The sequence below is a fragment of the Pelobium manganitolerans genome (assembly GCF_003609575.1).
GTDB lineage: Bacteria > Bacteroidota > Bacteroidia > Sphingobacteriales > Sphingobacteriaceae > Pseudopedobacter > Pseudopedobacter manganitolerans.
Genome location: NZ_MBTA01000025.1, coordinates 1 through 57,671 on the forward strand (window position 1 = coordinate 1; position 57,671 = coordinate 57,671).

Sequence of the window (57,671 nt, forward strand, 5' to 3'; positions counted from 1 at the left end):
GCTAAGGCACTAAGGCGGTAGGTTTTCTTTGTGGCTCTGTGGCTTTGTGGTATAAAAATAATTAGCCACGAAGGCACGAAGACCCTAAGGTTTCTTAGTGGCGTTGCGACGCAAAAATAATTAGCCACGAAGGCACGAAGGCGCTAAGGTTGTCTTTGTGGCTCTGTGGCTTTGTAGCACAAAAATAGTTTGCCACGAAGGCACGAAGACCCTAAGGTTTCTTAGTGGCGTTGCGACGCAAAAATAATTAGCCACGAAGGCACGAAGGCGCTAAGGTTGTCTTTGTGGCTCTGTGGCTTTGTAGCACAAAAATAGTTTGCCACGAAGGCACGAAGACCCTAAGGTTTCTTAGTGGCGTTGCGACGCAAAAATAATTAGCCACGAAGGCGCTAAGGTTTTCTTTGTGGCTCTGTGGCAAAAAATCAACACGTTTATCAAAACTACCTTTAACCTTGCTTCACCAACCTAGCTACAAAAAGTGTATCGGCTTTGTCCTTGTAACCGCTAATCAGCTCCATGCGTTCGGTTTTAAGCTGAAAGGTACCACACAACCATTTTACCTGTGCTTCATTCTCGGCTTCAAAAACAGAACAGGTGATATAAATCAACGGCTTTCCGGGCTTTAAATAACTAACCACGTTACTAGCAATTTTCCGTTGCAAGTTGCTGTAAAAGTCCACTTTTTCTGGAGGGAAAGCACTAAGCATTTCGGGTGTGCGACCCCACGTGCCCGAGCCACTACAGGGTGCGTCTAAGATAATCCCGTCAAACTCATAATTGCTTAACAGCAAATCTTGGTTTTGCGTTAAATCCAACGCTTTTTGCTGATAACCTTCTATGCCGGCATAAAAAAAGCGTTCGCGCAGGTTATGCAAAATGGATTCTCTATTATCAGAAACTAACAACTTCACGCTGGGTTCTTGACTGTGCAAAAGCAGCGACTTCCCACCAGATGCCGCGCAGCAGTCCCACCATTTTTCGTAGGGCTTAGGTTCAAAAAAAGCGCCGACCTTTTGCGACGAGATATCCTGCACCTCATAATCGCCTTTATCCAATACCGCCTCCAGTTTGGTGCCGTTGGCCATTGAAAAGGCGTGCTCACCTATCTTTTCAAATGCAATTCCACTAGCTGATAGCTTTTTGGCTACAACATGAGCTTTATGTGGCAAAGCCCTTATGTACAAATTGGGTTGCACAAAAAAGCTTTCATAAAATGCCGTCGTATTTACCAAGGGCGAAAGCTTAGAGGCTTCTGGAAAAACGTCCGACAGTTGAAAATCTGCAAATTCGCTTTTCAAAACAGACAACTTTTGCGTTAAGCTATCGCCAAGTTTATTTTGCCAGTTGGGGCGGTAGTACGCTACAAATTCGCTGGTTTCGGTATTGCACAGCAGTTCGGCAACGGCTATGCGTGTTTCTAAGTCGTGCTTAGCTAAAATCCCGCCCAAGCGGAAATAATTGTAAGTCAAACTACTTGCGGTGCGCCTATCACGACCGCCCATTTGCTTGTTCTGACGGTAGTATTGCGCCAAAAAACGGTGCAAAGGTTGCTCAAATTGGTATTCGCCCAAAATTTTTTGAAGCGTGGCCAGCTGGTGTATTGCTTTCATCCCTAATCTGCTTTTACCAAATTGCCGTTCTCAATTTTCAACATCATCAAACTTAAATTATAATAACCGTAAGCTTTGCTCTTAGTAAATTTGAAATTGTTGTGCAAACCTCTGTAATCCTCATCTGTTAAGCTTTCCATAAACTTTTTCCCTTTTGCATCCATCAAAAGGCCGAAATAATAAGCGATGTCAAAAGCTTTAAAAGCATACTCAGAAGGTTCCAAAGAATACTGATAGCGATAATTACGCACAAAATCTTGCACGCGCGAACTGCGGTAATCAATTAGGTACGAGGAAGTGAGATAAGTATTTAAACTTTCCAGTTGCTGATAATCTAAAAACGTCAGCTTTTCCCAGGCGGGATGCCCGATAACTGCAATTTGAAAATTACGGCTCAGTTTTTCCAGCTCTTTAAACATGGTGTGCAAGAAAACGCGTTCTGTGGCCGGCAACACAATTACATTTAAACCAACCGGACTTAAATGCTTGTACACATTTTCGTAACCTACGGCTTTAATGCCTATTTCGGATACGTGATAACCTTTTGCCAAACTATCTATTCCTTTTTTAAACGGAACGGCAAATTTGTATTCATCGGCCTGCCCGCTCCGGATCATCACAATTTTTTTTGGTCTTAAATCGCTTTTGATAAAGGCTGCCGCTTTATAGGCGTGCTGATCTAAAAAGTTGTTAATGGTAATTAAAAATGGATTGTGAAACAGGTTTGGATCTGATGCGGCCAAAGGCGAAACCATTGGTTTTTGCATGTTTTTGCTGTGTACAGAAAATGCTTTGATGCCGTTTGGAAATATAGGACCTACCACTAAATCTGCATTTTTGATGGCCTCTTTCGCCGCTAAAGTAGCCAGAGCGCTGGGATTGTCGTTGGAATCAAACACGTTCAGTGTAAAACCCACATTCCCTTTTTCGCGCGTCATCGAATCGAGCCCAAATTTAAATCCTTGATAAAAATCTATAGCAATTTCGGCTTTACGTAAATCGGAGTTAGTAGCCGTGCGGTAATCGATACTCTTTAGTTCGAAAGGTAAGATCAAAGAAATTTGTAGCTGGAGATGCTCCTTTTGCTTTACTACAGGTTTTGGTTTCTCTGTGGGTTTAGCAGCAGTTTCCTCTGTTTGGGTCTGCTTCGGTTTTGTGCCTGTGCTTGTTTGGGGCTCTTGCCTTACCGGCGCGGATTTTGGCGAACAAGCCACTATCAGTAAAGAAGCGGAAATAAACGCTAAAAAACAACAGACAAAAAAGCGGAGCTGCGGTGAGGCGGTACGATTCAAGAAAAAAGCGGAGGCCAAATTAGCCTCCGTATAATATTTGTTTTGCAACTGATGATCTTTTTTATTCCCACTCGATGGTTGCAGGTGGTTTAGAACTGATATCATAAACAACACGGTTTACTCCTTTTACGTTATTGATAATTTCGTTGGAGATTTTTGCCAACAACTCGTAAGGCAAATGGCTCCAATCTGCGGTCATGCCGTCAACAGAACTTACAGCGCGTAAAGCCACCACATTTTCGTAAGTACGCTCGTCGCCCATTACACCTACAGATTGTATAGGTAAATAAATGGTGCCGGCCTGCCAAACTTTATCGTACCAACCGCTTTCTTCCAAATTTTTGATGTAGATATGATCTGCATTTTGCAAAATAGCTACTTTTTCTGGTGTTACATCGCCCAAAATACGGATGGCCAAACCTGGTCCCGGGAAAGGGTGACGGTGCAAAATATTTTCTGGCAAACCCAAGGCCTTCCCTACCCGGCGCACCTCATCTTTAAATAAAGTTTTTAGCGGCTCTACCACTTTTAGCTTCATAAAATCGGGTAAACCGCCCACGTTATGGTGCGATTTAATGGTTGCGGACGGTCCTCCGTTTACCGATACCGACTCGATAACATCTGGATAAATGGTGCCTTGCGCCAGCCACTTTACATCCGAAATTTGATGTGCTTCATCGTCAAATACCTCAATAAAAACCCTGCCAATGGCTTTACGTTTTTGCTCTGGATCTGATAATCCGGCCAAAGCATCATAAAAACGCTGCTTTGCATTTACGCCTTTTACATTTAAGCCCAGCTCTTTGTAAGAGTCCAACACCGACTCGAACTCGTTTTTACGTAAAAGCCCGTTATCCACAAAAATGCAATGCAAGTTTTTACCGATAGCCTGGTGCAAAAGCAAGGCCGCAACAGAAGAATCTACACCTCCAGATAGCCCCAAAACTACTTTATCGTCTTGCAAATCAGCTTTAAGCTGTGCAATGGTTTCTTCGGCAAAAGCAAAAGGTGTCCAATCTTGTGTGCATCCGCAAATGTCCAACAAAAAGTTTTGCAACAACTGTTTGCCGTCTGTAGAGTGCGTCACCTCTGGGTGAAACTGGATGCCATAAGTTTGTGTTCCTTTAATTTGATAGGCCGCTACTTTCACAGATTCTGTGCTGGCAATAATTTCAAAGCCGGCGGGAATTTCCTTGATGGTATCTCCGTGCGACATCCAAACTTGCGAATTTGCTGGCAAGTCTTTCATCAAAGTATTGTTGGTGTGGATGTATGCTAAGTTTGCTCGTCCGTACTCGCGAATTTCTGATGGAACCACCTGTCCGCCAGAATGTTGGGCCAAATATTGAGCTCCGTAACAAACGCCCAAAAGTGGCAGTTTACCGTGGAACTGCTGAAAATCGACCTGTGGTGCATCGGCCTGCCTTACCGAAGAAGGGCTACCCGAAAAGATAACACCTTTGGTATATTGATCTATCTCTGGAATTTTATTAAACGGATGGATTTCACAATAAACATTGAGTTCGCGCACGCGCCTAGCGATAAGCTGGGTGTACTGCGAGCCAAAATCGAGGATGAGGATTTTCTCTTGCATGGGCAAAGATAAAAATTTTTGGGCGCAGCGGGCTAAAATTGCAATTTTGTACCCGCCCGGGTTTTAAAGAAACGCGTAATTAATTTCCGCCACGATTTTGATTCACCCATCATCCAAAAATAAACCACTATTTTAGCGCAGTGCAAAACATCATTACAACAGGATAACAACAAAATGAGGAACAGTTTATTCGCCGTGTTAACAATTTGTATTGGTGCTTTAGCCGCTTGTGATTACAGCCCCAACCGAAGCAACATTATTGTTGCCAGCAGAAGTTATATAGACACGGCGCGCCGTTACATTGTAGTTCAGCGAGATACCACCAAACAAGTAGACACCGCGCACAAAGACAGTAGCGCCATTGCGAAAACGGATACGGTAGTTACTCCCGCTAAGCCTGCCATAACACAAACGGACACGATAAAGAAAGCGCCTGCACCCATAAATGCTTCTGCCGCAGCCTTGATTAATTACGCTAAAACCTTAATAGGGAAACCTTATGTGTACGGCGCCAACACGCCAGAGAAAGGCTTCGATAATTCGGGATTTGTGCATTACGTTTTTGAACACGCAGGAATTAAAGTGCCTAAATATGCACCGGCTTACATTAGCGCAGGCGATAACGTGAGTTTGGCTGATGCACAAGCGGGCGATATTATTCTGTTTGCTAAATCAGATACCCTAAAAAAAGCAGTGTACCAAGTTGGGATTGTAGTGACGCCAAAAGGAGAACCTCTACAATTTATCCACGCCAGTGGCGGAAAGCTGAACGGTGTGGGTATTGCAACATTGAGCAATTATTATAAAGGCAGATTAATGGGCTTTAGGAGAGTTGGGTTGAAGTGATGAATGAGTGAAGGATGGATGGAATGAGCTTAAGCCCTTGCTAATGTTGTTCGGACTTTGTTTTTGGCGATGATGACGATAGACAGCATCACGCTTAAAGCACCATCGACACAAGAATTGTTGATTGCCAAACTTTAAATTTGATTGATATAGCTGATTACAGATTTTTGTTTTATTTTTCCTGTGGAAATGAACGCAGTAGAAGACCATCCTTTTAAAGCTTTTGTACCAGCCAATGCAAACAAACTCATCATTGGGAGTTTCCCTGGCAGGCAACATACACAAGGCATGGCCAATGACGAGGCTTGGTTTTACGGTGCAAAAAGAAACCAGTTCTGGCAAATTTTATCGGCAGTTTTTGAGGTACAGATAAACAAAAAAACAACGAAACAGCAAGTACTTGCCCAGCACCAAATTGCAATCACTGACATATTTTTGAAGGTTAGGCGCAAAAGCAATAACAATTTAGATGAGAACCTAGAATTAGTGGCCTATAATGACCACGTCATAAGACAAATTTTAGCAGAGCAAAACATCCAACGCGTTTTCTTCACCAGCAAATTAGTTGGCAAACATTTTAATACACTTTTCCCCGAGGTCGCTTATGTTGATTTTCTCCCCTCTCCTTCGCCAAGGTTTGCGCAGATGAGCCTGCAAGAGAAGGTAGAAATATATCGCGAGAAGTTGTTGGAAAACTAAAACCAGTAATCCTGAATTTTATTTTGTGGCCGTTTTTGTGTGAGGGATTGCAGTGGAAAGCCCACAGCGAGGAACGAGCGAGGACTTGCAACGGAAAGCCCGACCCGCAGTAAGCGGGGCACACCCAAATAAAAACACACTTGGAGCTGGCGCAAATGTTAGTACAGGACCTCAGTAACAGGCAGGGCAGAAAAGAAATAGCTATTGGCTGGCGTACTTAAATTTTAAGATAGACTTGAATTTTTTGAGAAAGCATTGGTACGATTTAGGTGCGTTTTTAATGCCTGTTACCTTGATGCATGCCTTCTTTTTTACGCACAGCACCTATCAGTTTCTAATGTGGCTTAGCTTGGGCACTTTGTTTCTCCATCAGTTAGAAGAATATCGTTCTCCGGGGACCTTTCCCGCCATGCTAAACCGCGTAATGTTTAAAAGCGACCATCCGCTTTATTACCCTTTAAACACCAACACCGCCCTAGTTATAAACGTAGGCATCGGCTGGTTAAGCTATTTTTTAGCTGCTGTTTTTGCCGAAAGATTTTTATGGTTGGGTTTGGCTACCATTTTAGTTTCGTGCGGTAATGTGGTTGCACATCTGTTGATGTTTAACGTAAAAGCTAAAAGTTTTTACAATGCCGGCATGGCTACCAGTATTTTTTTATTTGCACCTTGCACCTTTTAATTTTTTAAGATTGCAGATTTGAATCTTTCAGACTGGCTCTTGGGTGTGGTTTTAGGCTTAGCGCTTAACTATTTGGGCATTATAAAAACCATTGTTTGGATGGTAGATGAGCAAACGGATTATGTTTTTGACGACCGTTTTGAAAAAAAGTGAAGAATTTGCTTGCAGTGCAGCTTGTTTTACAAATAGTATATCGTAAAAAATTTTTCTTTGCAGAAACCTTCAAGGCAACAGATGAGAGGTTTTTATGCCATGCAAAAGTAACTTATACTTCATCCTGACGAAACCGCTCGCTCCTAAGGTTTAACGCCCAGCTAATCAGCGTCTCTAACTAAGTTTGCTATTTTACGCAAAACACCCTATCATTGTGAAGTCTATTTAACTAACTTTCAATTGTAGATCTAAATAACACCTAAATTATCCTAATATGAAAATGAAAAACCTTTTGAAAAGTTTCGTCTGTATGCTATTAATAATTTACGCAATCGATTCCTTTGCGCAAAAAAAGATAGATTATCCCCAAGTTGGTTTTAACGGGACAAATCCAAATGTTAAAATCACAAGAGTAGTACTTACAGACAGCAACACCGTCCTTTATTTCAGAACTACGGCCAGACCGGGCGATTGGATAAGGATACCAAAAAACACTTATATACAAGGGAAAAATGAAAACGACAAACTCTTTATCAAGGGTGTTAAAGGCATTCCTTTTAACCAACAATATACCATGCCCGATAGCGGAGCAGCTAATTACCAATTGATATTTCCGCCATTAAAGCAACAAGTTGCCGTAATAGATTATGGGGAGGAACAAGACGGAGGTTGGAAAATTTATGATATTGAACTTGAGCAGAAAAACAGACTGTTGCCGACAGAATTTTATAAGGAATGGTATAACAAAAGCAATGGACAGCTGGAAATTGCCTTTTACAACCAAACGGTGGTATTGGACCGCAAAGTTTGGGCTTATCAAAATGTGGCAAGCAAAGGCAATCGATTTACGATAACGCTATTGAACAACGGAGAAACAAAAAAGATTAGCGCACAATTAATAAAGGGCAATTTAGTGTACAGAGGCAGTAACGAAAGTATTGAATTGCTTGCCAATAGAAATCATTGCGATAAAGCTGTCGATAAATCTGTTTTTCATGAGCCTTACCTAAAAAATGACAGCGCTGTTTTTAGCGGTTATATTAAAAATTACACTTCCAGACTCGGCACAAAAACCATGAGTTTAGCTGTAAACAATATCATTAACGGGACCCAAAAACTTGTACTCATTAAAATACAGGAAAACGGCTACTTTTATCAAAAAATCCCGCTTTATCATTTTCAGCAAGTCTTTTTAAGATCTGATATTGCAAATGAGAACGATATTTATCTGGAGCCTGGCAAAGAACTGTTTATGGTTATCGGCGGAGATAAGCCCCAGTATATGGGAGAATTGGCCAAGCTGAATTATGACCTGAGCAGGTTGAATGCCATCCGGCAATTTGACTACTACAGCGTTCAGAAGAAAGTTGCAAATATGAAGCCTAATGAGTACAAAGCCTATTTAACGCAGCTCCAAAATATTGAGAACAGAAAACTAGATTCGGTTTACCGTTTAAACATAATCTCGGCAAAGGCTTTCCAAGTGAAAAAACTGGATATAAAACTTAGCTATGCCAATAATATGATGGAATATCACTGGATAGTTCCGTCTGCATTTAAAAGCGTAAATAAACTGCCCAACAATGAAAAAGTAATTGCCGAGCAGTATCCAAATGATTATTATAGCTTTATCGGCAATGACTTTAACAAGGCAGAAAACTTGTTGGCCCCTTCTTTCAACACATTTATTAACCGTATCAGGTTTATCGAAAACTTGAGGCAAATGGTTTCCTATCACTACAAAGAAATTATTCCTCTTCTTAAAAAAACTGCTTACCGCCCAGATGCTGAGGACAAAAGTTTTGAAGAATACATGATGGCCAACCAGCAGTCAACACAAATTGACAGCGCACACGCACAATTATCTGAAAAATGGGCAAATAAACACAGCACTGAAATACAACTTATTACAGCATACATTCTGAGAAAACAATATTATGCCAAACTGCAATCGGCAATTGGTATAGCAGAAAAAGGCATTTTAAAAGACCTGATCACCGCTCAAGAAGTATCCAACCCGATGGTGCAACAGCTTACGCCAGTGGATGAAAATAGCTTGGCATTTTTGCTGGAAGACGTAGAAAATCCGTTCATAAAAGAATATATCTTCAACAACAACCTAGCTATTACACAGCAAGTGAAAATCAACAAAAAAAACGGAGGCTATTTTATGAACAGCACACCTACAGTAGAAGCCGACCAAATTTTTGACGCCATTTTAGCCAGATACAAAGGAAAGGTAGTGGTGGTAGATTTTTGGGCAACTTGGTGCGCTCCCTGCCTTTCGGGCATTGAAAGAATTGCGCCTTTGAAAGAAGATTTGAAAGACAAAGACGTTGAGTTTGTTTACATCACCAACGAAACTTCTCCGTTGCAAACTTATAACAACATGACCCCGACCATTAAGGGACAACATTACAGGTTAAAATCTGATGAGTGGAGATACCTGGCCGACAAATTCAGTATATCTGGTATACCACACATGGTGCTGGTTAATAAAGAAGGCAAAGTTGTTAATCCCCATATCGCTTTTATAGAGAATAATGAAATGAAAAGACTAGTGGAAGCGAATTTTTAAAAAGATAAGTTTTTATTGATCAAGCTTCGCAAGACAATTGAACGCCCCAATTTGCACCGCCAAATTGGGGCGATAAAATACCGTTTTTTACGTATCCTATTTTTACTGGAGGCCTCCTAAATTTATCCGATAAAAAACAAACATTATGAAAAAATCGTTATTTCTGCTTGTTATGTCTTTATTGCTAACAAGCCTTAACAGTATTGCGCAATTGGCCCCAATTACTTTACCTAATAGCGCTGAAGAATGGTCCGCGCCACAGGCCTTTACACTAATAACACGTGATGGCTACCGTCAAAAAGTTGATATCAGCACGCGCTTGGTAAAACATCAGGGAACTACCGGTTTTATAGATGTAAAGATTGCCAATTATGGCCCAAAAGACATTGTACGTATGTATGTGGGTTTAATAAAAGGCCCTGTTGACTTAAAAAACTACAAGGGCTTAAATTATAACAACTGCGGAATTTACAGCATTAGAAACGGGTATAATACTACCATGAAGCTAGAATTGCGCGAATGCCATCCGAAGGGCGCAAGTAAAATGTCTGATTTAGAGAATGCCAAGGCTGCCAACCGTGGATAGGAATAGCCGATATTGCAATGAAATAGAGGATTTTAGCCCATCCATTTTACTTTCTCGCTCATGGGACTGCGTTTTGCCTCGCGAGCAGGTGCATCGTGATAACCCATATAAAACAATCCAATGCATTTCTCATTAGGCGCCAGACCTAAAAAATGGCCTAAGTCATCAATCAGCGGTGGCGATGACCAGTAAGCGCCCACGTCTAAACTTTGGGCCGTTAATGCCATGTTTTGCACCGCACAAGCTGCGGCAGCTAGCTCTTCCCACTCGGGTATGGCACCGCTTAAAGCCACGTTAATTGCGATAATTACAGCAGATTGCGAAGTTTTTTGTGCAAAGCTATCATACTTTTTCTGCAGGAATTTATCAGCGGGGGTGTTTTGTTGGTACAAGCGGCCTAACTCCTCTCCTAACTTTTGTCTGGCCTCGCCAACAATTACGGTAAAACGCCAAGGCTGTGTTAATTTATGTGTTGGTGCGTAATTGGCACTTTCCAAAATCTGCTCTATTACCGCTTTGGGTATCGCTTTATTGATAAAACTCTCCGGAAAAACGCTTCTCCTGCCTTTTATAATTTCTGATAATACGGTTGCTTTGTTGCTCATGTCAGCAAATCTATCATTTACGCATCACAGAAACTACCGACTTGCGTCTTAAAACTGTCAAGGTTTCCACTCCAGTATCTTTACCAGCTGTGGTGGTGTTTGCGTTAAGCCCTCCCCGTCTTTTTGTGGTGTATTTTGTATAAAAAGATTCATTATTTTGCGCGTTTTCCAAAGTTCAGTATCAAAAGTTGGCTCCCAAGATCCCAGACTTTCGGCATTTAAATCGCTTACCGTGGCACGTTTCAAACGGTGCAATTTTGCTTGGTAAACCGATGCTTTGTTCCCGCGCTCCTCATCCCTAAAAATAAGCATGAACGCAGCTTTTTCACCTTTTCCTTTCACCAAAATTTGAGGGCGCGATATAGGAATTTGCTTAGTGCCGCTGCCGCTTAAAGAAAAAGCCGTTTTCCTGAACGCTAAACTTTTGTTATACCATTTGCCTTTGAGGTGGTAAATAATGTGGTACTGAGGAATAGCTGAGGCATCCGAACGCCAGTAGGTTGCGATAAATGGGTTTCCGGCTTCGTCACAAGACATGCTGGTTTGGTTGATCAGTTCGTGTTTTTGTGGGATTCGTGCCGCATACTCCGCAGTTTTAGCATTTATGGGCAAGGTGTATTTTTCGCCGGCCGAATTTTCCCAGGTGAGTCCGCCATCTTTAGAGCGTGCATAGGCAATATCATGGTTGCTGGCTACATCAGGTGTTTCTCGCCAAACCCATGAAACATGAATTACGCCATCATCATCAATACATGCTTGCCAATACGCGTTCCGTTCGCCCTCGCCGTCAATTAAATTGTCGTGCAAACGCGTCCACTTTTGCGTTGCCACATTGTAGCTATTTACCACCATATTACCGCCGCCAGATCCGCCATCGCGGTAAAAAAACAGCAGTTGCTTGTCGTTTAATTTATAAAACTCGGGGTACGATAATTTATTTTCATTCTTGCCTATCATCGGCAAAAGCCCGCCTAATTGTAAAGAACCGGCTTTTACCGAACGTGCATATTTTAAGGCGTTGTTATGATGGTCCCAAGCTACATGTAAATAGCCGTCGCCATCTGCCATGATGCTGATGATGTTGTGCGCGTCTTTAACGTTCCCTTTGTAATTTGTTTTTTGCACCGTCCAAACGCTATCGCCAACTGCTCTTTTTGCCAAGGTTAAAGCCCCATCTTCACTATAAAAGGCAGTGTATTGCGTGTCTTTAAACGTAACTACTGAGTTTTTGCGGAACACCGCTGTATTCACGGTGTTGCCAGCCCAAGCGAAGCCCACCGTAGTTTCTGTAACGGAATTTTGGGCAAAAGCAGTAAAGCAAGTTAAAAGCGCCAGGCTAAAAGTTAAAACCCAAAAAATACGGATAATGTGCTTCATCCCGAACTATTTTACTGCTTTTATAGGTTCAATTCCCTCGTGTGTGGGCCTGCCTTGCGCAATGGTCCCGTCGGCGTTAAAGCTTAGTTTATCGATACAAACTTCGCGGTGGTAACCTGCAGAACGACCCATTTTAATTCCTTTTGGATAAACAAAGCGGTGGTAAACATTATACCACTCATCGCGCCCGGGAACTTGAATTGTGGTATTATGGCCCGTTGCATAAATGCCTTGGGTGGGGTCTTTAGCAATCACTAAATTATTTTGCGGAATACGGATTGGACTTAAAGGACCATCAGCAATACCGTAACGCACGCGGTAATCCTCGTCGCGCGTGTCGTTCTCGCTCCACATAAAATAATAAAGTCCGTTGCGGTAAAGCACGTGCGTGCCCTCCCTAAAAGTACCTCTTGGTGTTAAATTGGTTTCGGTGCCTTGCTTTAAAGAAACCATATCATCGTTTAACTCGGCACCAAACATAAAGCCGTTGCCCCAGTACAGATAATATTTGCCGGTTTTTGGATCCTGAAAAACATCCGGATCAATCACCTGGCCACGGTTTATACCCTCGGGTCTTTCGGCTATCAAAGCTTTACCCGAATCAACAAAAGGACCTGCCGGATCATCGGCCACAGCCACACCTATTTTTTGCGCAGCCGTAAAGTAATAGAAGTACTTGTAGGTGCCACCAATTTTTCTTTCGATGATGCAAGGCGCCCAAGCATTTCTATCGGCCCAGCTCACATCTTTTTTTAAATCTAAAATTATGCCCTCGTCTTTCCAATTTACCAAATCTGTAGAAGAGAAAGTTTTAAAATAGGTACCGGACCAGTTATCAAAACCATCACTGGTAGGGTATAAATAAAACTTTTTGTTTTTCTCGGAGTAAATCAAATCCGGATCGGCATAGTAACCGTTAAGCACCGGATTATTGTACTGCTTGGCCTCAACCGTGTAAGTCAGGTTTGGCCTTCCTTCTGTTGTTAAGGTATAATTTACCTTTTTAAAATTCTGCTTGCCTTTTGGTGTAATAGTGGTGCCTTTTGGTGCTGGAAACTCGGGATTAAACCGCTTTAAATTTGCACCGTTGTTTAACGGCAATACCAGCTTTTTGCTGGCCGTATCAAATACGATATTTAATTTACGTACCCAAGACGATTGAGGGTTCAGCATCAGCTCATCGCGGTTGCCCCATTTGGCAATTAGCCTCAATTTTTCTTCCTCTGTAATTGGCATTACCGTACCGTGGCGCGGATGAAAATCCATGCTCACTTCTTCATCAATCACTTTAAAATTCTCAAAATCGGTAGTTTTGGTAAACTGATATTTGCCACTGGTGTACATATCATACATCAAAATATAGCCACTTCCATCGTTCAGCTTAAACACACCCGAGCCTTCTACCTTGTTTTTGGTTTGCTGCACATATTTATCGCGCAACACATAATTACCTGTTAACTTATCCGCTACCGCGATTTTAATTCCGGCACCTTCACTTTCCGTTTTTAAAAACAGGTAAAATTTATCGTCTTTTTCTATGATATCCCCATCTATACTTGCGCCATTGGTTGGGCTAAAATACAGTTGCTTAGGCGCGGTTTCTAAGTCTGTAAAATCTTCATTGGCATAGGAGTAATAAATTTTATCGGGGTTATTGCCGTTTTTTAAAGAGAAATAAACCATGTACTTGCCTTTCTCTTTATCGTAAATGGTTTGCGGTGCCCAAACGCGCAACAAGTCCTCATTCCCCCGAAAACGTTTTTGAATGTTTACGACGTGATGAGTCCAGTGGATCAAATCTGTAGATTTCATAAGCACCATGGCGCGGTTACTGTCCCAGCCCTTGGATGCCATCATATCCGTAACTACCATATAAAAGGTTTTACCGTCTGCGCCACGTAAAATATGCGGATCGCGCACACCACCGGCAGAACTAATTTCTTTGGAATCAAAAATGGGCTGATTGCCATTTAACGCCTTGTAATCGTAACCATTATCGCTTATCGCAAAGCGGATGGATTCGCCATCTCTTCCGCCACCGGTGAAATAGGTGAAAAGATAAGCGCTAAATTTTGGGGAACCATCTTTGGTTTGGGCAATTAAGTTAGGCAGAACCATGCAGCAAAGCAGGGCGCAACAAAAAGTCGTCTTTAGAGTTGTGTTCATAATTTTTCGCTTAAGCGATGTAATTGGTTGCAAAAATTAAGTGTGCAAATTACACATAATATCCAAATTAAGCATGTACGAATTAAGACAAGGAAGGGGACAAAGCCGTAAAATCAAAAAATGACGGCTATCATGCAATAATTATGGCAATGCAAGCATTAAAAAGCCATATTTGCGCTATGGGTTACAAAAATTTGCAACATTGCGTTGATGATTTAGAAAATCACGGGCGCTTAATACGCATTAAAGAAGAAGTTGATCCTCATTTAGAAGCGGCGGCCATCCATTTAAGAGTTTACGAAAACCAAGGGCCCGCACTTTATTTTGAAAATTTAAAGGGTTGCAAATTCCCTGCTGTTTCTAACCTATTTGGTACGGTAGAACGTAGCAAATTTATGTTCAGAGATAGCCTAGATAAAATTAAAACCCTTGTTGAATTAAAAAACGACCCTTTAAAGGCCATTAAAAACCCTTTAAAGTACGCTTCGGTATCGCTTACCGCTTTATCTGCCTTGCCCATGAAGGTCAGTAGCAATGCGCCTATCAGTTTTGGAAAATGCAGGATACAAGATATCCCCGGAATTGTTAACTGGCCCATGGACGGCGGACCGTTTGTGACCATGCCTCAGGTTTACACAGAAGATATTGATAAACCCGGGATTATGAACGCCAATTTAGGCATGTACCGCATACAGTTACAAGGAAATGATTATATTTTAAACGAAGAAATAGGTTTGCACTACCAGTTGCACCGCGGCATTGGTGTGCACCAAACAAAAGCAAACGCCCAAAACAAACCTTTAAAGGTGAGCATTTTTGTTGGCGGCCCACCCGCACACCCACTTGCTGCGGTAATGCCTTTGCCCGAGGGTTTATCAGAAATGATTTTCGCCGGTGCTTTAGGCAACCGCCGGTTCCGCTATTTTTACGATAATGAAGGCTTTTGCATTTCTGCCGATGCCGATTTTGTGATTACCGGAACCGTGCAACCCATGCAAAATAAACCTGAAGGGCCTTTTGGCGATCATTTGGGCTATTACAGCTTAACGCACCCCTTCCCGCTGATGAAGGTGCACAACGTTTACCATAAAAAAAATCCAATTTGGAGTTTTACCGTGGTAGGCCGGCCGCCACAAGAAGACACTAGTTTTGGCGAGTTGATCCACGAAATTGCCGGAAGTGCTATTCCGCAAGAAATTCCCGGTTTACACGCTGTAAACGCAGTTGATGCCGCCGGGGTGCATCCTTTGCTTTTTGCCATAGGCAGCGAGCGTTATACGCCTTATTTAAGTGAACGGAAACCGCAGGAAATTTTAACCATTGCAAACCATATTTTAGGAAAAAACCAGCTCAGTTTAGCGAAATACTTGTTTATATGCGCCAAAGAAGACCGTCCCGATTTAGACATTTACAACATCCAAGCCTTCCTGAGCCATATTTTACAGCGCATTGATTTAAGTCGGGATTTACATTTTTACACCAAAACCACCATTGATACGCTGGATTACAGCGGAAGCGGTTTAAACACGGGATCAAAAGTAGCTTTTACCGTAGCCGGGAGCGTGAAGCGCGGTTTATGCAACAGCTTACCGGAGAATCTTAATCTTCCGAATATTTTTGAGGCTAAACTGGTTATGCCGGGCGTAGCCGCTGTAAATGCCCCCCAATATATCGATGAAGCTAGCGCTAAAGCCGAAATTGATTTACTAAATGAATCGTTAAAAAAACAGGATTTAAATAACTTACCCTTATTGGTGCTGTGCGATGATGCCGGCTTTACCGCCAAAAACTTGAACAACTTTGTGTGGGTAACTTTTACGCGCAGCAACCCAGCAACAGACATCTCGGGCATCAATAGCTTTACCGAACATAAACATTGGGGTTGCAAAGGGCCACTAATTATTGATGCACGCATTAAACCGCACCATGCACCGCCCTTGGTTATGGATGAAAAAGCAGAGGCAAAAGTTGATGAACTGGCAAAAAAAGGCGGTTCTTTGTATGGTATTGTATAGGCAAAACCTTCCGAAACTTTATAATATCGGAAGGCTCGTAGCTCGTCAGTTTTTAGTCAACTCTCCTCTTATGGAAGTGCTTAAACGGCGTAACAGCCTATCGCGGGGATAGTCTCTGCCCAGCAGATACATCAATTTGGTTACTGCGGCCTCAAAAGTCATATCATAACCGTTAATAACGCCCATTTCTTTTAAGGCGCTGCTGGTGGCGTAACGCCCCATCTCTACAGAACCGACTTTACATTGCGAAATATCTAGGATGATTTTCCCTTTATCAATAGCCCGTTTTAGCTTATCCAAAAACCATTTAGCGGTGGTGGTGTTCCCAGTGCCAAAAGTTTCCATAATAATGGCTTCGGCATCAGAGTTTAATACGGCATCTACAATTTCCGGACTTATGCCCGGATACAGTTTTAACACGCCCACATTATTGCTCACATTGGTATGCACTTTCAAAATCGGCTTCTCTAGTTTGCCTATGACCGCATCGTTGTAACGGATATGCACGCCCGCCTCTACCAAAACCGGGTAGTTGGGCGAGCGGAAAGCTTCAAACTTTGCCGAATTGTATTTAAAAGTGCGGTTTGCCCGATAAAGCTTATTCTCAAAATAGATAGATACTTCTGGCACACGCGCCTTGCCATCTTCTAATTTTGCCGATGCAATTTCTAAAGCGGTGATAAAGTTTTCCTTGGCATCTGTACGCACCTCGGATATAGGCAACTGCGACCCCGTAAAAATCACCGGTTTACCCAATCCTTCCAGCATAAAACTAAGTGCAGAGGCTGTAAAAGCCATTGTATCCGATCCATGAAGAATCAAAAAGCCGTCATGGTCTTCATAATTATCATGAACGAGTTTTGCCAAGAAAGCCCAGATTTCGGGCGTCATATCAGAAGAATCGATAATCGGATCGAAGGAGTAAACAGTCAGTTCATAATCCATCCGGCGCAACTCTGGCACGTTCTCAATAATCTGCTCAAAGGTAAAGGGGCGTAAAGCTCCCGAAACAGGATCTGTGATCATACCGATGGTTCCACCCGTGTATATCACAAATATTTTAGTCATTTTGCCTTATGGTTGATGAAGCGCAAATTAACGCTTTATGATTTAGATGCCAAAAACTTTGTATGAATTAGCGGTAGTCACTTCGGCCACCTTTTCTAAGCTGCACTGCTTAATATCTGCCACTTTTTGAGCCGTGTGGATAAGGTACGAGCTTTCATTGGCTTTGCCCCGGAAAGGAACCGGCGCTAAATAAGGTGCGTCTGTTTCTAAAACCAGATGTTCTAAATCTATGGCCTCTACCACCTTATCCAAACCTGCTTTTTTGTAGGTAACCACCCCACCGATACCCAAATAAAAACCTAAATCTATTGCCCGTTGTGCCTGTGCCAAATCGCCGGTAAAACAATGGAAAATCCCGCGCAAATGCTCATCCTTTTGGCTGTCTAAAACCTCAAAAACCTCTTCAAAAGCATCTCTGCAATGGATTACAATGGGCAGGTTTAGGTTTTTAGCTTGCTCTATCTGCAGATTAAAGGCCTGCTGCTGTTGTTTTAAAAAAGTTTTATCCCAATATAAATCAATCCCAATTTCGCCGATGGCGTAAACTTTGTTGGCGCTTATCGCTTCTGCGATGATAGCCAATTCATCCAAATAATTTTCTTTCACATCACAAGGATGCAAGCCCAGCATCGGAAAACAGTTCTCAGGATAATTTTTGGCAATATCAAACACCAAAGGCATGGATTTGCTATCCACGTTGGGCAAAAACAAACGTGTTATGTCATTTAAAATACAACGCTCAAGCTGTTGCGCCTGCTTCACGGGGTCCGTTTCGTAATAAATATGGGTATGTGTATCTGTCAGCACCATTTCCTTAAAATTTGTGCAAAATTAAAAATTACCGTCGAGATGTGCTTAGCTTGATAGCTTCTTATGCGTTAAATCCATTTTTTAGGATTGGTACGTATTTTGGCTTTTTGCCAGATAAAAAACAAGAATGAAAAATATTTATTACAGCCTGATGATTGGCGCCAGTTTTTTGTTTTCCCAATGCAACAATACATCAAATAAGGCTCAAAACAGCCAAAAAGCAGATATGCAACAAGTAAGAGGCGATAGCTCGGCCAAGGCCACTGGACATCTTGAGCTTGCCGATAGTACAGTTTCTACCGACACTACACCAAACCAAAACAGCCCAAATAAAACAGCGAAATCCGTAAAATATGCGGGCAAACATCCTATTACCTTGCAGTGGATTAGCTGGGACCAGCCAGGGTCGGCTTTGGTTAAACCCTTAGACGATATTTGGTATAGTATTAAAGGTTCGCAGAAAAATAAAGAAGGCGATTATTTGCAGATTGATGGAAAAATTAGGCGCTTAGATCAAAAAACTTTAGAATTCGAAGGCACAATAATTACCAAAGTAAATTACAACAACAATGGCCAAGCTTGTGTAAAAGAAGGTAAACAGATTTTTTACGGAAAAGGTAGTCGCAGTTATTACCGCCTACAAAACATGGGCAATTGCGAAGAAAACAACGTGGTTGACTATGTGGATATTTATCCGGGTAAAAGTTCTTTGTGAGAAAGTTCACATTTTGTAAACTTTCAGTATCTTTTACATATGAAAGTGCTGGTTAAACGGACGATACATTATTACTTACAAAAGTAATCCCACCGCAAGCAAAGCACAACTTTCATGGGAAAATGAGTTCTCGAAAGTTGACTTTCAAAATTTTAATGAAATAAAAAAGGTATACAAGAACGCAAGTTGTCGCAAACCACGCGTAATTTTTAACATAAAAGGAAACGATTTTAGATTGATAGTTTCGGTTAACTTTATACAACAAGCTTATGTGATTTGGTTTGGTCCTCATAAAGAATATGACACAATAGACGTTGAAACAGTGAGGTTTGACAAAAACATAAACAACTTTAGGAAGGGATGAATATGAACTGGACTATTTTAAAAACAGAAGAGGATTACACGGAAGCCAGTGAACGTTTGATGGACATATTTCACGCGGTTCCGAATACAGCTGAGCATGACGAACTTGAATTGCTTTCACTATTAATTGAAGATTATGACAAAAAGCGTTACCAGTTACCTCGGGTTGACGTGCGAGACATAATTAAAGCAAAAATGCAAGAGAGAGGTCTGAAAAATAAAGATCTAGAACCTATAATCGGTAGCAAAAGCTACGTATCCTCTATACTATCAGGCGAAAGAGACATAACGTTAAGGATGGCTGTGAAGTTACGAGATTTCTTTAATCTTCCTTCCGACTTGTTTTTGCAGGCACAATCTTAACTTCTTTTTACTATTAAATCAGCGACTGTCCCGCAACTAAATTATAAATCAGCTTTAAAGCAAAAACAATAATTAAAGCGCCTGCAACGCGATTAAGGTTTTGAATATTTTTAGGCTTTATTCTGTAACGAAGTTTATAAGCGAAATAAGCTTTTAGGGTATCCATCCCAAAAAGGGTTAACAAAATGGATCCAAAAAACGGAATGATTTGAGCAGAGCTAAGTTCACCGTAAATAGAATAAACCCCGCTGGCTACGCTTACCCAATACAATAAAATAAAAGGATTAAAAATGCACATGAAAAATCCTTTGAAAAAGTAACCTGCGTGCTTAATTCGCGATGACTCTTCTACGTAAGTAATTTCTACCTTTTTTAGCAAATAATATAAGCCGATACTGAGTAATATCACACTGCCAACAACGCCGATGGGCATGCGATATTTACTTTCGAAACTGAGCAAGGAAGTGCCAAAAAGTGTGATGGTCATGTAAATAAAATCGCTGATAACCACACCTGTTGCGAGCGCGACACCGGCGTAAAAACCTTTTTCGATACTGGTTTTAATCAAGGCAAAAAATACCGGACCGGTTAAAAAAGAGAGTACAATTCCTAAACCAATTCCGGATATGATAAGTTCGAGCATTAACCTTTTTTTGATTGCCTATCCCTGCGAATATGCAATTTTCGCAGGCAAAAACATAGTTTAATTTTCATTGAACGCCCTTTTATACGAATAAATTGCACGTTAAAACGAGTTTAACTTATCTTCGCATTCATTTTTAGAGAGATGACAAAAGACAAAAAAGCTAGCTTTGACAGTATCTTCATGAATTTAGCCAGTGATTTGGCTTCCCGCTCGCACTGTGTAAAACGGCAAGTGGGCGCGGTTTTAACTAAAGACACGCGAATAATCTCCATAGGTTACAACGGACCGCCTGCCGGCACACACAACTGCGACGAGGAATGGCCAGAAACGGGATGCCCGCGCGACTCCAGAAACAGCTGTTCTTTAGCATTGCACGCCGAGGAAAACGCCATCCTTTACGCGGTAAAAAACGGGGCACAAATCCAAGGTTCAACCTTATACACTACTTTATCGCCTTGTATCGCTTGTGCGCGCCTCATTTTAACATCGGGCATTAAGCACGTTTATTTCAAAGATTCTTACGCCGCTTACAAAGGCTTAGCAAGCGATGAGGGCGTCGATTTTTTGAACAAGTTTGGTGTTAGGTGCGAATATTTGCCACGCTAAAACCTTACAACTCTTCGTCATCATCCTCATCAGGCAACACAAAATCGTCGCCGAACTCTTCGTTTACATCGTGTGCCCATTGCTCTTCATTGGTAGCTTCGTGCAGGTTTTCTTTTTGTTTGTTAACAATTTTATCTGGCTGATTAGTGATTTTATCAGGATTAATTTGTCCCCTGGCTTTAGGATCTTTTGGAGTTTCCATGATTTTTTGTTTTTTATCGGAAAACAAAAAACCGACCAGACTGTATTGATGAGTCACTTTTTTTTGCGGTGGCTAGCGCATATTTTTTTAATTTTGTAAAAAGACAAAGTGTATGAATTCTGCCAATGTAAATAAGAAAGCGGAGCTGATTAAGTGGCTTCTGACAGTTGAAGATGAGTTTGTTCTTGATCAAGTAGCTATCCTCAAGATGAATGATAATAGGGATTGGTGGACTTTAATTTCTGAAGAAGAAAGAACTGCTATTGAAAATGGACTGAGAGATGCAGATGATAACAAGTTGGTTACGCATTCGGAGGTAAAAAAACTCTATGAAAAGTGGCTATAAAATCCGTTGGACTAGTCATGCTTTGTCAGAACTTAAGCACACTATTAATTACTTAAGATTAAATTTCTCAGAAAGAGAGCTTAAAAGATTAGCCTCAGAAATTGAACGAACATTAGATTTGATTACTGAGAACCCACTAATGTTTCCACACGTAAAAATTAAAAATGTACATCGGGCAGTTATATTAAGGTTTAACACTCTTTATTATCGCATTCATAACGAGGAAATTCAGATTATATCGTTTTTTTCTAACAGAAAGAATCCAGAAAAACGAAAGTTTTAAAAATGAGGTAAATAAATTTTAAAAGTCCGCATGGACACCACAGCCATCAATTTTATGCCCAAACTCTTTATTAAAAATATGGTTTGCAAACGTTGCATTATTGCTGTTGAACACGAATTGCAAAAGCTGGATTTAAAAGCTAGCCATATCGAATTGGGTGAAGTTACTTTACAAGAAAACCCAAACCTTCTCCAAAAAGCAAACTTGGAAAAAGCGCTTTCTAAAATTGGTTTTGAACTAATTGACGACCGCAAAAGCAGGATTATCGAAAAAATAAAAAACACCATTATCGTGCTGGTACATCAGCAAAACAATCATGCTAAACTCAATCTTTCGGACCTTTTAAGCGAAGAATTACATCAAGATTACAGCTACCTCTCCAACCTGTTTTCCGAAATTGAAGGCATCACTATCGAAAAATATTTTATAGCCCAAAAAATAGAGCGGGTAAAAGAACTTTTAGTTTATGATGAACTATCATTAAGTGAGATTGCGAATTTGCTCAACTACTCCAGCGTAGCCTACCTCAGCAATCAGTTTAAAAAAACAACCGGGTTAACGCCAAGCCATTTTAAACAGGTAAAAACCAATAAGCGGAAACCTTTAGACGAGGTTTAAAATTTTACAACAACGCTCCAAAATAGCGCAGCCTAAAGCGTTTATTTATCGCCAATTTTGTAGGTGACATCAATTTTTACATCATGGCAAAAAAATATCCATACAATATTTACCTTCCGCTAGAGGGTGTAGAGAGCGAGCATTGCGCATTAATTGTAGGAAAAGGACTTTCAAAAGTTGAGGGAATTTCTGCAGCAAGCGTAGAATTGAACAACCGCCGCGCTTTAATCACATTGCAATCAAAAGAAGCGCTAAACAATGCAATTAAAGCGGTTAAAGATTTAGGTTACGGTGTTAGCGAAAAAACAGATAGCTATCCGGTTTTGGGAATGAGCTGCGCCTCTTGCGCGACCAGCGCAGAGAACATTGTAAACAGAACTGCGGGCGTAGTGGAAGCCTCGGTTAACTACGGCACCGGCAACTTAAATGTTAAATACCTGCCTAATATAGCCAATGCAACAACTTTTAAACACGCCCTGCAAAAAAGCGGATATGATTTATTGGTGGAAGAAACCCAAGCGCAACAAGAGCAATTGGAGAGCATCCATCATAATAAATTGAAAAGCCTGAAACAGAAAACCTTTTGGGCGGTGGCACTGGCTTTACCAGTAGCCCTTATCGGGATGTTTTTTATGAACATGCCTTATGCTGATTACATCATGTGCTTTTTTGCCACGCCTGTGGTACTGTGGTTTGGTCGGGATTTCTTTGTAAACGCTTGGAAACAGGCCAAACACCGCTCGGCAAATATGGATACGCTGGTGGCTATGAGTACCGGCATTGCCTACATCTTCAGCGTGTTCAATCTGTTATTTGCCGATTTTTGGCACCGTAGAGGCTTACACGCGCATGTTTACTTTGAAGCTGCGGCAGTCATCATCGCTTTTATACTCTTGGGTAAACTGCTTGAAGAAAAAGCGAAGAGCAATACATCAACCGCCATAAAAAAACTGATGGGTTTACAGCCGAAAACAGTGACTGTGTTAGATGCCGAAGGAAACGAGCGCAGCATCTTAATTGACGAAGTGACTTTAAACCAGACGATTTTAATAAAACCGGGAGAAAAAATACCGGTGGACGGCGAAGTAATTGAAGGCTCATCTTACGTAGATGAAAGCATGTTAAGCGGCGAGCCGGTGCCCTTGCAAAAAGCACAAGGCGACCGTGTTTTTGCCGGCACCATTAACCAAAAAGGGAGTTTCAGGTTTAAAGCACAAAAGGTAGGTAAAGAAACCATGTTGGCGCACATTATAAAGGCGGTGCAAGATGCACAAGGAAGCAAAGCGCCAGTGCAAAAGTTGGTTGATAAAATTGCAGGCATTTTTGTGCCAACGGTGATGTTAATTGCACTTCTAACATTCATCACATGGATAATTTTTGGCGGAGCAAACGGGCTGGCACAGGGCTTATTGGCTGGCATTACCGTATTGGTTATTGCCTGCCCTTGTGCATTGGGCTTGGCTACCCCTACCGCGATTATGGTGGCCGTGGGCAAGGGCGCGTCCAGTGGGATTTTAATTAAGGATGCAGAAGCGCTGGAATTGGCAAAAAAAGTGGACGCCATCATTTTGGACAAAACCGGCACTATCACTGAAGGCAAACCCGAAGTTGCCGATATTGCCTGGCTAAACAACAAAGATAGCTTTAAAGACATCCTTTCGCAGTTAGAAAAACAATCCGAACACCCACTTGCAGAAGCGGTAGTGAGATATATTGGCAAAACAGAAAATATCGCCATCGAAAATTTCGAAAGTATTACCGGAAAAGGAGCAAAAGCTGATTTTGGAAACCAAACCTATTTTGTAGGCAACCCATCTTTGCTTGCGGAACATGATATCACTTTGGATAGCGCATTGTTACAAATGGCGCAAAAATGGACCGCAGAAGCAAAAACGGTCATCTGGTTTGCCGATAAGCAACAGGCTTTGGCTGTATTGGCTATCGCGGACCAGATTAAAGAAAACTCGGCGAAAGCCATTAAAGAATTGCAAGCACTTGGCTTAGATTTATTTATGCTAACCGGCGACAATGAGGCTACCGCGCAGGCAATTGCCAAAGAAACGGGCATTAAAAACTACCGTGCAGAAGTGTTGCCCCAGCATAAAGCAGATTTTGTACAAGAACTGCAAAAGCAAGGAAAAACGGTAGCCATGGTGGGCGACGGCATAAACGACAGTACCGCTTTAGCCACCGCCGATGTTAGCATAGCCATGGGGCGAGGGAGTGATATAGCCATGGATGTAGCGAAAATGACCATCCTTTCATCAGACTTAATGCGCATTCCGCAAGCCATCAAACTATCCAAACAAACCGTTGTCACAATTAAGCAAAACCTGTTTTGGGCATTTATCTATAACGTAATCGGCATCCCTTTGGCAGCGGGTATTTTATATCCGTTTAACGGATTTTTGCTAAACCCGATGATAGCAGGCGCCGCAATGGCTTTAAGCAGCGTTAGCGTGGTGAGCAATAGCCTACGCCTGAAATGGAAAAAGTAACTTATATAGAAACTCAAATCTCTAATACAATTAAAAAATGAAAAACTATAAAACGTTGAAATTTAAAACCACACTAAATTGTGGCAACTGCGTAGCAAAAGTTCAGCAAAAGCTTGATGAATTGCTAGGCGCTGGCCAATGGAAAGTAGATACGGATAATCCTGATAAAATACTTACGGTAACTACCGAGGCAGAAAAGGAAGATGACGTAATAGATATTGTTGAAAGCGCCGGCTTTGATATTGATACAGTTGACGCATAAATTCAAAAAACAATAATATCATTAAAAAACAAAAGGCCGCGAAATTCATCGCGGCCTTTGTTGGGTTAATCTAATCTATGTATTATTGTTGTGTGCCACTAATTAATGGGAAAATCGGGTTTAAGCTGTAGCCGGGCACATAAGAAATCACCGGTTCTACTTTTACCACCTTAAACTCTGTCCGCCGGTTTAGCTGGTGCTCAGCCTCCGTGCATTTCACGCCATCTTTACACTGGTTTAATAGTTGCGTTTCGCCGTAGCCGTTAGCGCTTAAGCGTTCTTTATCCGCACCTCTTTTTAACAAATAGTTCTCGGCAGACAAGGCGCGTTTTTTAGACAGGGCCATATTATAAGCTGCTTTTCCGCGCGCATCTGTATGCGAACGCAACTCGATATTTACGTTAGGCGTATTTTTCATAAAGTTGAGCACCTTTTGCAATTCCGGCTCGGCATCTTTACGGATATTGTACTTGTCAAAATCGTAATAAATATTGTTTAACCGTACCAAGTAAGCCTCTTCGCCTTTTTCTACCTCAAACTTCACATTATATACCGTTGATGAGGTAGCGCCTTTTGTGGTAATTTCACCTTGCTGGCGGTTAAAATATTTATCTAAATCGCCACGCACTAAGTAATCTGTTTCTGGCGCTAAATCAAACCTGAAATTCCCTTCTTCATCGGATAATAAGCTTTTTTCTTCACCCGTACTTTTATTTACCAGAAACACACGTATGCCTTCTAAAGGAGCGCCATCTTCTTTTTGCACTACTTGTCCGTTAACGGCAAAGAATTTTTGTTTCGGACGTTCGTTAAACTGATAAATATCATCCATTCCTTTCCCGCCCGGACGGTTTGAAGAGAAAAATCCCGTTAGGTTATCGTCAAAATAATAGATACCGAAATCGTCTTTTGCCGAGTTGATGGGTGCTCTTAGATTTTCCGGTTCGCTCCAATTGTCTTTTGCGCCGTTTGCCGAAAAAATATCCAGTCCGCCAATGGTGATATGTCCGCGCGAAGAGAAAAACAGCTTGCCGTCTTTACGTACGGTCGGAAAAACCTCATCGTATCTGGTGTTTATAGCCGGTCCGCAGTTTTTAGGCTTGGACCATCCCGAACCTTGTTTTTCGCAATAAAACAAATCCATCCCACCTAAAGTTCCCGGCATATCCGAAGCAAAATAAAGGGTGTTTCCGTCTGGGCTTAAAGCCGGATGTTGTACAGAATAATCAAAAGGTTTGTTATAAGCGAATGATTGTGCCTGCGACCATACACCGTTTTGTTTGGTGGCGTAAAAAATTGCTTTCTTAAACACCACGTCCTTAGTTTTTGACGGTTTTTCATCAACGGTGGTTACACCTGCCTTTGTAAAAAACAAGGTGTTTCCATCGGCACTTAAAGTGGCTGGTCCTGCATGGTAATTATCGTTTATTTGCTCTGGCATCAGCGTAAGCTTCATGTTGCCGTTAAATACACCGCTATCGGCAGGTTCTGCTTGGTAAAGCTTTAGGTACGGATTACCCGTCCAGCCATAAATTTTAGGAGATTTTTTTTCGGTAATGGGTTTTAAAAACTCCCTATCTGATACAAAAATGAAACCTTTCCCGTAAGGGATAGGCGAAAAATCCGAGTTTTTGGTGTTAAAACCAGCTTCGTTGGTTACTTCGATATCTGTATTCGGGTTATCTAGCCAGATACGCGCAGCATCGCAACTGTTCGCTAGTTTTACGGCCTCATCGCTTTGCGCAGGTACACGCTCGGCATATATCAGGTAATTGCGTTTGGCTTGCTCAAACTTTTCGTTTTCTTTTAGCGCATCCGCATAGTAAATGTAGTTGATTGGGTTAAAGCCAGGGAAAGTTAACACAGTGGCATAAGCTTTCTCTGCCATGATGGAGTTGTTGGTGAAACGATAGCAATTAGCCAACTTTTCGGCTACTTCTAAAGTTGGGTTTTTCTCCATCACACGCTCATAAATCTCAATGGCGTATTTATAATCGTATTTTTCGTAGTATTTGTTTGCCTTTCCTAAATCATCAGAAAACAAGGCAAATGGCACCAAGTAAATGATTAAGCCCGAAAAAAACAGAATAATTAAAAGCCTTTTTATCTTCATTGCCTTAGAAATAACGTGGTGATAAAATGCTGTACTCTTTGCGCTGGCCAAAAGTGTAGCCTATTGAAATCTCGTGCGAACCATTATCAAAACCTCTAAGCCCCGAAACCGAATAATCGTACGCATAGCCAATCCTGAGAGATTTGCCCGCGTAAATTTCTGCCATGCCAACTATTGCATCACCCGCTTTCACATTGCCCTGGGCAACGTTTTTCTTCCATAAGTTTAAAGATGTGCGGTATGAGACGCCCAACCAAACTTTCTCTCCTAACAAGAAAAAATTATTAATATCCAAATTGCTGGGCCCTTTGGTGTCTTCTTTCAGCAAAAACGAAGGTTTAAACTTCAAAAAATCATTTACATCTACCAAATAACCGGCTGTTAAAAAGAAATGTTGCCCCTGTTTTATCACCAGGTTTTTGGCAGCGGTGCTATAATTTACCGCCCCCGTTAAAAGATTGGTAGCAGAAAAGCCCGCATAAAACTTTTGGGTACTGTAATGGATGCCAACACGTGCATCTGGCACTATAAAGGATAATTTACCGCCCGCAAAGTTACCGTCTGATGGATCATCGAAATGCGCATCGCCGTTATCTAAAACGAATTGCCCCATACCTAAACCTAAACCAAAGGCTAGGGTGCCTGTTTCAGATACTTTTAACTTATAAGCGTAGTTGAGGTATGCGTTTGACTGGCGCTGCAAGCCTATTTTATCATTAACAATGCTTAGTGCCAAGCCCACTTTATCACTCGCAAAACTACCGTCCAGCACCAAAGACTGCGTTTGCGGGGCGCCATCTACACCCACCCACTGGCTACGGTGCAAGGCACTTAAATTCAAAGTACTTTTATAGCCCGCGTAGGCCGGGTTAATTACCAATGAATTAAACATGTACTGGCTATACTGCGCATCTTGTTGCGCCACAGCATAAAAAGTACTCGCCAATAAAGCAAGGCATAATATTGCGCTTTTCTTTATTTTAATCATTGCGTAGCAAGGTTATGAAGCCCTTATAAACCTTAGCTTCGTTATTAATAGTAACTTTTAACAAATAAAAATAGGTGCCTTTACTTAAACCCTTGCCGTCCCAGGCATTTGCATTATTATAAGCTTTAGCGCGATACACCTCGCTGCCCCAACGGTTTAAGATGGTGAGTTCGTTATCCGGAAAAAGGTCAATATTTTTAATTAGCCAAGTGTCGTTTTTACCGTCACCATCTGGCGAAAAACTGTTGAAAATAGTAATGGGGTCGTTAGTTGGCGTAATAAACGACATCGTTAAAGGCAGCTTGCTTGCAGGCTTTAAAGCTGTGTAAGTAATCAGCTTATAGTCGGGTTGCGATGCCCCAGACGGTCTAACATTAGACACGCCGGCCTTTTCCCACAGTCCAAAATTTATCCAGTTCACCAGCTGGTTAAAATCACCGTCTGTGTTTTTATCAAAAGCAAATTGATACTCCAGCTGGCTTGTACCGTTTTTTTGATCGGCCAAGTAAAAATAGTGCGAATTAACTTCGTTTACATCAAAACGTTTTAATGCTCTATCATAACCTTCGGCGCTGGGATCTTTGTTCACAAAGCTTAAACCGATGGTATTGTCCAAATTATCTTTTGCTTGTACAGTCACCGGACGATAAATAAACGTACCTGTGATTTTTGAGCCTAGTGGGAAAATATAATCATCGGCGGTGTTGGTGTGGCGATAAAAATAGCCTTTTGCATCACTGCTGATGAAACCTGTGCTGTAGCTTAATGCGTTGGTTGCGGTTGCCAACAGTTCTAAATTTTTATCCTCAATGGCAAGCTCCCGATCTTTTAAATCCAGAGTGGCGCGTACATCTGCATTTGCGCCTAGCTTTTTTATCCCCGTGCCCGCTAAAATCAAATTAGGGAAAATCGTTTTTGCCGAGCCTGTTATGATTTGATCGGCACCGTTTAAGCTAACCTTACCGGTAGAAGCTAACTGAAAAGCCCCTGCCGCATCGTTGTTTGCCCAGTTGCCGCTTAGGTTTAAATCGCCAAACAGCAAAATACTGCCACTGATATTTATAAAATCGGTATTGATGTTTAAAGCAACTCCGTTTTGCACGCTAATTACACTGCCGTTATTAACAAATTGCGCACGAGCGGGCGCCGTTGCCCAACAAAGCAAAGCACATAAGAGAAGTATGTTTCGTACCAAGCCCATTAACAATAATTAAAATATAGCTAGTTGAAAGTTTCCGCTTATAGAGATTGGCGCCGCGGTACTGTTGTAAAATTTCACTGATACCTCGTTAGCGCCACTTACCCATGCGTGTGAAATAACCAATCCGTTAGGCAAATCGAATGCGGGCGAACATAACACCGCGTTGCTACTACCAACGCCCGGAAACGTAAAACTTTGCGTTGAAAAACCATTAGCGGCAACCGTTGCTCCGCTTACGGCTACTTGTTTTTTATTGTTTTTATTAAAATTAAAACGGTTCCATACCAAAACCAGAGGGTTTAAAGAATCGTAATTGCGCTGGTAAATGTCACCGCTTGCCTCATCCAAATACAAATCATTTACCTTACCCATATTGGCCGGCACACCTTGCCCTGTAAACCAGGTTAAGCCCTCGCCCACCTCGGCCCATTTTGCGCCGTCCCAATAATTAAATTTTGAAGCATCGCTATTATAAATTAACAGGCCGTTAGCCGGCGATGCAATCGCATTACGCTGCGCAACGGTTAAGCGCGGCACTAACACCCCTTTTGAAGTAGAAACCACATCCAAGGCTGCCGAAGCATTTGGAGTAGCCGTGCCAATACCTACCGAACCCTGAGCGTGAGCGGATAGGGCATAGGCCACAACTAAAAACAATACAAGGGGCAAAACACGGATAAAGCTGGACTTATCTTGAAAAAAAACGTACAGTAAAGATTTTTTCATACTCTCAAAAAGTTATCAACGTTACGTTATAAACATTGCGAATACTGTTAAACGTAGGTTTCTGATTGTTAAACAAAGATTATTTATAAAAAACTATTCAAAACAAAAAGTTTTCCACAGCATGTTGTTAACATCATCAATCAAATAAACAGTTACCGCTTTCGAGTATTTTATTTACTTTAGCCGGATTATTACAAAACAGCATATGACACTAGATAATGACGATTTGAAACGCATGGCCTCTCAGGTAAGAAGAGACATCGTACGCATGGTTTACGAATGCCAATCTGGCCACCCCGGAGGTTCTTTAGGTTGTACCGATTACCTTGTTGCCTTATACTTTAACATTATGAAACACGATCCGTCTTTCAACATGGACGGTATCGGAGAAGATCTTTTCTTCTTATCCAACGGCCACATTTCGCCTGTTTTTTACAGCGTATTGGCACGCTCGGGATATTTTGATAAATCGGAGTTGAAAACTTTCAGAAAATTAAACTCCAGGTTGCAAGGCCACCCTACTACACATGAAGGTTTACCGGGCGTGCGTGTAGCTTCGGGTTCGCTTGGCCAGGGCATGTCTGTTGCCATTGGCGCTGCGCTTGCTAAAAAATTAAATAACGACGACCGCTTAGTTTTTACTTTACACGGCGACGGCGAATTGCAAGAAGGACAGAATTGGGAAGCTGCAATGTTTGCTCCGTTTAACAAAGTTGATAACTTAATCTGCGCAATCGATGTCAACGGACAACAGATAGACGGCCCTACCGATAAAGTTTTAGGTCTGTTAGATTTGCACCAGAAGTTTTCTGCTTTCGGATGGGAAGTAATGCACATGGACGGCAATGAAATGGACGAAGTTTTACGCGTTATCGAGCTAGCGAAAACTAAAACCGGCCAAGGCAAACCAATTGTTATTTTGATGAAAACAGAAATGGGCAAAGGTGTTGATTTTATGGAAGGTTCTCATAAATGGCACGGTGTTGCGCCAAACAAAGAACAACTTGATGCTGCTTTAGCGCAGTTAGAAGAAACTTACGGCGATTACTAAGCGTTACAACCTTAAAATAATCAAATGTGTTGCACCAGGCAACAATCAACATAAAATATTACAGTAGTGAAAAAATACACATATACAGAAAAAAAAGATACCCGCTCTGGTTTTGGAGCAGGACTTTTAGAAGCAGGTAAAAAGAACGACCAGGTTGTGGCATTATGTGCTGATTTGGTGGGCTCTTTAAAAATGCAAGACTTCATCAACGCTTTTCCTGAAAGATTTATACAAGTAGGTATTGCAGAAGCAAACATGATTGGTATGGCCGCCGGTTTAACCATTGGTGGTAAAATTCCGTTCACCGGTACTTTCGCAAACTTTTCTACCGGCCGTGTTTACGATCAAATTCGCCAGTCGGTGGCCTATTCTGATAAAAACGTGAAAATTTGCGCATCGCACGCAGGTTTAACTTTAGGTGAAGATGGCGCAACACACCAAATTTTAGAAGATATTGGTATGATGAAGATGTTACCGGGGATGACGGTAATTAATCCTTGCGATTATAACCAAACCAAGGCAGCAACTATGGCCATTGCCGAACACGAAGGTCCGGTATACCTACGTTTTGGCCGCCCAGTAGTGCCTATTTTCACAGATCCTGATCAAAAATTTGAGATAGGAAAAGCTTGGATGGTAAACGAAGGTGCAGATGTAAGTATTTTTGCTACCGGCCACTTGGTTTGGGAAGCTATTTTAGCAGGCGAAAAACTTGCCGAAGAAGGTATCGATGCAGAAATCATCAACATCCACACCATTAAACCTTTGGATGAAGAAGCAGTATTAAAATCTGCAAAGAAAACCGGATGCGTAGTAACTTGCGAAGAGCACAACCGTTACGGTGGTTTGGGCGAAAGCATCGCACAGTTGCTATCTACCCACCAACCAACACCAATGGAGTTTGTTGCGGTTAACGATACCTTCGGCGAAAGCGGCACGCCAGCAGAGCTGATGAAAAAGTACGGTTTAGACAGCAGCAACATTATCGATGCCGTTAAAAAAGTGATGAAAAGAAAATAATTTCATTTCGAAAAAAACATAAATTTATAAGCCGAAGCAAACACTTCGGCTTATTTTTTTAAACCAATTTATGCAACAGGTAGAAGATTCTGATATCCTCAAAAAATTTGAAGATGAGCAAACACGCAACGAAGCCTTCTCTCTGTTACTCAAAAAATACCAGCAAAAAGTATATTGGCACATACGCCGGATGGTGCTTAACCATGACGATGCGGACGACCTTACCCAAGACGTTTTTATAAAGGTTTGGCGAAATCTTTCGTCTTTCAGGCAAGATTCGCAGCTTTATACATGGTTGTACCGTATTGCCAGCAATGAGTGCATCACCTTTTTAAACAAGAAAAAAGCAAAGCAACAGGTTTCTTTAGATGATTTATCAGAACAGCTGACTTCCAACTTAAATGAAGAAAACTATTTCAGCGGCGATGCCATCCAAAAGAAATTGCAGCAGGCTTTACTTACCCTCCCAGAAAAACAGAAATTGGTTTTTAACATGAAATATTACGACGACATGAAGTTTCAAGAGATATCCGATGTATTAGGGACCAGCGTGGGCGCTTTAAAAGCATCGTACCATTTGGCTGTAAAAAAAATAGAGCAATTTCTGCTTTCTAACGATTAGAAATTAAACCTTTTGCCATAAAATCAATCAATAAAAACATGAGCAACAGAGTAGAAGACAGGTACTTGGCGGAGGAAGCACCTTTGTTGGCGGGCATTCCGAAACATCAAGTTTTTACTACGCCCGAAGGTTATTTCGAGAATTTAGAAAGCCAAATAAACCGCAATGTGTTATTGGAAAGTTTGCGCGGGCAAACACCTTTTGAGCTTCCGGAAGCTTATTTTTCGCAACTGGAGGCACAGCTTGTTGCACGCACCAAATTGGAAACAACGCTATCAGGAACAAACGAAGGTTTTTCTGTTCCACCAGCCTACTTTGTCACTGCACAAAACCGCATCCTACAAAAAACAACCGGACTGCAAGACGCCAAAATCCGTAGATTTAATTTTGCCAAATATGCGGCGGCAGCCTGTATCTTGCTCACTACCTTTGCTGGCGGATATTTTAATGTAGCGCGCAATACTTCGGTAACTTATCAGCTGTCTAAAGTGCCTGCTAAAGAAATAGAACGCTATTTAACACAACATCCTGAAAACAACGACGTGCCTATGTTATTGGAAAACATCGACGAAGATTTCGACTTTGATTTTACCACACCAGAAGTTGAAACCCTCAATTAATTTGATGATGAAAATTTTGTTAAACATCCTGATAGTCTGCGTTTTTAGCTTTGGACAAGTTTTGGAAGCTTCGGCACAAAAAGCACCCAAAAAAAACAAGCAGATTGAAGCCGTTAAAATGGGCTTTATTGCTGGCAGATTGCAATTGAGCGCCGACGAAGCTAAAGCTTTTTGGCCCGTTTATACGCAGTACCAAACCGAGTACAACCAGCTATTAGTAGAAAAGCGAAAAAATCGTGCGGCAAACATCAACAATGCAGAAAAAGCGGTGGACGATGATTTTTATTACGATACCAAACTGCTAGAGTTGAAAAAAAGCTACCGTAATAACTTTAGAAAAATTTTACCGGCAGAAAAACTAAAAAAACTGTACCAAGCCGAACGCGATTTTAGGGAGGAATTGATTAAACAGCTAAAGAACAGAAAAAACGCAAATTAAATGGCGCGCAACATCAGCGGCGTTGCAAATGACTTATCTTTGCGCCATGCTTAGTCAAAAACAGCTTTTTTTACTCAATACCGCCCAAACTTCCAACTTCCCGCGTCTTTTAGAAATTGAAAAAGCGGAAGGAAATTACCTCTACGACCCTCAAGGTAAACCATACCTCGATTTAGTTTCGGGTTTTGCTGTAAGCAATATTGGCCATCGCCACCCTAAAGTGATTGACGCCATCCAGCAGCAGCTGCAAAAATATTTGCACGTAACCGTTTACGGCGAGTTTGTGCAATCGCCGCAGGTAAATTTTGCAAAAAAACTCAGCGAAGTTTTGCCTCAGAACCTTTCTTCTGTTTACTTCACAAACTCCGGCGCCGAAGCTACTGAAGGCGCACTAAAGTTGGCTAAACGCTACACCAACCGGTCAGAAATTATTGCCTTTACAGGCGCTTATCACGGCAGCACGCACGGCGCGTTAAGCGTAATGGGAAATGAACATTATAAACAAGCTTACCGACCGCTATTGCCCGATATCAAATTCATCCAGCTTAACACCCTTCCAGATTTAGCAAAAATCACCAACAAAACTGCGGCTGTAATTTTAGAAGCTGTACAAGGCGAGGCAGGCATACGCGTGCCAGATTTGGCATACATACAAGCGCTACGCAAACAATGTGACGATACCGGCACACTTCTAATTTTTGATGAGATACAAACTGGTTTTGGCCGTACCGGAAAGCTTTTCGCTTTCGAGCACTACGGCATTGTGCCTGATGTTTTGCTGATTGCCAAAGGTATGGGCGGCGGAATGCCTATCGGCGCTTTTGTTTCATCTGCGGATATCATGGGCGTATTAAAAGACAACCCAATTTTAGGCCATATTACCACTTTTGGTGGGCATCCGGTGAGCTGCGCCGCCGGTTTAGCTTCATTAAATGTGATTTTAGATGATGGACTGACCCACAATGTAGCGCAATTTGAAAAATTGTTTAAAAGCAAGTTGCAACATCCAAAAATTAAAGAAACCCGAGGCTTAGGCTTGATGATTGCAATACAGCTTTCGGATTTTGCAGAAGTGGAAGCCGTGAGCAAAAAATGTTTGGATGATGGCCTAATTATAGATTGGTTTTTACACTGCGATAGTGCTTTACGCGTAGCGCCGCCTTTATCCATTACCGAAGAAGAGATAAATTTTGCTTGCAGCACCATTTTAAAAGCCTTGTCAAGCCTATAAAGCCTGGCATTTTTTTGAAAGCCAGCGTGGGCACAAAAAAAATAAAGGATGAGCTTATATCATACTTTTTGTTTGCTAATTGCACTTTCGGCGCTGTTTGCATTCATTAATTCTAAATATTTACGTTTGCCGGCATCGGTTGGCTTAATGCTAATTGCAGTAGTTAGCTCTTTGGCCCTAGTGGTGGTTGGCCGTTTGTTTCCTTCCGTTTTGGGCGACGCCACTTCGCTTATCCAAAAGTTCGATTTTTCTGAGCTATTGCTCAACTGTCTGCTAAGCTTTATGCTTTTTGCCAGCGCCATTAACATCAATATCGAAGACCTAAGGAAAGAGAAACTGCCGGTAATCTTTTTCAGCACGTTTAGTGTGGTACTGTCCACTTTTGTGGTAGGAACCTTAGCTTATTTTGTACTTCCCTTATTTCATTTTAGCGTCCCGTACTTACATTGTTTATTGTTTGGTGCGCTCATCTCTCCTACAGACCCCATTGCGGTTTTAGGTATTTTAAGGGATATCAAGGTGCCTAAATCTATCGAAACAAAAATCTCTGGCGAGTCTTTGTTCAATGATGGAGTTGCCGTAGTCATCTTTGTGTCGATTTGGAGAGCAGCCAAATCGCCTCACCTGCCACAATTTTCTGATATTGCTTTATTGTTTCTGAAAGAAGCCATTGGCGGACTGCTCCTCGGGTTTGCGTTGGGATGGATAGGCTATCGCCTGATACGCAGCATTAACGATTACAAAGTAGAAGTGATGATTACGATAGCCGTTGTGATGGGAGGCTACACCCTAGCCAGCTTAATTGGATTATCAGGCCCCTTGGCAATGGGCGTAGCAGGAATTTTTTTAGGTAACCACGCCAAAAAATACGCAATGAGCGATAAAAGCACCGAGTACCTCTACAAATTTTGGGAGCTGATTGATGATATCCTTAATGCCATGCTATTTGTACTGATAGGATTACAGCTTTTACTGATCAAAAGCATTGGCGATTATTTGCTGATAAGTATGGTGATGGTGCTTATTATTTTGTGCGGCCGTTTCATTTCTGTTTTTGTGCCCTCATTCATCATCCGCTTTAGCGAGAAATTTCAGCGCAAAACGCTGTTGATACTAACTTGGGGGGGCTTACGCGGAGGTGTTTCTATCGCTTTGGCACTTTCATTAACTTACGACTTAAATAAAGACCTTTGGGTTTCTGTAACCTATTTTGTGGTAGCTTTTTCTATACTAGTGCAAGGCCTTACCATAGAAAGGCTAACCAAAGGCTTAAAAGTCTAAAAACACCCGTCTAGAATTTCCTAAAAATATTTATTTTGCTTATTATTCAATGCAGCATCAATCATGATTAAGGGAAAAACATTTTTAGTGATGGGCGTGGCAGGCGCAGTGGCTCTGCTATCCTTCAATTGGCAAAAAAATACGGGCGGCAAATCATCAGACCCAGAAAAAAACTACCAAGAGTACTGTGCAGGTTGCCATGGCGCACAAATGAATGCCTTCGCCGATAGAAAATGGAAGTATGGCAATAGCGCGGAGGATCTTTTCAAATCTATCAAATTCGGCAATAAAGATGACGGTATGCCGGCCTTTGCCCAAACATTTAGCGACGCTGAAATTAAAGCTTTGGCTGATTATATCTTGAAAGGCATCGCTAATGTGGACCGTTACAACTTTAACCAAAAACCAAAATCGGACTTATTTGAAACCGAAAACGGCAAAATAAAGCTGGAAAAGGTTTTTGGCGATGCAAAAAATGTTTGGGGAATGGCCTTTTTGCCCGGCGGAGAAATTTTAGCTACAGATAAATCGGGAGTTTTATATCTGGTAACCGAAGATGATAAAAGCAAAAAGATAAATGGTGTGCCTGCTGTACGTTTCGGCGGCCAAGGTGGCTTAATGGACGTATTGTTACATCCGGATTTTGCTAAAAACAAAACCATTTATCTAAGCTACTCTAAACCGCACGCAAGCAATAACAACTTACAAACCACCGCTATTTTTAAAGCTGTTTTTAGCGGTGATGCCTTACAAAGCGGCAAAGATATTTTTGTAGCCCAGCCCTATACTTCAACCCGCCACCATTATGGCTCTCGGATGGTGTTTGGCAAAGACGGAATGTTGTATTTCTCGGTAGGCGAACGGGGTAACGAACGCGAAAATCCGCAGAGTTTAGAAAATGGTCTGGGCAAAATCCACCGTATTGGTGCGGATGGTGAGATACCAAAAGACAACCCCTTTTATAACCGTAAAAATGCCGATCAAAGCATATACAGCTATGGCCATCGTAATCCGCAAGGTTTAGCGCTAAACCCGTTTACGCAACAACTTTGGGAACACGAACACGGTCCGCGTGGCGGAGATGAAATCAATATCATAAAAAAAGGTGCAAATTATGGTTGGCCAGTGGTGAGCTATGGGATCAATTATAACGGTAAAATTATTACCACTTTAACAGCGAAGGAAGGAATTGAAAATCCAATATTTTACTGGAACCCGTCTATCGCGCCAAGCGGAATGGCTTTTGTTAACAGCGACGTCTACAAAGGCTGGAAAGGCAATTTGCTGGTGGGCTCTTTAAGGTTCCAATACCTTAACCGCTGCGTAGTTAAAGACGGAAAAATAGTAAAAGAAGAGTTGTTATTTAAAAATATTGGGCGCGTGCGCGATGTACGCCAGGCGCCAAACGGATATGTTTATCTTGCTGTAGAAGGCGAAGGAATTTATAAACTTTTACCTCAACAAAAATAAAGTGCTAAGTATTAAAAATATTGTAAAAGAATATGCGAAACATCGGGCTTTAGATGATGTGAGCATGGAAATTGAGCAAGGGACAATTTTTGGTTTGTTGGGACCCAACGGTGCAGGCAAAACCTCGCTAATCCGCATTATTAATCAAATTACGGCGCCAGACAGTGGCGAAATTTTCTTTAACGGCGAAAAACTGGCACCAAAGCACATTAGCAAAATTGGTTACCTGCCAGAAGAGCGTGGCTTGTACAAGAAAATGGAAATTGGCGAGCAGATGCTGTATTTAGCACAGCTGAAAGGTTTGAGCAGAGCCGAAGCGACTAAAAGAATTAAGTTTTGGTTTGAGAAAATGGAAATTCAAAGCTGGTGGAAAAAAAAGGTGGAAGATTTATCAAAAGGGATGCAGCAGAAGGTGCAGTTTATTGCTACGGTTTTGCATCAGCCAGACTTGATTATTTTAGACGAACCTTTCTCGGGCTTTGACCCGGTAAACGCCGCGGTTATCAAAGATGAAATTCTGGAACTGAACAAAAACGGTGCAACCATCATTTTCTCTACCCACCGCATGGAATCTGTAGAAGAACTTTGCCAGCACATTGCGCTCATCCATAAATCGCATAAAATATTAGATGGCAGCTTAAAATCCATTAAAAACGCCTACCGCAACAACACTTTTAAAGTTGGCTTGGCGCATGATTTAAGCGACGTTACTTTACAAACCGCCTATCTGCTTGCAAGCCAAGAGAATGATGAGCAAACCGTGCACACCCTTAAATTAAAAGAGGGTTTTGCGGTAAATAATTTACTGCAAGAGCTGATCCCTATCAGCAGCATTAGCTCTTTGGAAGAGGTGATCCCGAGCGTTAATGAAATTTTCATCAAAACTGTAAAAGACTGATTTCCATGAACAAAGTATTACTTATTATACAGCGCGAATACCTTAGCCGGGTCAAAAAGAAGTCGTTTTTATTGCTTACGTTTTTGGTGCCTTCCTTATTTATTGGGATGTATGTGGCAATATTTTTCATCTATAAACATAATGATGATAACGCGAAGAGGTTTCATGTGATTGATGAAAGCGGGATTTTCCAAAACCAGTTTAAAGATCAAAAAAACTTAAGTTTTGATTATCCACAGCACAGTTATGGCGAGGCGAAGAAAACCGCCAGAAAGCATAAAGATGTTTTTATTTTACACATTAGTCCGGATTTTGAGAAAACAGGCAACGTTGAAATTATTGGCGAGAAAAAACCGGGTATTGCTTTGTTAAGCGATGTAGAAAACCAGATGGAAGATATTTTGCGCAACAAAAAACTGCTTGCCGCAGGTATTGATACCGCAGTGCTAAACAACACCAAAAGCAAAGTGAACATTAATGCCAAACAATTGACGGATGAGGGCGAGAAAGACGCGAGTGTGGGCGCAACTTATGCGGTCGGATTTTTGGGCGCGTTTTTAATTTATCTGGCCTTGTTTATTTACGGTGCGCAGGTAATGCGCGGTGTTATCGAAGAAAAAACCAGCCGTATTGTAGAGGTCATTGTATCGTCGGTAAAGCCGTTTCAGCTGATGCTGGGCAAAATATTAGGTATAGGTGCAGTAGGTTTAACGCAGTTTTTACTTTGGATTTTGTTAAGCACAGGCCTATCTGCCATTGGCACAAACATGTTAAGCAGTGGCGACAAAGACGCAGTAAAAACTGAGTTGAAAGACACAAAAAATGATTTGAAGGCAGAAACATCTGTACAAAAAGGCGATGCTGCCAAACAGTTTTTTAAAGCTGCAGAAACCATTAATTTCACATTTATCATTAGCACATTTATTTTTTATTTCATTGGCGGATACCTATTGTACAGTGCGCTTTTTGCAGCGGTTGGCTCGGCAGTGGACAGCGAGACGGAAACGCAACAGTTTATGCTGCCCATTACTTTACCTTTAATTTTCACCTTTATTTTGGGGATGAATGTGGTGGTAAATAATCCGGATAGTAGTCTGTCTTTCTGGCTCTCTGTAATTCCTTTCACCTCTCCTATTGCTATGATGATACGCATTCCTTTCGGTGTTCCGGACTGGCAACTGGCTTTGTCGGCAATATTATTGATTGCTGGATTTGTGTTTACTACTTGGGTAGCTTCGCGCATTTATCGTGTGGGTATTTTAATGCACGGCAAAAAAATCACCTATAAAGAGCTGGCAAAGTGGTTTTCTTATAAGGAGTAAGGAGCAAAGAATAAGGAGTAAAGAATAAAGAGTATTGGGAGAAACATGAGATTTGAGATATGTTGGGTTACTCATTCATTCTATCATTCATTCAAAATTGAACACATATGACAACAAAAGCAGTAATAGACATAGGCACTAATACTTTCCACTTGTTAATTGCGGAGGTTGATGCAGAAAAGAATATCGGGGTTGTTTACAAAGATACCATTGCGGTAAAGTTGGGCGAAGGTGGCGTAAACAAAGGTTATATTGCAGAGGAGGCTTATGACCGCGGAATTAATGCTTTATTGCGTTTTAAGGAAGCATTGGACCGGCACCACGTTGAACATGTAAAAACCACGGCTACTGCAGCTGTGCGGGGCGCAACCAATGGTCAGCAATTTATAGCAGAGGTAAAAGCGAAAACCGGGATAGTTATTGAACTGATAGACGGTTTGCAAGAAGCTACTTACATTTACGAAGCCGTAAAAGGCGCAGATTTATTGAGTGATGAAACTGCCTTAATTATGGACATCGGTGGCGGAAGCGTCGAGTTTATTATATGCAATGGCGAAAAAATTTTCTGGAAAAACAGCTATTTGCTGGGCGCAGCACGTTTACTTGCGGATTATTACCGCCAGGAAAGCGCCATCGAAGAAAGCACCATCACGGCAATGGAAAACCATTTTGCAAACACACTGATAGATTTTGATGAAAAAATAAAACTATATCAGCCTAAATGTCTTATCGGCACCGCTGGTTCTTATGATTCTTACGCTTCTATCATTGCTTTGCGAAATTCTACCACCTTCCAGCCAGACACCACAAAAAGCTATCCTTTTGCTTTTGAAGAATTTACCGCTCTTTTGAACGAACTTATTGCCAGCTCGCACCAGGACCGCGTGGACATGGAAGGGCTTATCCCTTTACGTACGGATATGATTTTGATGGCTTCCATTTTAACTGAGTACGTGCTGGAAATTACGGGCATCCAAAAAGTGCTCACCTGCACGTACTCGCTTAAAGAAGGCTTGTTGCTAAGCGCCGAGTAACTGGTTTATTGCTTTAAACAATTTTTCTGTAGGCAAACCCATTACGTTAGTGTAAGATCCTTTAATCCCTTTTACGCCAACCACCCCTATCCAATCCTGTATTCCATAAGCGCCGGCTTTATCAAATGGGCGATGCTTATGGATATAATACCAAAACTGTTCCTCGCTTAAGTAAGCAAATGTGACCTCGGTTTCATCGGCAAAAGTGATAGCTTGTTCCGCAGTTCTCAAAGTTACGCCCGTGATAACCCTATGGCTTCTGCCGTTTAAGCGGCTCAGCATCGCAAAAGCGTCATCGGCATCAGCTGGCTTTCCTAAAACTTCACCATCTAAAATCACTACTGTATCAGAAGTAATCAGCAAGGCATTATCGGGCAGTTCAAAAGCGTCAGCTTTAAGCTTAGAAAGGTAAGTTGCTACCTCTTCTGCCGCTAAACTGGGCGGATAGGTTTCATCTACTTCTTTCAGCAAAAGCTCAAAATCAAAACCCATCAATTTCAAAAGCTCTTGCCTGCGCGGCGATTTGGACGCTAAATATATTTTTTTAGACACTGTTCAATTTTTGTTACAGCACAAAAATGCAATAATTATCCTTTAATGATAAAAGCAAGCAAGCCTTTTGAAAAAATATATAGGGTTAAGAATTAATCTTATTAAAACACCCGATTGGCTTTTTTGGTACTATTAGTGCAATTGTAGCAGTCCAAAGAAAGAAAAACATGTATCCAGCTTTAATTAACCCGCAAAACGCCAGCAATAACCGAGAGCGTTTTACCGAGGTAAAAAGAATTGACGATAAACAAGAGGCGCGCAACTTTTTTAGCGAATGTGCCAAGCGTTTAAGCAATGTTAGTTTATGGAATTACATGAGCATTTTTGGCTTCGCTTATCATGTTAGTTTGCATGATTGCTTTGGGATGCAGGTAAACCGCCCATTAGAGAAAGGCGATTATGTGAAAGTACTGGCTAAAGACGGTCCAAAAGGTATGCTTTGGATGAAAGTTGAAGACGTGGAACATCTTAAAGAACGTGATGCTTCTGAAGAAATAGTATGCCTAACCCTGCGCGAAACCGAAAACCCAAGTTTAATCACAGAACTTTCGGCCGGCGAAGGTTTGGTCAACCGGTGCCAGCTTTATTTACGCCGTTTAATAAACACGGTAACGGTTGATATTAAACTGGCAAACCAGGAACTTGCAGAACGCTCAAACCAGTTTTTGAACCAGCTGCGCTGGGAAAACTTTGCAAAACAAATTCTACTTAAATTATAATTACAAAAACCATTTATCATGAAAAATCAAGAAGAAATCGTATCAGACTTAAAAGGACTAATCAACATCTTAAATGATGGAAAAGTGGGCTACAAAGAAGCCGTAGAAAATGTAGAATCGCCAAATCTAAAATCCATTTTTTTAGAGTTTAGTAACCAGCGCTACGCTTACGCAGAAGAACTAAAACAGCATATTTTACAACACGGCGGAGAATCAGAAAACGATGAAGGTGGTGTTTTAGGTGCTTTGCACCGTGCTTGGTTAGATATTAAAGACGCCTTTACCTCTAAAAACGACAGTGCAATTTTGGAAGCCATTACCACGGGCGAAAAAGCGGCGTTGGATAAGTACGACGAGGTATTAAAAAATTATGAAAACCATGCAGACCATCGTGCGCTTTTAACCAAGCAAAGGGAGGGAATTGCTAACGCCTTGGCTAAAATAGAAAGCTTAAAGGTGCAGTATCAGAGTTAAACTAAACTCTAATTTCCTTGGGAAATTACCCGGATCAGCAAAAGGTTCGGGTTTTTTATTTTGCAGAACCGTCATCTGCACTGGCATGTTGGATGTTCCATTTGCCCTGCACCTTCAGTACTTTTTCTATTACCTCGCGCACTACGCAGGCACCGCCGTTGTTTGGTGATATGTAATGACTTACATCTTTTATTTCTTGCACAGCATCAGCCGGAGCTACCGCAATAGAAACCATTTCCATAATTTCCTGATCGGGCAAATCATCACCAACGTATAAAACTTCACTTGCTTTTAGCTGATGTTTAGCCAAAAACTGCTGAAATAAAGGCATTTTATACGATGCGTTCAGGTAAATATCTTGCACCCCTAAACCTTGTAAACGCATTTTTACGGCTTCGGTTTTTGCACCGGTAATTACGCCAATGCGGTAGCCTTTTTTAATAGCCAACTGCATCGCAAAACCGTCTTTAATATTAAACTGACGCAGTTGCTCGCCCGTTTCTGTCACCAAAATATTGCCGTTAGTTAAAACGCCGTCCACGTCAAAAACAAAAGTGGTAATGTCTTTTAGCCTGTCTAGCATTATCCTCTATATTTATCCAGCAAATCACTTAACTGTTTCGCCTCATCCTCGCTAATGTGTTGCTTAAACTTAGCCAGCATGGTTTCTTCTAGTTTAATTTTTTCCAATACCTTAAGGCCTTTATCGCTTATTAAAATATCAACCGCACGGCGGTCGCTCTCGCAAGTAGTGCGTGTTACCAAGCCTTTGGCCACTAAACGGTCCACAATGCGCGATGCATCAGACATTCTGTCTAACATCCGTTCTTTTATGATATTGATGGTTGCCGGTTTAGGATTTTGGCCACGCAAAATGCGCAGAATATTAAATTGCTGGGGCGTAACTTTGTGTTTAGCCAGCTCGGCTTTAATATAGCCGTTTAACCATGCGTAGGTATAAATAATGTTTACGGCTGCTTTTTGGTAGTTGTCTGTAAATTTAGAATTCTGTATTTCCTTTTCAATTTCCATTTCTGTCTAAATTATCCTGTTCGTTTACGTTTTTGGTTTTCGATTTAGCAAATCGCCAAGGGCAGTGCTTACAACCGTTTTTGCAACAGAAGCCTCTTCTTAGGTGATAAGCCTCGGTAAAAACATAATTACCATCATCGTTAATATAATAATCGATGTTTTTTTGCAAACTAAAGAATTTTAACCCTTAACGAAGTTCTAAAATAAGCTTTTAAATGCTCACCTTCACCATGTGTTGTCCAAATCTCTGATGGATTTACTTCTTTTACAGTATCAAGAATTTCCTGCCAATCGGCATGGTCCGATATAAAAAGTGTTTCATCATTGCCGTGCTGCAGGTTTTGCCAGCCCGAAGCAAAAATCTTAGTCACTCCAAAAGCATTCCGATAGCTCCTAAACGTTAACGGCGGCACCATGTAAACCTGTTGTTGGTTATTATTTTTAAGCCATTTTCTATCATAATGCTGAAAAGACCCCAAGTTTACACCGTGCTTTTGATACAGCTGATGCACCGGAAAAATAGAATAATGCAAATGAATTTTCTTTTGCAGACAGTGCTTGTTAATGAGCTGTGTAATGCGTTGCGCTTTGCCTAAGCCGTAAACCCCGAGCATAATATTGCCACTGATGTTGTTGAGTTTAGCTATTTCCGTTTCCGGATTAGGGTGTTGCGTAGCAGGATGTGCAAAGGTGGTTTCCGTAATTAAAACATCTGCTTTACATAAAACTGCGGCTTCGCAAGTTTCGTCTGGTTGCAATTTAAAGTCGCCTGTGTATAGGTAAATGCAGTTTTGGTAGGTCATTTTTACCATTGCCGAGCCTAAAATATGTCCGGCAGGTAAAAGTTCCAATTGCACCTCTCCTATCTCAAAATTTTGGCGGTAATCTAAGATCTGAAAAATTGCTCCGGCATTTTTTTTAAAACGCAAACGCATTAAATCGGCGGTAAAAGCGCTGCAGTAGATATTTTGGTTACCCGCTTTTGCGTGGTCTCCGTGTGCATGAGATATTACCGCGTTTTTGACCGGCACTTGCGGGTCCAGGTAAAAATCTGCGTATTTGCAATAAAGCCCTTCTTTGCTGTTTACGATAAAGTCGGATAAAATCATTTTTTATTGCTGTGCGCCACCAGAGGCTTTATCTAAAAAAACTTGGTGTAAGTGTAAAACTTGCGGAATTAAGAGTTGTGTGCCGTTGTTATCGATTACAAAATCTGCTTTATTCAAACGTTCTTGCTCACTCAGCTGATTGCGCATTCGGGCTTCAACTTTGTCGTGTGTTACGCCATCGCGCTCCATCACGCGTTTAATACGCAAATCTTCATCCGCACTTACCAAGATATTAAAATCATTTTGCCGGTAAGATCCGCTTTCGAAAAGCAGCGCTGCTTCTTTCAAAACATAGGAACTTTTTTGCTGGCTTGCCCAAACGTCCATCGCTCTAAAAACAGCGGGGTGTACGTACGAATTCAGCTTTTCCAGTTCCTGCTTGTTATTAAAAACGATGTCAGAAACGTGTTTCCGGTTTAGGCTACCGTTATCAAAATAAGCTTTGTTACCAAAGGCTCCCTTCACTTGCGCAATTAGCACAGCATCAGTCACCATTAAATCTTTTGCGACAGTATCTGCATAAAACACCGGAACGCCCAGCAAACTGAAAATTTGGCAAACCGTTGTTTTACCGCTGCCTATACCGCCTGTGATGCCTATTTTCAACATTATTTTTTGATGATAAACCGAACTTGCGACGGCTCTACCGCGCGGATGCGCGCAAAAGATTTACGTTTTACAATTTTTATGGGCAACATATTTGCGCCGTAATTTTTCCAGATGCTTAAATCAACCACGGCTTCAAAATCATCTTCCACGGCATTCTCAAAATCTGATAAAGAAACCATAAAGGTAACTTTCACCCGCTCTGGGATTAATTTCACATTATAATACTGCGTGTTGTTGACAACGCGGATGGGAAGGTAAAGTTGCTTCTCGGTAAACTGCTCTACCGGAATTTTCACCTCTGTTAGAGGCGGAAAAATGGTGATGTTTGGCGCGCTGGCTTTATGCAATGCGATTTTGTCTGTTACGGTATTGCTGATGTTTTCGCGTACGAAACTATCTGTTTCCCAATAACTGATGTTATGCAAGGCTTCCGCTGGCCCGGTAACAGTTACCGAATCGGGTTTTAACTCAATTTTACCCGATTGCCCATACTGTTTCACAAAACTGAGCTTACTAACCAAGCGCACCGGCACTTTTTTTACTTTACGTGTAGAAAAATCAAAATATAAGGTATCTGGGTTTACGCTTACAATTTTTTGTTCGGATGAGTAAGCCGCGTTTATAGCCCGCATCTGATCGGTAAAGGTGACGTAATTGCGCTTGCTTAAACCGGTTAAATCCACCTTCACGTCGCGCGGGTAAAGCCTTAATCGGGTAAACAGCAACTGCCATCCGGTGCCTTGCACGGTTAAGGTAACCGTATCTGATTGCAAGGGGTTAAAAGCTTTGTTAACCGGCAGGTTTTTAAAATTAACAACGGTTTTTACCTCGTACTCGTACTTACCCGATAACGAAAAAAACAGCCACGTGATTACGGCCAAAATCAGACATGTGAAAAATATACTGATTTTGCGCCTTTCTGCCGCTGTTAGTTTAATTAATGCCATGTAGCTTTTAAATCAACGAGTTGCTGTTAGAGGTAAAAATAAAAAAAATGCCGTTTTTGTTCAAAAACGGCATTTTTTACTAATCTACTAGTCTTACTTGTTCAATTCTTTTGACGAGTCTAAAGAAACGGCAGCTTTATCAAATCTGATTTTAGCACCGCTTTCCATCTCCAATAAAAAAGTAGTTTCGTTCATTTCTACAATTTTGCCGTGTATGCCGGCAGTAGTAATTACTTTATCGCCTTTTTTTAGTTCGGCAATAAACTTTTTATGGTCTTTTGCTTTTTTCATCTGTGGCCTAATCATGAAGAAGTAAAACACAACCACAATCAGGATCATCGGCAAGAAATTCATCACCTCGCTCGATACTTGTAACAACACAAAATTTAACAACATATTTATCAATTATTATTTTACTACTTCACCTATTAAATGCACCTGGGTGTTTGCAGGGATGGTATTTGCCACAATGGTGACCACTTTATCTTGCAAACCTTCTTTACCGGCGCTATTAAACACTACTTTTATTACGCTAGAACCGCCCGCCGGAATAGGATCTTTGGAAAACTCCGGAACGGTACATCCGCAGGTGGCGTGTGCGTCTTTGATAATCAAAGGAGATTTCCCTGTGTTTTCAAACTTAAAATTGTACGAAACGCTTTCGCCCTGCTTAATCTTGCCGAATTCATAAACGTCTTTCTCGAATTTTATTACCGGTGCGCTGGCAGGGTCAACCGCGCTGGCAGTGCTATCTGCACCAGCTTGATTTTTCACGTTATTGTTGCAAGCGGCGAAAATTACCGCTAACATTGCTCCAAAAATTAATTTTTTCATCCTTTAAAATTACTTATTGTATAGGTTTAATCTACTAAACCCCGTCCGTATTTTTTTATTTTACCTTGCTCTTTCAGCTCTGCCAATACTTTGTCTAAAATACCGTTGATAAAAACATTGCTTTTTGGTGTGCTAAACTCTTTTGCAATCTCTAAATATTCGTTAATGGTTACCTTTACCGGGATGTTGGTAAAATAGATGAGTTCTGCCAGCGCCATTTTCATCAAAATCACATCTAGCAAGGCAATCCGCTCGGCGTCCCAATTTTTTGTTTTTCCGCTAATCAATTTCTGAAAAGCGTCATCATGTGCAATAGTTTTCTGAAATAAATCTACGATAAACTCCCTGTCTTCTATCCAACTTGCACTAATTTGAGCTAGTTTCTGCTCACCAACTTCTGACGAGAAATTTTTCAGGGTTTTAGCAATCATCGCCTGAAGAACATCTTGGTCCACCTGCCAGTTTAAGTGCGCTTCTTCTAAAGCTTGTTGGGCAAGCGTCGATTTTAGAATTACCTTTTTAAAGATAAACTTAATAATGTCTTTATCGCTAGATAAATCATCATCTGTTTTAAGCAGGTACTGCTTGTATTCTTCGCTGTTTTTTAGCGTGTTAAAAAGCGATTTAGCCAACTCGGGATCAAAGTTCCAGGAAACCTTGTACTTTTTAACCGCATCTACATACTCGGTATTTTTTAGTAGCAACTGGATAAAACGGTTATCTAAAATTTTGAGGTTAGCGTTTAAGTCTTCCTCGCTAGGCAGATGCTTGTTAGCCCTATCGGTTGCGTCAGTTTCTGCATATTGTGCCACATCAACAATCAAGGTTAACAGGCTAATGTACATTTCAAAAACTTTGTCAACACTGGCTAAAAGGTTTTTTTCTTGCTTGCGGATGTCTTTAACGTCCGATTGCTCAAACGCGTACAGCATTTGCATTACCTTAACCCTTAGGTGCCTTCTATTTAACATATTTTAAAGAACGATTTTTTTAATTTTTTAAGTCCACCATGTAATACCCAGGGCAAACTAATCTAATATTTTTGTTTTTATGGCTAAGCCTTTTATGCAGCCGCCAGTTTTAAAAACTTGCTTTTATTTTTTTAATATCCGCAATGCGCTTTTCGGCAATTTTATTTGCGGCGATATTAGTTGGTATTTTTTCTGTTTTTGATTTTTTAAGCACGTTTCGGGTGGCATCGTAAATATTCTCTGCCAGTTGCATGGTCCTTTTTTTATTGTAGCCCGCAAGTTCAGAGTAGCAATTGATTAATCCGCCTGCGTTAATCAAATAATCTGGCGCAAACAATATCCCTTTGTCCAATAACCTTTGGCCGTCTTCTTTCTCATCTGCCAATTGGTTATTGGCAGAACCAGCGATGACACCGCACTTCATTTTAGAGATGGTTTCGGCATTTACGGTAGCACCCAAAGCGCAAGGTGCGTAAACATCAAAATCCAAATCGAACAAGTTGTTGTTATTTACTACCTCGGCACCGTACATTTTGGCAACCCGGCGCAGGCGTTCTTCGTTAATATCGCTTACATAAACTTTGGCGTTTTCTTGCCTAAGTAAGCTCACCAAATGCTCGCCAACATGCCCGGTGCCTTGCACCGCAACGGTACGTCCGGCTAGGCTATCGGTACCAAAAAGCTCTTTTACAGAGGCTTTAATGCCCATAAAAACACCTTTTGCTGTAACGGGCGAAGGGTCTCCGCTACCGCCGATGGATTCTGAAACGCCGGTAACGTATTTGGTTTCCATACGGATGTACTCCATATCTTTTACGCCCGTGCCTACTTCTTCTGCCGTAATGAAAGATCCGTTTAAATTTTCGATAAAGCGGCCAAAACGGCGCATCAAAGCCTCTGTTTTGTCGGTACGGCTATCGCCGATAATCACCGCTTTGCCACCGCCTAAGTTTAAACCGGTGATTGCCGCTTTGTAGGTCATCGCCTGCGACAAACGCAAAACATCATACAAAGCCTCCGCTTCTGTAGCGTAGGACCACATGCGGGTGCCCCCAACAGCTGGCCCTAAAGTGGTATCATGTATGGCTATAATGGCCCGTAAACCGGTATCCGCATCGCTACAAAAAACCACTTTTTGATGACCAAAAGTGCTGAGTTGGTTAAAAATTGAATTCTCTTCGAGCTGGATTGACGACATATTGAAGTGAATGTTTAGCTACAGTTCTGCGCAAAAGTAGCGGTTTTTTTTATTTGTTTTAGCGGTTACCGAAAGAATTGAGCAAAATGACATTGGAATAGAGCGCATATCGCTTTAGGCCGACCGGAGTTTTTTGGTTACAAAGTCAGAAATTGCGCTATTTTATGCAGGGTGTTAAAGCCGCGGTTGCAAAAGCTTATATTTGTGCGTATTTAAATGAAAGAACTCTCGTACCTCAATAAATTTTTTTTGAAATACAAATGGCAGCTTCTGCCGGGCGTATTTTTTGTGGTGATATCTAACCTTTTTGCGGTATTACCGGCGCAAATTATCCGTATCGCGTTTGATTTGGTAAAAGAAAATATTGCCGTTTACCGCTTATTTAACGGCTTTGATAAACAAGGCCTTATTTACGATATTTTTGCCAATAGCCTGCTGTTTTTTGGTGCTTTGGTTATTTTGATGGCGGTTATACGCGGTTTGTTTTTGTTTTTTATGCGGCAAACCATCATCCTCACCTCGCGCCATATCGAATACGACCTAAAAAACGAGATTTACCAGCATTATCAAGAACTGTCTTTAGCTTTTTACCGCCGCAACAATACCGGCGATTTAATGAACCGTGTTACCGAAGATGTAAGCCGCGTGCGGATGTATATTGGTCCCGCAATTATGTACACCATTAACACGTTGGTGCTGTTTATTTTAATCATCGGCGCTATGGTATCGGTTAACTTAAAATTGGCTGTTTACAGTTTGATACCCTTGCCGTTGCTGGCCCTTACCATTTATTTCGTAAACAGCATCATCAACCAAAAAAGTGAGGAAATACAGCGCCGTTTAAGTACGCTTTCGTCTTTTGTGCAAGAAACCTTTTCGGGTATTAGGGTGGTTAAATCATACGTGAAAGAAGATTTTATACGCGCGGGGTTCGAGTCGCAGAGCGAAGCTTACAAACAAGAGTCTTTGTCGCTGGTAAAAATACAGGCTTACTTTTACCCCATAATGCTGTTGATGGTGGGTTTAAGCACCATTATTACCGTTTATATTGGGGGCTTGCAGGTAATGGACGGCCGAATTACTGCCGGAAATATTGCCGAATTTATAGTGTATGTTACGCAACTCACTTTTCCGGTAACTTCCTTGGGCTGGGTAACTTCGCTTATTCAACGCGCGGCCGCATCGCAAAAGCGTATTAATGAGTTTTTGAAAACCGAGCCGGAAATCAGCAATCCAAACCCCAACCCTTTTTACCTCAAGGGCGATGTGGAGTTCAAAAACGTAAGCTTTACCTATCCAGACACAGGGATACAGGCTTTGAAAAATGTATCGTTCCGGATTAATAAAGGTGAATTGCTGGCCATCATCGGCAAAACCGGCTCTGGAAAATCTACCATTGCTAATTTGTTGATGCGGATGTACGATGTGAACCAAGGCGAAATTTTAATTGACGGGCAAAACATTAAGTACATTAATTTGGAGGCCTACCGCAGCAAAACCGGCTTTGTACCGCAAGAGGTTTTTTTATTTTCTGATACTATTGCCCGGAATATTGCTTTTGGCCAAGATGAGCTGGATATGGCTACGGTGGAGCAGGCGGCCAAAGATGCGGCAGTTTATAAAAACATTGAAGCCTTTGATAAAAAGTTTGAAACCTTTATTGGCGAGCGGGGCATTACCCTATCTGGCGGGCAAAAACAGCGTATTTCTATTGCACGTGCCATTATTAAAGAACCCGAGATTTTAATTTTTGATGATTGCTTGTCGGCTGTGGACACCAAAACAGAGGAGGAGATTTTGCGCAGTTTAGGCAAAGTGATGAAAGACAAAACAAGCGTTTTAATTGCCCACCGCGTATCTACTATTAAAAATGCAGATCAGATTTTAGTTTTAGATGAGGGCGAAATAGCCGAGCACGGCACGCACAGCAAATTGATGAAAGAACGGGGACTGTACTTTGAGCTTTACGAAAAGCAGTTGCTAGAAGAGCAAGAATTATCTTAAAAGATTGATGTTAAGAATTTGGAAGTTTAATATTTTCTTTCTTTATTTAGGCCGTCAAATTTAAAAACAAACAACACATCAATGGGAGAGTACGATAACAAAGAGAGAGAGGAAGTTTACTCAAAGAAGGTTAGAGCCGGAAAAAGAACTTACTTTTTCGACGTAAAAGCAACACGTTCCAACGACTATTACGTTACCATTACCGAGAGTAAAAAAAGATTAGAAGACGGTGCGTTTATCAAACACAAAATCTTTTTATACAAAGAAGATTTTGAAAAATTTGCAGAAGGCTTAACCGAAACTGTAGATTACATTAAAGCTCACCAAGAAGTGGTTGAAAAAAGATACGAATACAATCCTGATTTTGTAGCAGAGAAATCGGACGATGATTTTTCTTACTAGGTAAAAAATCAACGTAAAACAGCCGGGCGATTATCGTTCGGCTGTTTTGTTTATGGCGAATGTTTTGCCGTAGCCGATTTCTGTTTCAGCTCTTGTAAAAATTGCCCCGGTGTTTTGTTAAACTCTTTTTTAAACGCTTTAGTAAAGTAAGATTGGGTTTGTATCCCTACCCTAAACATCACTTCATTTAACGCAACATCTTCCTCAATCATAATCTTTAACGCTTTGCGCAAGCGTACAGTTCTCACAAAATCGCCTATGGCCTGCCCTGTAATGTCTTTTACTTTTTGGTAAAGCTTGGTTCGGCTCATTCCTATCTCTGAGCATAAAAACTCTATATCTACGCTGGTGTTGGAAATATTGCTTTCTATTATCTGTAAAAGCTTGTCTAAAAATTCTTTGTCTCTAACATTGGTTACCAACTCTTTAGCCTGTACCTGATAGTTTTTTTGGTAGCGTTCTTTTAATTTATTTTGCTGCTCAAAAATATTATGCAGGGTTAGTTTCAGCAACGCTATGTTTACAGGTTTTGAAAAGTAAAATTCGGCACCCGATGATTTTGCTTCCAATTCCGCTTCCAGGCTTGCTTTTGCGGTTAATATCATAAAAGGGATGTGCGAAATTTCAACATCTTCTTTCAGCTGTTTACAAAAGCGGATGCCGTTTACATTCGGCATCATAACATCGCTAATTACCAAATCCGGATAGTCGGTTTTGCAAAGTTCAAACCCTTGCAAACCGTCTTCGGCCTCTATTATGGTATAGCTATCCTTTAGGCTGCTTTTTATAAAATCGCGAAGTTCTTTATTGTCATCAACCAACAGAATTTTTTTAATATGGTTTGGTTGCGGTTCGTGTTCTTTAAATTCATCATCTGCATGTTCAATAGTGTGCTGCCCAGCAAATTCAGCTTCATTTATTTCCGCATCACTCCTATCAATTATTTCTGTATTGCTAAACTCGTCTTTCGTACATGGTAAGGCCACAATAATTTCTGTACCTTCTTGGCGCTCGCTATTGATAAATATGTTCCCCTTATGGAGGCTTACTAAACTTTTCACAAAGGCAAGGCCGATACCAGAGCCTAAATGTGCGTCGGAAACGCGATAATATCGCTCGAACAGATGTGTAATTGATTGTGCCGAGATACCTATGCCATTATCGGCTATTTTAATGTAAAAGAAGTTTTGGCTGCCACTGTTATTCTGAATACGCAGCTGGTTTACCAGTTTTGGGTTCGCTAATGCTAGCTCGTCGGCCAGCTCTAATTTTACATGACCGCCATTTTGCGTGTACTTTACGGCATTAATCAACAGGTTTAAACAAATTTTTTCCAGTACGTTTTTATCTACCCAGATGGTTCCCCGCTTACTATTGTTAACAAGGGTAAAACTCAAGTTTTTTTCAAAAGCAAGCTCAGAAAATTCATCTTCTATATCGGCAAAAAACGGATTAACGGCCAGTTCTTGCACTTTAAGCTTGATGTTGCCCGATTCGAGCTTTCTAAAGTCCATTAATTCGTTAATGAGGTTTAGCAAACGGTTGGAGTTATTGTATATAGTATGATATAACTGCGCAAACCTGGAGGCCGAATTTTCTTTTAGCAAGCGTTCGGCCGGCCCCATGATTAAGGCTAAAGGTGTCCGTAACTCGTGAGAGATATTTGTGAAAAACTGAAGCTGGATTTGATGTATTTCTTCTTTTTTGCGCTCTTCTATGGCTTTAAGCTCTAAACTTCGCCTAAACCTCAAAATCAAAAAAACCACATAAATTGCTGTAGAAACAACAACTAGCCTAAACCACCACATAGCCCAAAACGGAGGCGAAATATTGATGGGCAGTGCAATTCCATTGTTCCAAACACCATCATTATTTGCCGCGCGTACCTTAAAAGTATAATAGCCCGGTGGCACATTGGTGTAATAAGCGCGACGTGTTTCGCTGGTAGCGGTCCAGTTTTTTTCAAAACCTTCCAGTATATACTCGTAACGGTTGTTTTGCGTAGAGATATAATTCAACGCAGAAAAGCTGAAAGAAAAGGTGGATTGCTTATAATTTAAGTCGATTTTTTTAGTAAAAGATATATCTTGTTTTAAAGGAGATTTTTTAGATGAAGGCAAAATGGTTTCATTAAAAATCTGGAAGTTGGTGAGATATAAAGGTGGAACAAAGCGGTTAAAATGTATGCGCGACGGAAAAAAATGGTTGAAGCCGTTTACGCCGCCGAAAAACATTTCGCCGGCGCGGGTTTTCATATAGGCGTTTGCCTCAAACTCTAAACTTTGCAAGCCATCTGCCATATTATATTTGCGCCAGGTTCGCTTATCCGGATTTAGCTTAACAATGCCGTTGGTGGTGCTTATCCATAAATTGCCTTCATTGTCTTCCAATATACCTTTGATAAAGTCTTGCGCTAAAGGGCAATCCGCACAAAAAGGTGAGAAGTTGTCTTTTGCTTTATCATACAAATAAAGCCCCCTTTGCCCCACCCAAATACGTCCTTTTTGGTCTTCAAAAACCACCCTGATATCTGGGCTTTTTTCTTCACGTGTAAAGTAGTGGCTAAATTGGCGCGTATCTAAATTGTATTTGTTTAAACCGCCGTCGTCTGTGCCTATCCAAAGATTAGCGCTTTTGTCTTCGAAAATAGTAACCACGTTATTGCCGCGCAGCTGACTTCCTTTAGCGCCGTCTTTAAACCTGCTGAAAGTACCGGTAGTTTTATCGAACAAGTTTAAGCCGTTATAATACAAGCAAACCCAAAAATTACCCCGGCTGTCTTCATAAGCTTTCTGCACAAAATTGCCGCTAATACTGTTTGGCAAATTTTTGCTGTTTACGTAACGCACAAAATTGCCTGTACTGCGGTCAAATTTATTTAAGCCACCGCCCCAAGTACTTACATAAATATCGCCTTTGGCATCGGCAGTAATGTCTAATACTTCGTTTGAGCCTAAAGACTTTTGGTTGAAAGGATTGCTTTTGAGATAAGTAAAGCGCGTTTTGTCTGCGGACCACACGTCAATTCCTCCGCCATCAGTGCCAATCCATATCTCGCCGTTTTTATCCTCATAAAATGATTTTATATCGTTATAACTTAAACCTTTGTTAAACGCGGTTTGGCGCTGTAAGGGGAATTTTTGCGATGCAGGCGAATAGATATTAACGCCTCCTCTATGGGTGCCAATCCAGATATTGCCTTGACTGTCCTCAAATAAAGCAGAAATGGTACGTTGAGACAGCCCCGCCGAACTATTGGGATTGCTGGTGTAATTGCGCAAAGCCAAATTTTTGAGGTCAATCTTATCTAAGCCACCGTTTATACTGCCTATCCATAAATTTTGGGCATCGTCCACCATCAAAGTTTTTATTTGATTGCTGCCAATACTCGTCTTAGATGAAAAATCGTGCTTGAAAACCTTAGATTGCCCCTTAGCCCAATTGTAGCAGATAATACCTTCATCCTCTGTACCTAGCCACAACGTGTTTTTGTTTGATGCAATTACATTGATATTATCTTGGCTAAGGACTTTTTTAGCGCCAAATCCGCCAGGTTTGCGCCACATCTTAAACAAACCGCTGGACGTGGTAAGCCAAACCCTACCGGCAGACTGAACATAGATATCCGTAAAATATTTTTGTTGCGCCAGTTTAACTATGGTTTGCTTTTTTAGGTTAGCCTCTTTAAGCGTTAACAAAAACAGCCCTGCACCCTTTGTTGCAACTAATAAATTTCCTTTTTCAAGCTCGGCAAGCTTAGAAATGGGCGCATTAAAAGTTGTACTAAGCTTAATTTTTAAAAATACACCCCTTTTTTGATCAAATAGGTTTAACCCAGATTTTGTACCTACCCAAAAATTTCCTTCGCTATCCTGAAAAATACTGGTGATATAGCTATCGCTTATGCTTTGCGGATTTCGTGGATCGTGTTTGTAACTGGTTATCGAATAACCGTCGTATTTATTTAAGCCGTCGCGCGTGCCAAACCACATAAAACCCCGATTGTCCTGAAAAATACATTCCACCGTACTGTTAGACAAGCCTTCGCCGATATTTAATCTTTTAACAATTAAATCTTGAGCTACCAAAACTTTGGTAAAAACCAAAAAAAGGCATACCCACCATATACGCAGATACTGATATGTGTAGACTGATTTGATCAAAGGACTTTTAAGGCTTTATTTTTTAAAATTAGACATAAAGCCGATATTAAAAAACAGAAAGCAAAAGAAGCTGTAAAGCCTGTTATAAAGCCTATTTATGAATGATAGAACAAAAAAAAGATACGTTAGCACAAGCCTGTTAAACAAATTTAACCCTCTTTTGTGCTAGCCAACTAATAAAAGTTAACCTAAAACTTTTCCAAAATTATGCTAAAAAACTTATCTATTAACTTACGATGCACATTGGGTGCGCTTACATTTTTAATGATAGCGTTAAGCTCTTTTGCACAAGCACAAGTAACCGTTAGCGGACTTGTCAAATCTGCTTCGGACCAAGAAGCTTTACCGGGTGTTTCTGTATCTGTAAAAGGAACGCAAACCGGCACCGTTACAGATGCCCAGGGCAGGTACAGTATTAAAGTACCACAACTAGGGGCAACATTGGTATTTACATTTATCGGTTTTACCACGCAAGAACTTAGCGCCAGCACCCAAATTTTAAATGTTGATTTAAAAGAAGACAACAAAACGCTTGGCGAAGTTGTAGTGGTGGGCTATGGCACCATGCGCAAACAAGATTTAACAGGCGCGGTAACTGTTGTGGGTGCCAAAGATTTTCAAAAAGGCACTATTACTACGCCTGAACAGCTGATCAGCGGAAAGGTGCCGGGAGTTTCTATCGTATCTGGCGGTGGCCAGCCGGGTTCTGGCTCAACCATCAGAATTAGAGGTGGTGCGTCTTTAAGTGCAAGTAACGACCCGTTGTTTGTAATTGATGATGTGCCGCTGGAAAACAGCCAGGTTTCGGGCGCTTCAAATCCCTTAAGCTTCATCAATCCTAACGACATCGAATCGTTTACGGTATTGAAGGATGCATCCGCCACCGCAATTTATGGTGCGCGGGCTTCTAACGGTGTCATCATTATCACTACAAAAAAAGGGACATCAGGAAAGTTGAATGTAAACTTCAGCACGGTAAACGCACTGTCAACCATTGAAAAGTATGCAGATGTTTTATCAACAGAACAATTCAAGAGCGTAGTAAACCAATTTGGCACCGCCGATCAAAAAGCGGCAGTAGGCCAGTTTGATACGGATTGGCAGAAACAGATTTACCAAAATGGGTTTAACACAGACAACAATATCTCTTTTGACGGCGGTATCAAAAAGCTTCCTTATCGTTTATCGCTGGGGTTTCAAGATCAATCGGGCATATTAAAAACAGATAAATACCAAAAAACCTCGGCAGCCCTTGCCCTTAACCCCAGCTTTTTAGACGAGCATTTGAAGGTGAACTTAAACATTAAAGGCTCTATGCAAAAAACAAGATTTGCAAACCAAGCCGCAATCGGCGGAGCCGTAAGTTTTGACCCCTCGCAAGCAGTTTACACCAACCAAGCTAAGTATGGCGGTTATTGGGAATATCTGAATGCCACCAACCCCTCTGGCTTAGAAAATTTAGTGGGCAGAAACCCGCTGGGCTTGCTAAACCAGCGCGAAGATCGAGCAACGCCTTACAGAAGCATCGGTAACCTTAGCTTAAGCTACAAATTTCATTTTTTACCAGATTTAAAAGCGGTTTTAAACTTAGGATATGATGCCTCTACCGGTAAAGGAACAGTTTACGTGCCCGCTACCGCTGCCGAGTTAATTGACCA

At 41.3% G+C, this 57,671-nt stretch carries 58 protein-coding genes (1 of these 58 running past the window's edge); 32 read left to right on the forward strand and 26 right to left on the reverse strand.

Annotation, left to right across the window (positions count from 1 at the left end; translation table 11 throughout):
* Nucleotides 1–446 precede the first annotated feature (446 nt).
* From BCY91_RS10270 to guaA, 3 genes are read right to left on the reverse strand one after another with little or no spacing between them, the layout of a single operon-like run.
* A complete protein-coding gene (locus tag BCY91_RS10270; RefSeq protein ID WP_120181876.1) occupies nt 447–1,610 on the reverse strand; it encodes an RsmB/NOP family class I SAM-dependent RNA methyltransferase in 1,164 nt (387 codons plus the stop codon).
* 2 nt (nt 1,611–1,612) lie between these two features.
* Nucleotides 1,613–3,007 (reverse strand): ABC transporter substrate-binding protein, encoded by a 1,395-nt coding sequence (locus tag BCY91_RS10275; RefSeq protein WP_245989074.1) that lies wholly within the window; start codon nt 3,005–3,007, stop codon nt 1,613–1,615.
* Nucleotides 2,964–4,496 carry a glutamine-hydrolyzing GMP synthase gene (gene guaA / locus BCY91_RS10280; RefSeq protein WP_120181877.1) on the reverse strand — a complete coding sequence of 511 codons (1,533 nt, stop codon included), beginning with the start codon at nt 4,494–4,496 and terminating at the stop codon, nt 2,964–2,966. Before guaA ends, BCY91_RS10275 begins: the two co-directional genes overlap by 44 nt.
* A 174-nt stretch (nt 4,497–4,670) precedes the next feature.
* Between guaA and BCY91_RS10285 the strand changes: the two genes are divergently transcribed.
* From BCY91_RS10285 to BCY91_RS10305, 6 genes are all read left to right on the forward strand, one after another.
* Nucleotides 4,671–5,342 carry a C40 family peptidase gene (locus BCY91_RS10285; RefSeq protein ID WP_120181878.1) on the forward strand — a complete coding sequence of 224 codons (672 nt, stop codon included), beginning with the start codon at nt 4,671–4,673 and terminating at the stop codon, nt 5,340–5,342.
* A 189-nt stretch (nt 5,343–5,531) separates the two neighbouring features.
* Nucleotides 5,532–6,041 carry a uracil-DNA glycosylase family protein gene (locus BCY91_RS10290; RefSeq protein ID WP_120181879.1) on the forward strand — a complete coding sequence of 170 codons (510 nt, stop codon included), beginning with the start codon at nt 5,532–5,534 and terminating at the stop codon, nt 6,039–6,041.
* A gap of 235 nt (nt 6,042–6,276) precedes the next feature.
* Entirely contained in the window at nt 6,277–6,723 is a 447-nt protein-coding gene (locus tag BCY91_RS10295; RefSeq protein ID WP_182995355.1) for an HXXEE domain-containing protein, read from the forward strand.
* 18 nt (nt 6,724–6,741) lie between these two features.
* The gene (locus BCY91_RS17955) at nt 6,742–6,876 is read left to right on the forward strand and encodes a hypothetical protein (RefSeq protein WP_262696795.1); all 135 of its coding nucleotides are present in this window, start codon (nt 6,742–6,744) and stop codon (nt 6,874–6,876) included.
* 310 nt (nt 6,877–7,186) lie between these two features.
* Nucleotides 7,187–9,454 (forward strand): TlpA family protein disulfide reductase, encoded by a 2,268-nt coding sequence (locus BCY91_RS10300; protein WP_182995356.1) that lies wholly within the window; start codon nt 7,187–7,189, stop codon nt 9,452–9,454.
* Between the two features lie 145 nt (nt 9,455–9,599).
* A complete protein-coding gene (locus BCY91_RS10305) occupies nt 9,600–10,040 on the forward strand; it encodes a hypothetical protein (RefSeq protein ID WP_120181882.1) in 441 nt (146 codons plus the stop codon).
* Nucleotides 10,041–10,072: 32 nt separating this feature from the next.
* Here BCY91_RS10305 and BCY91_RS10310 read toward each other — a convergent pair whose 3' ends face one another.
* Genes BCY91_RS10310 through BCY91_RS10320 form a run of 3 tightly spaced genes read right to left on the reverse strand, consistent with a single transcriptional unit; the run spans nt 10,073 to nt 14,188 of the window.
* Nucleotides 10,073–10,645, reverse strand: a complete 573-nt coding sequence (locus BCY91_RS10310; protein ID WP_120181883.1) for a nitroreductase family protein — start codon at nt 10,643–10,645, stop codon at nt 10,073–10,075.
* Between the two features lie 57 nt (nt 10,646–10,702).
* On the reverse strand, nt 10,703–12,022 hold the full coding sequence (locus BCY91_RS10315; RefSeq protein WP_120181884.1) for a BNR repeat-containing protein: 1,320 nt from the start codon (nt 12,020–12,022) through the stop codon (nt 10,703–10,705).
* A 6-nt stretch (nt 12,023–12,028) separates the two neighbouring features.
* Complete coding sequence (locus BCY91_RS10320) at nt 12,029–14,188, reverse strand: family 43 glycosylhydrolase (protein ID WP_120181885.1); 2,160 nt, start codon at nt 14,186–14,188, stop codon at nt 12,029–12,031.
* A 179-nt stretch (nt 14,189–14,367) separates the two neighbouring features.
* Between BCY91_RS10320 and BCY91_RS10325 the strand changes: the two genes are divergently transcribed.
* Nucleotides 14,368–16,203: a UbiD family decarboxylase gene (locus BCY91_RS10325; RefSeq protein ID WP_120181886.1), complete on the forward strand. Its 1,836-nt coding sequence runs from the start codon at nt 14,368–14,370 to the stop codon at nt 16,201–16,203.
* A 45-nt stretch (nt 16,204–16,248) separates the two neighbouring features.
* Here BCY91_RS10325 and BCY91_RS10330 read toward each other — a convergent pair whose 3' ends face one another.
* A complete protein-coding gene (locus BCY91_RS10330; RefSeq protein ID WP_120181887.1) occupies nt 16,249–17,271 on the reverse strand; it encodes a type I asparaginase in 1,023 nt (340 codons plus the stop codon).
* Nucleotides 17,272–17,313: 42 nt separating this feature from the next.
* On the reverse strand, nt 17,314–18,081 hold the full coding sequence (locus BCY91_RS10335) for a TatD family hydrolase (protein WP_120181888.1): 768 nt from the start codon (nt 18,079–18,081) through the stop codon (nt 17,314–17,316).
* 127 nt (nt 18,082–18,208) lie between these two features.
* Here BCY91_RS10335 and BCY91_RS10340 point away from each other — a divergent pair, with 127 nt between their 5' ends.
* From BCY91_RS10340 to BCY91_RS10350, 3 genes are all read left to right on the forward strand, one after another.
* A complete protein-coding gene (locus tag BCY91_RS10340; RefSeq protein WP_120181889.1) occupies nt 18,209–18,796 on the forward strand; it encodes a hypothetical protein in 588 nt (195 codons plus the stop codon).
* Nucleotides 18,797–18,866: 70 nt separating this feature from the next.
* Nucleotides 18,867–19,160, forward strand: a complete 294-nt coding sequence (locus BCY91_RS18070; RefSeq protein WP_394341553.1) for a type II toxin-antitoxin system HigB family toxin — start codon at nt 18,867–18,869, stop codon at nt 19,158–19,160.
* 2 nt (nt 19,161–19,162) lie between these two features.
* The gene (locus BCY91_RS10350; RefSeq protein WP_182995357.1) at nt 19,163–19,522 is read left to right on the forward strand and encodes a helix-turn-helix domain-containing protein; all 360 of its coding nucleotides are present in this window, start codon (nt 19,163–19,165) and stop codon (nt 19,520–19,522) included.
* A 13-nt stretch (nt 19,523–19,535) separates the two neighbouring features.
* On the opposite strand, the gene BCY91_RS10355 is transcribed toward BCY91_RS10350, so the two are convergent.
* Nucleotides 19,536–20,165 (reverse strand): LysE family translocator, encoded by a 630-nt coding sequence (locus tag BCY91_RS10355; protein WP_120181892.1) that lies wholly within the window; start codon nt 20,163–20,165, stop codon nt 19,536–19,538.
* A 144-nt stretch (nt 20,166–20,309) separates the two neighbouring features.
* Between BCY91_RS10355 and BCY91_RS10360 the strand changes: the two genes are divergently transcribed.
* Nucleotides 20,310–20,774, forward strand: coding sequence for a deoxycytidylate deaminase (locus BCY91_RS10360; RefSeq protein WP_245989077.1), 465 nt, complete (start codon nt 20,310–20,312; stop codon nt 20,772–20,774).
* A 4-nt stretch (nt 20,775–20,778) separates the two neighbouring features.
* Here BCY91_RS10360 and BCY91_RS10365 read toward each other — a convergent pair whose 3' ends face one another.
* The gene (locus tag BCY91_RS10365; protein ID WP_120181893.1) at nt 20,779–20,976 is read right to left on the reverse strand and encodes a hypothetical protein; all 198 of its coding nucleotides are present in this window, start codon (nt 20,974–20,976) and stop codon (nt 20,779–20,781) included.
* A gap of 112 nt (nt 20,977–21,088) precedes the next feature.
* Here BCY91_RS10365 and BCY91_RS10370 point away from each other — a divergent pair, with 112 nt between their 5' ends.
* From BCY91_RS10370 to BCY91_RS10390, 5 genes are all read left to right on the forward strand, one after another.
* Entirely contained in the window at nt 21,089–21,322 is a 234-nt protein-coding gene (locus tag BCY91_RS10370; protein WP_120181894.1) for a hypothetical protein, read from the forward strand.
* Nucleotides 21,306–21,605, forward strand: coding sequence for a type II toxin-antitoxin system RelE/ParE family toxin (locus BCY91_RS18075; RefSeq protein ID WP_120181895.1), 300 nt, complete (start codon nt 21,306–21,308; stop codon nt 21,603–21,605). Before BCY91_RS10370 ends, BCY91_RS18075 begins: the two co-directional genes overlap by 17 nt.
* A gap of 30 nt (nt 21,606–21,635) precedes the next feature.
* The gene (locus tag BCY91_RS10380; protein ID WP_449421215.1) at nt 21,636–22,223 is read left to right on the forward strand and encodes an AraC family transcriptional regulator; all 588 of its coding nucleotides are present in this window, start codon (nt 21,636–21,638) and stop codon (nt 22,221–22,223) included.
* Nucleotides 22,224–22,306: 83 nt separating this feature from the next.
* Nucleotides 22,307–24,721, forward strand: coding sequence for a heavy metal translocating P-type ATPase (locus BCY91_RS10385; protein WP_120181896.1), 2,415 nt, complete (start codon nt 22,307–22,309; stop codon nt 24,719–24,721).
* A gap of 37 nt (nt 24,722–24,758) precedes the next feature.
* A complete protein-coding gene (locus tag BCY91_RS10390) occupies nt 24,759–24,983 on the forward strand; it encodes a heavy-metal-associated domain-containing protein (RefSeq protein WP_120181897.1) in 225 nt (74 codons plus the stop codon).
* 82 nt (nt 24,984–25,065) lie between these two features.
* On the opposite strand, the gene BCY91_RS10395 is transcribed toward BCY91_RS10390, so the two are convergent.
* The 4 genes from BCY91_RS10395 to BCY91_RS10410 form a co-directional block, all read right to left on the reverse strand.
* Nucleotides 25,066–27,096: an OmpA family protein gene (locus BCY91_RS10395; protein ID WP_245989079.1), complete on the reverse strand. Its 2,031-nt coding sequence runs from the start codon at nt 27,094–27,096 to the stop codon at nt 25,066–25,068.
* 4 nt (nt 27,097–27,100) lie between these two features.
* Entirely contained in the window at nt 27,101–28,084 is a 984-nt protein-coding gene (locus tag BCY91_RS10400; RefSeq protein WP_120181899.1) for a PorP/SprF family type IX secretion system membrane protein, read from the reverse strand.
* Nucleotides 28,077–29,186 (reverse strand): gliding motility-associated C-terminal domain-containing protein, encoded by a 1,110-nt coding sequence (locus BCY91_RS10405; protein ID WP_182995358.1) that lies wholly within the window; start codon nt 29,184–29,186, stop codon nt 28,077–28,079. The genes BCY91_RS10400 and BCY91_RS10405 overlap by 8 nt, the downstream gene beginning before the upstream one ends.
* A gap of 108 nt (nt 29,187–29,294) precedes the next feature.
* Nucleotides 29,295–30,011, reverse strand: coding sequence for a hypothetical protein (locus BCY91_RS10410; RefSeq protein ID WP_120181901.1), 717 nt, complete (start codon nt 30,009–30,011; stop codon nt 29,295–29,297).
* A gap of 205 nt (nt 30,012–30,216) precedes the next feature.
* Here BCY91_RS10410 and BCY91_RS10415 point away from each other — a divergent pair, with 205 nt between their 5' ends.
* The 11 genes from BCY91_RS10415 to BCY91_RS10465 all read left to right on the forward strand — a co-directional run bounded on the left by BCY91_RS10415 (nt 30,217) and on the right by BCY91_RS10465 (nt 40,999).
* The gene (locus BCY91_RS10415) at nt 30,217–31,062 is read left to right on the forward strand and encodes a transketolase (RefSeq protein WP_120181902.1); all 846 of its coding nucleotides are present in this window, start codon (nt 30,217–30,219) and stop codon (nt 31,060–31,062) included.
* A gap of 66 nt (nt 31,063–31,128) precedes the next feature.
* Nucleotides 31,129–32,082, forward strand: coding sequence for a transketolase family protein (locus BCY91_RS10420; RefSeq protein WP_120181903.1), 954 nt, complete (start codon nt 31,129–31,131; stop codon nt 32,080–32,082).
* Nucleotides 32,083–32,152: 70 nt separating this feature from the next.
* Nucleotides 32,153–32,704 carry an RNA polymerase sigma factor gene (locus BCY91_RS10425; protein WP_120181904.1) on the forward strand — a complete coding sequence of 184 codons (552 nt, stop codon included), beginning with the start codon at nt 32,153–32,155 and terminating at the stop codon, nt 32,702–32,704.
* 38 nt (nt 32,705–32,742) lie between these two features.
* Entirely contained in the window at nt 32,743–33,324 is a 582-nt protein-coding gene (locus tag BCY91_RS10430; RefSeq protein WP_120181905.1) for a hypothetical protein, read from the forward strand.
* Nucleotides 33,325–33,328: 4 nt separating this feature from the next.
* Complete coding sequence (locus BCY91_RS10435; RefSeq protein WP_120181906.1) at nt 33,329–33,763, forward strand: hypothetical protein; 435 nt, start codon at nt 33,329–33,331, stop codon at nt 33,761–33,763.
* A gap of 46 nt (nt 33,764–33,809) precedes the next feature.
* Nucleotides 33,810–34,994: an aspartate aminotransferase family protein gene (locus BCY91_RS10440; protein WP_120181907.1), complete on the forward strand. Its 1,185-nt coding sequence runs from the start codon at nt 33,810–33,812 to the stop codon at nt 34,992–34,994.
* Nucleotides 34,995–35,042: 48 nt separating this feature from the next.
* A complete protein-coding gene (locus tag BCY91_RS10445) occupies nt 35,043–36,275 on the forward strand; it encodes a cation:proton antiporter (RefSeq protein ID WP_120181908.1) in 1,233 nt (410 codons plus the stop codon).
* 63 nt (nt 36,276–36,338) lie between these two features.
* Nucleotides 36,339–37,745, forward strand: coding sequence for a PQQ-dependent sugar dehydrogenase (locus tag BCY91_RS10450; protein ID WP_120181909.1), 1,407 nt, complete (start codon nt 36,339–36,341; stop codon nt 37,743–37,745).
* A gap of 1 nt (nt 37,746) precedes the next feature.
* Entirely contained in the window at nt 37,747–38,643 is an 897-nt protein-coding gene (locus BCY91_RS10455) for an ABC transporter ATP-binding protein (RefSeq protein ID WP_120181910.1), read from the forward strand.
* A gap of 5 nt (nt 38,644–38,648) precedes the next feature.
* The gene (locus BCY91_RS10460) at nt 38,649–39,965 is read left to right on the forward strand and encodes an ABC transporter permease (protein WP_120181911.1); all 1,317 of its coding nucleotides are present in this window, start codon (nt 38,649–38,651) and stop codon (nt 39,963–39,965) included.
* Nucleotides 39,966–40,072: 107 nt separating this feature from the next.
* Nucleotides 40,073–40,999, forward strand: a complete 927-nt coding sequence (locus BCY91_RS10465; RefSeq protein ID WP_120181912.1) for a Ppx/GppA phosphatase family protein — start codon at nt 40,073–40,075, stop codon at nt 40,997–40,999.
* On the opposite strand, the gene BCY91_RS10470 is transcribed toward BCY91_RS10465, so the two are convergent.
* The gene (locus tag BCY91_RS10470) at nt 40,985–41,551 is read right to left on the reverse strand and encodes a Maf family nucleotide pyrophosphatase (protein WP_120181913.1); all 567 of its coding nucleotides are present in this window, start codon (nt 41,549–41,551) and stop codon (nt 40,985–40,987) included. The two genes, BCY91_RS10465 and BCY91_RS10470, sit on opposite strands and share 15 nt — an antisense overlap.
* Before the next feature lie 167 nt (nt 41,552–41,718).
* Between BCY91_RS10470 and BCY91_RS10475 the strand changes: the two genes are divergently transcribed.
* Together BCY91_RS10475 and BCY91_RS10480 are read left to right on the forward strand one after the other, a co-directional pair.
* Nucleotides 41,719–42,270 (forward strand): hypothetical protein, encoded by a 552-nt coding sequence (locus tag BCY91_RS10475; RefSeq protein ID WP_120181914.1) that lies wholly within the window; start codon nt 41,719–41,721, stop codon nt 42,268–42,270.
* A gap of 18 nt (nt 42,271–42,288) precedes the next feature.
* Nucleotides 42,289–42,744: a ferritin-like domain-containing protein gene (locus tag BCY91_RS10480; protein WP_120181915.1), complete on the forward strand. Its 456-nt coding sequence runs from the start codon at nt 42,289–42,291 to the stop codon at nt 42,742–42,744.
* 55 nt (nt 42,745–42,799) lie between these two features.
* On the opposite strand, the gene BCY91_RS10485 is transcribed toward BCY91_RS10480, so the two are convergent.
* From BCY91_RS10485 to BCY91_RS10530, 10 genes are all read right to left on the reverse strand, one after another.
* Complete coding sequence (locus tag BCY91_RS10485; RefSeq protein WP_120181916.1) at nt 42,800–43,327, reverse strand: KdsC family phosphatase; 528 nt, start codon at nt 43,325–43,327, stop codon at nt 42,800–42,802.
* Nucleotides 43,327–43,776 (reverse strand): MarR family winged helix-turn-helix transcriptional regulator, encoded by a 450-nt coding sequence (locus BCY91_RS10490; RefSeq protein WP_120181917.1) that lies wholly within the window; start codon nt 43,774–43,776, stop codon nt 43,327–43,329. Before BCY91_RS10490 ends, BCY91_RS10485 begins: the two co-directional genes overlap by 1 nt.
* Nucleotides 43,766–43,945, reverse strand: coding sequence for a DUF5522 domain-containing protein (locus BCY91_RS10495; protein WP_120181918.1), 180 nt, complete (start codon nt 43,943–43,945; stop codon nt 43,766–43,768). The genes BCY91_RS10490 and BCY91_RS10495 overlap by 11 nt, the downstream gene beginning before the upstream one ends.
* 1 nt (nt 43,946) lies before the next feature.
* The gene (locus BCY91_RS10500) at nt 43,947–44,885 is read right to left on the reverse strand and encodes an MBL fold metallo-hydrolase RNA specificity domain-containing protein (protein WP_120181919.1); all 939 of its coding nucleotides are present in this window, start codon (nt 44,883–44,885) and stop codon (nt 43,947–43,949) included.
* Nucleotides 44,886–44,888: 3 nt separating this feature from the next.
* The gene (gene coaE / locus BCY91_RS10505; protein WP_182995359.1) at nt 44,889–45,494 is read right to left on the reverse strand and encodes a dephospho-CoA kinase; all 606 of its coding nucleotides are present in this window, start codon (nt 45,492–45,494) and stop codon (nt 44,889–44,891) included.
* Nucleotides 45,494–46,441, reverse strand: coding sequence for a CdaR family protein (locus tag BCY91_RS10510; RefSeq protein ID WP_120181921.1), 948 nt, complete (start codon nt 46,439–46,441; stop codon nt 45,494–45,496). Before BCY91_RS10510 ends, coaE begins: the two co-directional genes overlap by 1 nt.
* 93 nt (nt 46,442–46,534) lie before the next feature.
* Nucleotides 46,535–46,837, reverse strand: a complete 303-nt coding sequence (gene yajC / locus BCY91_RS10515; RefSeq protein ID WP_120181922.1) for a preprotein translocase subunit YajC — start codon at nt 46,835–46,837, stop codon at nt 46,535–46,537.
* A 12-nt stretch (nt 46,838–46,849) separates the two neighbouring features.
* Nucleotides 46,850–47,275, reverse strand: a complete 426-nt coding sequence (locus BCY91_RS10520) for a DUF1573 domain-containing protein (RefSeq protein ID WP_120181923.1) — start codon at nt 47,273–47,275, stop codon at nt 46,850–46,852.
* 26 nt (nt 47,276–47,301) lie between these two features.
* Complete coding sequence (nusB, locus tag BCY91_RS10525; protein WP_120181924.1) at nt 47,302–48,246, reverse strand: transcription antitermination factor NusB; 945 nt, start codon at nt 48,244–48,246, stop codon at nt 47,302–47,304.
* A 109-nt stretch (nt 48,247–48,355) separates the two neighbouring features.
* A complete protein-coding gene (locus BCY91_RS10530; protein ID WP_120181925.1) occupies nt 48,356–49,444 on the reverse strand; it encodes a Glu/Leu/Phe/Val family dehydrogenase in 1,089 nt (362 codons plus the stop codon).
* Between the two features lie 216 nt (nt 49,445–49,660).
* On the opposite strand from BCY91_RS10530, the gene BCY91_RS10535 reads away from it, so the two are divergent.
* Together BCY91_RS10535 and BCY91_RS10540 are read left to right on the forward strand one after the other, a co-directional pair.
* Nucleotides 49,661–51,448 carry an ABC transporter ATP-binding protein gene (locus BCY91_RS10535; protein WP_120181926.1) on the forward strand — a complete coding sequence of 596 codons (1,788 nt, stop codon included), beginning with the start codon at nt 49,661–49,663 and terminating at the stop codon, nt 51,446–51,448.
* An 81-nt stretch (nt 51,449–51,529) separates the two neighbouring features.
* The gene (locus BCY91_RS10540) at nt 51,530–51,850 is read left to right on the forward strand and encodes a DUF3276 family protein (protein WP_120181927.1); all 321 of its coding nucleotides are present in this window, start codon (nt 51,530–51,532) and stop codon (nt 51,848–51,850) included.
* Nucleotides 51,851–51,900: 50 nt separating this feature from the next.
* Here BCY91_RS10540 and BCY91_RS10545 read toward each other — a convergent pair whose 3' ends face one another.
* Nucleotides 51,901–56,013 carry a two-component regulator propeller domain-containing protein gene (locus BCY91_RS10545; RefSeq protein ID WP_120181928.1) on the reverse strand — a complete coding sequence of 1,371 codons (4,113 nt, stop codon included), beginning with the start codon at nt 56,011–56,013 and terminating at the stop codon, nt 51,901–51,903.
* A 207-nt stretch (nt 56,014–56,220) separates the two neighbouring features.
* On the opposite strand from BCY91_RS10545, the gene BCY91_RS10550 reads away from it, so the two are divergent.
* Nucleotides 56,221–57,671, forward strand: the beginning of a protein-coding gene (locus BCY91_RS10550; protein WP_120181929.1) for a SusC/RagA family TonB-linked outer membrane protein. It continues 1,522 nt past the right edge of the window; 1,451 of the gene's 2,973 nt are visible here — the first part of the coding sequence; its start codon is at nt 56,221–56,223; its stop codon lies beyond the right edge, outside the window.

Bases quoted from the DNA above. Each gene is read 5' to 3' on its own strand.
- BCY91_RS10270 (WP_120181876.1), bottom strand. From the start codon at position 1,610: ATGAAAGCAATACACCAGCTGGCCACGCTTCAAAAAATTTTGGGCGAA.
- BCY91_RS10275 (WP_245989074.1), bottom strand. From the start codon at position 3,007: ATGATATCAGTTCTAAACCACCTGCAACCATCGAGTGGGAATAAAAAA.
- guaA (WP_120181877.1), bottom strand. From the start codon at position 4,496: ATGCAAGAGAAAATCCTCATCCTCGATTTTGGCTCGCAGTACACCCAG.
- BCY91_RS10285 (WP_120181878.1), top strand. From the start codon at position 4,671: ATGAGGAACAGTTTATTCGCCGTGTTAACAATTTGTATTGGTGCTTTA.
- BCY91_RS10290 (WP_120181879.1), top strand. From the start codon at position 5,532: ATGAACGCAGTAGAAGACCATCCTTTTAAAGCTTTTGTACCAGCCAAT.
- BCY91_RS10300 (WP_182995356.1), top strand. From the start codon at position 7,187: ATGCTATTAATAATTTACGCAATCGATTCCTTTGCGCAAAAAAAGATA.
- BCY91_RS10305 (WP_120181882.1), top strand. From the start codon at position 9,600: ATGAAAAAATCGTTATTTCTGCTTGTTATGTCTTTATTGCTAACAAGC.
- BCY91_RS10310 (WP_120181883.1), bottom strand. From the start codon at position 10,645: ATGAGCAACAAAGCAACCGTATTATCAGAAATTATAAAAGGCAGGAGA.
- BCY91_RS10315 (WP_120181884.1), bottom strand. From the start codon at position 12,022: ATGAAGCACATTATCCGTATTTTTTGGGTTTTAACTTTTAGCCTGGCG.
- BCY91_RS10320 (WP_120181885.1), bottom strand. From the start codon at position 14,188: ATGAACACAACTCTAAAGACGACTTTTTGTTGCGCCCTGCTTTGCTGC.
- BCY91_RS10325 (WP_120181886.1), top strand. From the start codon at position 14,368: ATGGGTTACAAAAATTTGCAACATTGCGTTGATGATTTAGAAAATCAC.
- BCY91_RS10330 (WP_120181887.1), bottom strand. From the start codon at position 17,271: ATGACTAAAATATTTGTGATATACACGGGTGGAACCATCGGTATGATC.
- BCY91_RS10335 (WP_120181888.1), bottom strand. From the start codon at position 18,081: ATGGTGCTGACAGATACACATACCCATATTTATTACGAAACGGACCCC.
- BCY91_RS10340 (WP_120181889.1), top strand. From the start codon at position 18,209: ATGAAAAATATTTATTACAGCCTGATGATTGGCGCCAGTTTTTTGTTT.
- BCY91_RS10350 (WP_182995357.1), top strand. From the start codon at position 19,163: ATGAACTGGACTATTTTAAAAACAGAAGAGGATTACACGGAAGCCAGT.
- BCY91_RS10355 (WP_120181892.1), bottom strand. From the start codon at position 20,165: ATGCTCGAACTTATCATATCCGGAATTGGTTTAGGAATTGTACTCTCT.
- BCY91_RS10360 (WP_245989077.1), top strand. From the start codon at position 20,310: ATGACAAAAGACAAAAAAGCTAGCTTTGACAGTATCTTCATGAATTTA.
- BCY91_RS10365 (WP_120181893.1), bottom strand. From the start codon at position 20,976: ATGGAAACTCCAAAAGATCCTAAAGCCAGGGGACAAATTAATCCTGAT.
- BCY91_RS10370 (WP_120181894.1), top strand. From the start codon at position 21,089: ATGAATTCTGCCAATGTAAATAAGAAAGCGGAGCTGATTAAGTGGCTT.
- BCY91_RS18075 (WP_120181895.1), top strand. From the start codon at position 21,306: ATGAAAAGTGGCTATAAAATCCGTTGGACTAGTCATGCTTTGTCAGAA.
- BCY91_RS10380 (WP_449421215.1), top strand. From the start codon at position 21,636: ATGGACACCACAGCCATCAATTTTATGCCCAAACTCTTTATTAAAAAT.
- BCY91_RS10385 (WP_120181896.1), top strand. From the start codon at position 22,307: ATGGCAAAAAAATATCCATACAATATTTACCTTCCGCTAGAGGGTGTA.
- BCY91_RS10390 (WP_120181897.1), top strand. From the start codon at position 24,759: ATGAAAAACTATAAAACGTTGAAATTTAAAACCACACTAAATTGTGGC.
- BCY91_RS10395 (WP_245989079.1), bottom strand. From the start codon at position 27,096: ATGAAGATAAAAAGGCTTTTAATTATTCTGTTTTTTTCGGGCTTAATC.
- BCY91_RS10400 (WP_120181899.1), bottom strand. From the start codon at position 28,084: ATGATTAAAATAAAGAAAAGCGCAATATTATGCCTTGCTTTATTGGCG.
- BCY91_RS10410 (WP_120181901.1), bottom strand. From the start codon at position 30,011: ATGAAAAAATCTTTACTGTACGTTTTTTTTCAAGATAAGTCCAGCTTT.
- BCY91_RS10415 (WP_120181902.1), top strand. From the start codon at position 30,217: ATGACACTAGATAATGACGATTTGAAACGCATGGCCTCTCAGGTAAGA.
- BCY91_RS10425 (WP_120181904.1), top strand. From the start codon at position 32,153: ATGCAACAGGTAGAAGATTCTGATATCCTCAAAAAATTTGAAGATGAG.
- BCY91_RS10430 (WP_120181905.1), top strand. From the start codon at position 32,743: ATGAGCAACAGAGTAGAAGACAGGTACTTGGCGGAGGAAGCACCTTTG.
- BCY91_RS10435 (WP_120181906.1), top strand. From the start codon at position 33,329: ATGATGAAAATTTTGTTAAACATCCTGATAGTCTGCGTTTTTAGCTTT.
- BCY91_RS10440 (WP_120181907.1), top strand. From the start codon at position 33,810: ATGCTTAGTCAAAAACAGCTTTTTTTACTCAATACCGCCCAAACTTCC.
- BCY91_RS10445 (WP_120181908.1), top strand. From the start codon at position 35,043: ATGAGCTTATATCATACTTTTTGTTTGCTAATTGCACTTTCGGCGCTG.
- BCY91_RS10450 (WP_120181909.1), top strand. From the start codon at position 36,339: ATGATTAAGGGAAAAACATTTTTAGTGATGGGCGTGGCAGGCGCAGTG.
- BCY91_RS10460 (WP_120181911.1), top strand. From the start codon at position 38,649: ATGAACAAAGTATTACTTATTATACAGCGCGAATACCTTAGCCGGGTC.
- BCY91_RS10465 (WP_120181912.1), top strand. From the start codon at position 40,073: ATGACAACAAAAGCAGTAATAGACATAGGCACTAATACTTTCCACTTG.
- BCY91_RS10475 (WP_120181914.1), top strand. From the start codon at position 41,719: ATGTATCCAGCTTTAATTAACCCGCAAAACGCCAGCAATAACCGAGAG.
- BCY91_RS10480 (WP_120181915.1), top strand. From the start codon at position 42,289: ATGAAAAATCAAGAAGAAATCGTATCAGACTTAAAAGGACTAATCAAC.
- BCY91_RS10485 (WP_120181916.1), bottom strand. From the start codon at position 43,327: ATGCTAGACAGGCTAAAAGACATTACCACTTTTGTTTTTGACGTGGAC.
- BCY91_RS10490 (WP_120181917.1), bottom strand. From the start codon at position 43,776: ATGGAAATTGAAAAGGAAATACAGAATTCTAAATTTACAGACAACTAC.
- BCY91_RS10500 (WP_120181919.1), bottom strand. From the start codon at position 44,885: ATGATTTTATCCGACTTTATCGTAAACAGCAAAGAAGGGCTTTATTGC.
- coaE (WP_182995359.1), bottom strand. From the start codon at position 45,494: ATGTTGAAAATAGGCATCACAGGCGGTATAGGCAGCGGTAAAACAACG.
- BCY91_RS10510 (WP_120181921.1), bottom strand. From the start codon at position 46,441: ATGGCATTAATTAAACTAACAGCGGCAGAAAGGCGCAAAATCAGTATA.
- yajC (WP_120181922.1), bottom strand. From the start codon at position 46,837: ATGTTGTTAAATTTTGTGTTGTTACAAGTATCGAGCGAGGTGATGAAT.
- BCY91_RS10520 (WP_120181923.1), bottom strand. From the start codon at position 47,275: ATGAAAAAATTAATTTTTGGAGCAATGTTAGCGGTAATTTTCGCCGCT.
- nusB (WP_120181924.1), bottom strand. From the start codon at position 48,246: ATGTTAAATAGAAGGCACCTAAGGGTTAAGGTAATGCAAATGCTGTAC.
- BCY91_RS10530 (WP_120181925.1), bottom strand. From the start codon at position 49,444: ATGTCGTCAATCCAGCTCGAAGAGAATTCAATTTTTAACCAACTCAGC.
- BCY91_RS10535 (WP_120181926.1), top strand. From the start codon at position 49,661: ATGAAAGAACTCTCGTACCTCAATAAATTTTTTTTGAAATACAAATGG.
- BCY91_RS10540 (WP_120181927.1), top strand. From the start codon at position 51,530: ATGGGAGAGTACGATAACAAAGAGAGAGAGGAAGTTTACTCAAAGAAG.